Genomic DNA, 57,671 nt, shown 5'->3' on the forward strand with positions numbered 1-57,671 from the left:
GATTAGCTCAGCTGGGAGAGCATCTGCCTTACAAGCAGAGGGTCGGCGGTTCGATCCCGTCATCCTCCACCATAATTATAAGTGTTCTTTGGCGGTGTAGCTCAGCTGGCTAGAGCGTACGGTTCATACCCGTAAGGTCGGGGGTTCGATCCCCTCCGCCGCTACCAAATGATTAGTTGTTTGAAACTGGAGGAATACCCAAGTTTGGCTGAAGGGATCGGTCTTGAAAACCGACAGGCGGGTCATACCGCGCGGGGGTTCGAATCCCTCTTCCTCCTCCATTTATATTAATAATTTCTATTATCGCGGGGTGGAGCACGTTCGAATAATCTTCTTCGAATAAACTTCAGCGCAACGATTGAGCCGCTGCTTGAATAAGCTTTCTGAAATCGGGGCGGTCCTAAAATTAGGAGCATGTGAAAACTATATTTCTTTCTATTATCGCGGGGTGGAGCAGTCCGGTAGCTCGTCGGGCTCATAACCCGAAGGTCGCAGGTTCAAATCCTGTCCCCGCAATTTGGTCCGGTAGTTCAGTTGGTTAGAATGCCTGCCTGTCACGCAGGAGGTCGCGGGTTCGAGTCCCGTCCGGACCGCCATTTTTTTCTAGTAGGTTTCCTGCTATTGATATATAGGTTATTTTGGCGATTGTGGCGAAGTGGTTAACGCACCTGATTGTGGTTCAGGCATTCGTGGGTTCGATTCCCATCAGTCGCCCCATTATTATTTGATTACTGGGCTATAGCCAAGCGGTAAGGCATCGCACTTTGACTGCGACATGCGTTGGTTCAAATCCAGCTAGCCCAGCCATTTTTACTTATTTTTGATAATGCGGGTGTAGTTTAGTGGTAAAACCTCAGCCTTCCAAGCTGATGTTGTGAGTTCGATTCTCATCACCCGCTCCAATATGGGCCTATAGCTCAGCTGGTTAGAGCGCACGCCTGATAAGCGTGAGGTCGATGGTTCGAGTCCATTTAGGCCCATCATAAAAAACGACTTAGAAGTTTCTTACAACCTCTAAGTCGTTTTTTTTACATACACTATTTACAAAAAATATGTTTCCCAATTCTTTTGATTTGAGGCCGACTCCATATCCAGCCACTTGTCGCGGTATCAGGATTAAAATAATAAATGGCTCCGCCACTAGGATCCCAGCCATTGATCGCATCCATAACTGCTTTCTTCGCAGTCGCATTGGGTGTTAAATTAATCTGGCCATCTGCCACTGCAGTAAAGGCTCCTGGTTGATAGATGACACCTGCAACTGTATCTGGAAACGATGAGTGACTGACCCGATTCAAAATAACTGCTGCAACAGCAACCTGTCCAGTGTATTCCTCTCCACGTGATTCCCCGTAAACAGCGTTTGACATCAATTGAATATCATTTTGTGAAAAACCTCCTGTGACATTAGCAGAATTGTTTCCCGATGAATTAGTTTTTTCATATTTTGTTGCTTTCACAATAGCTGCCTTTGTTTTAGAGCCTACCACACCATCCACAGGAAGACCAAATTGATCTTGAAAATTCCGGACGGCCCAATAGGTATTCCAGCCAAATACACCATCTACATTACTTGTATAAAAGCCGTTATATTTGAGTCGTGACTGTAATTCAATAACGTCTTCTCCTGTTGAACCCCTTTGGAGAACCTGACTAGTAAACGCAAATACGTCATTACTTTGTTCACTAGTGGTAATGAATACAATAAAAAGCACAAGAAAAATCAGCCGTGTCTTTATGAAAGCTTTTTCTAGCAAAATATAGCCTCCTAAGAACAATAATAACGTTATTTTCTTCAAAATTTGCCCTTTTATGTAAGATGAATAAAAAAGAATACCGCCCGATTGCGGTATCCCTCCCATAACTATTATTTATTTGACTCTCTAATCACTTCCGTATAAAACTTTATCGCATTTAGGTAGTTTTCGACGCTGACATGTTCATTCGTTCCATGCATTCGATTGAGATCCTCTGAAGTAATCTGTACAGGTAGGAACCGATAAGTATTACTAGAAATCCGATCATATTGCCTTGCATCAGAGCCGGCAAACATTAAATACGGGGCAATGACTGCTTTCCCGTATACATTCCTCGCAGCTTGTTGAATCGACTTAAATGGCCATCCCGTAATCGAAGACACCTTGGAGGCTTCATTACCTGTTACCGTCACGTTAATATCATCATCATCGATGGTGTCCTCAATGAATGTCTTTACTTCACCTAAGGAATCACCAGGCATGAGTCGAAGGTTGATGAAAGCGGTGGCTTTTTCAGGTAAGGCATTATATTGCTCGCCAGCTTGAAAAATCGTTGGGGCAATCGTGGTACGAATTAATGCTGCAGAGGCTGGCTGTCCAAGTAATATTTTTTCAATCACCGGCTCAAAAATGACTTTGTTGGCAAACACATATTTCATCCCAAAACTCATTTCTGGTGCAACATATTCAAATAAATCTTCACCGGGACCTCTAAGGTCACCATGAAACTGAGTATCTTCAAGTTTCGCAATGGCACTTGATATCCGGCCAATATTGGTGTGATCCTTTGGCTGGGAGGAGTGACCGCCGCTGCCTTCAATTGTTAGTTCTGCTGTCGCTGATCCTTTCTCCGAAATACCAACCACACCAACAGGCTGATTCACACCAGGAACCATGTTTTCAACGATTGCTCCACCTTCATCCAAAACATAGTCAAAGGTTATCCCTCTGTCTTTTAAGGTATCAACAATCGTTCTAGCCCCTTCATCACCGCCGATCTCTTCATCAAATCCAAACATAAAATACAGATCGCGCTTCGGCTGGAATCCTTCCATTAACAAATAATCAACCGCTTGTAAAATTCCAATCACGCCGATTTTGTCATCTAATGTCCCTCGGCCCCATATCTTCTCATCCACAATGGCGCCACTGAAAGGTTTTTGCTCCCAATTGGCTTCCGTTCCAGATAAAACAGGAACCACATCATAATGACTTGTTAAACCGACGGGCCTTTTGCCTGCATCGCTGCCTTTCCATTTATATACAAGGGCATAATTATTTACTCTTTCAAATTCTAACTGTTCGTAAATACGTGGGAAACTTTCGTGTAAAAAGGCAATAAACTTTTCAAATTCCTTAAAATCAAATTTACTGCGGTCTTGATAGGATATGGTTTTGTAAGTTATTGCTTTGGATAAATTCTCAACTGCAACATCCTCGTTAATTACTATGTCTGTTGGGTGGGGAGCCGGTTGTTTTGATTTTGTTATTAGAGTATTGAAAACGGTTATAGTTAGGAAAACAAGAATGATACCGCCAAAAATTCGTAGTGCAAGCTTTCGCTTTTTCATAGAAAACATCCCCACTTTTCCTGTTAATACCTTAATTGTACAATATTATCAGAATAGTAGGAACTTTATGTGATTATAAAAAGAAAAGAACGATTATCATGGATAATCGCTCGAAATAAAGTACTTCCTTTATTTAAGTGCTTTGCTAACTTTAAGTTTCTTTCCTTTAATGGTGGCATTCTCCATCGCCTGTAAGACGAGCGCGCCCTTGCCATTCAAAATATCAACATAGGTCATCTGATCCTGAATGGTGATAATGCCAATATCCTCGGCCGTGACACCAGGGATTTTTGCGATCGTCCCAACAAAATCGACTGCGCGCATCTTCTTCTTTTTTCCACCACTGAAATGCAGCTTCATGATACCTTGGTTAATCCGTGCGGTTTTATTATTTCTTACGACACGGCGGCCACCGATTTTTTCTTCGAAAGCGTCTTTTCCTTTTGCAACTTCAGCAGGCTTTGGAGCCTCCATTTTAGGAATCTCAAAGCCAATATATCGCTCTATCGAACGAACAAATTTCCCTTCATATGGGGTGGCAAAAGTTATCGCTTTGCCTTCATTTCCGGCACGACCCGTTCTCCCGGTGCGATGGACATAGCTTTCCTTTTCCATCGGGACGTCATAATTGATGACGAGGGTGACATTATCAATATCAATTCCACGTGCAGCTACATCCGTGGCGATGAGGTAGCGGAAATTCCCCATTTTGAAGCCATCCATTACGGCAAACCGATCTTGTTGTTCTAATCCTCCATGAAGTCGTTCACAAGAATAATTGGATTCTTCCAATTCGGAATAAACAGTATCGACATGTTCCTTTGTCCGGCAAAAGATAAGACAGCTGTCTGGATTCTCGACCACTGTAACATCCTTGAGCAGGGATAGTTTGTCTTCCTCATTGACCTCGATTAACCTATGTTCAATCGTATCCGTCGTGACCCCGGTGGATGCAATTTCGATATTAACAGGATTTTTCATATACTTATGGCAGAGGTTCTCGACATCCTCCGGTAAGGTAGCCGAGAAGACCATGGTGACTCGGTTGGAAGGAAGTTCTTTTATGATCGCTTCAACTTCGTCGATAAACCCCATATTAAGCATTTCATCTGCTTCATCGATAATAAGATACTTTATTTCATCAAGAATGAGGGTCTCTCTGTCAATATGGTCCATGACACGTCCGGGTGTTCCTACGACGACATGCGTTTTCTGCTGCAGTTCTTCTTTTTGCTTCGAAAATGGTTCTTTCCCGTAAACAGCCATGGCCTTGATCCGTTTAAACCTGCCAATATTCGTCACATCCTCGCGCACTTGAACCGCAAGTTCTCTCGTTGGGGTAAGAATTAATGCTTGTGGCTTCCTTTCTTCCCAGTTAATCATGTTGCAAACAGGGATCGCGAAGGCGGCTGTCTTACCGCTGCCCGTTTGCGATTTTACAACCAGATCTTGATTCTTCAATGCCAGGGGAATGACCTTGGTTTGGACCTCGGTAGGAGTGTCATATTTTAAAATGGTCAGTGCTCTTGTGATTTCGTCACTTAAATGATAATCCGCAAAACTTACTTTACTCATGTATTTACCTCGTTTATTAGTATTATCCGGCTTACCTTTAGGATTTCTCGCAAAGAAATATCATATGCATAAACTGAATACGCTCCATTATACTGGATATACACCATTCACCCAAAATAATTTTTAAAATTATTTCAAAAAAAGTGCCTGACACCAGAAGTGTTGCTATATCTGGTGTCAGGCACTTTTTTGCTGAAAAATATTATTGTAATGTGACATTTGTCATATCCTGCACATGACACCTGCTACTAACAAGGACAAACTTCTTTCTTTATACTTTGATATAACGACACGAAGAAGGAAGGGAATTCAAAAAAATGACCTTACAAAATACGAAGACTCTAAAAAAACAAGTGGCTCCCTTTGAAAAATCAACGACAAAAGAAAGTGTATGGCAGATTATAAATACTGTCGTGCCATTTATTGCATTATGGTACTTAGCCTATTTAAGCCTATCCGTTTCCTATTGGTTAGCATTGGTTCCGATTGTAATTTCCGCAGGATTACTAACTAGGATTTTCATCATATTTCATGATTGTACCCATCATTCCTTTTTTAAAAGCCGCCGTGCCAACCGAATCGTTGGGACAGCGATGGGTGTATTAACCATCTTCCCCTTTGATCAATGGGGACATGAGCATTCTGTTCATCACGCAACAAGTGGAAACTTGGATAAACGAGGTACAGGAGATATTTGGACACTTACAGTAGATGAATATTTAGCTGCGCCACTTAGACTTCGTTTAGCTTATCGTTTTTATCGCAATCCATTGGTCATGCTTGGATTAGGCCCGATTTATGTTTTTCTTCTTAAAAATCGATTTAACCGTAAAGGCGCAAAACAGAAGGAACGTAACAACACGTATTTAACCAATGTTCTGATTGTTGCTCTGATTAGTATACTTTGTTGGGCAATCGGATGGCAGTCGTTTCTATTAGTACAGGGTTCGATTTTCATGATCTCAGGAGCTGCAGGTATTTGGTTGTTCTACGTACAGCATACTTTTGAAGATTCTTATTTTGAAGAAGATAAAGAATGGGAATATGTGAAAGCAGCAGTTGAAGGTAGTTCATTCTATAAACTTCCAAAAGTTTTGCAATGGTTGACTGGAAATATTGGCTTTCACCATGTGCACCATTTAAGCCCACGGGTTCCTAACTATAAATTGGAAGAGGCACACAAAAATACGCTTCCTTTACAAAAGGTTCCGACGATTACGCTTGCTACAAGCTTAAAGTCTCTTAAATTCCGTTTATGGGATGAGGAACGAAAGAACTTTGTAACCTTTAAGGAAGTTAAAGCTTTAGCGAAGAAAAGGTTCACTGTCCAACAAGTGAAACCGGAAATTTAACAACTAAAGATCCCATTATTACAGGCTTGCTCCCCTTCAATAAGGGGAGTTGTTATTTACATAACAGCTGCCAGATAAGGAGAGAACTTACATGATTCGAATAGTTATTGCAGAGGATCAGGAACTGCTGCTTGGTGCAATGGGTTCTCTCTTGAATTTGGAAGACGACATGGAAGTGGTCGGTCAAGCAAGCAATGGGGAAGAGGCACTTTCACTAGTGCATCAACTGCAGCCTGATGTTTGTATCATGGATATCGAGATGCCTGAAATGAGTGGGCTAGAGGCAGCAGAAGCCTTAAGTTCATTTGGCTGCAAGGTGATTATTCTAACTACCTTTGCGCGAAATGGATATTATCGGCGTGCTTTACAGGCGGGGGTAAGTGGGTTTTTATTGAAGGATAGCCCTAGTGAGGAACTAGCCAATTCCATTCGCAGCATTAATAACGGAGATAAAATTTATAACGCGGAACTAATCGATGAAGACCCCATTGACCAAAAACAAGATATAGAAAAAATACAACAAAAACAACGCCTCAAGGAACAAACAAAAATCAACACAGTCAGAAACTACCTTACCACCATACTAGATAAAATAAAATTACCAACAGGGTAGAAAATAGGTGTCAGGCACCATGTGAAATTTTCACATAGTGTCTGACACCCTTTTTTATATTTTTATATTTCAATAATGATAGGCAGGATCATCGGTTTTCTTTTTGTTTGGGCAAATACATATTGGCCGACGCTTTTTTTGATGTTTTGTTTCATGACATTCCATTGGCGGATATTTTCACTTTGGAGGTCATTAATGGTTTTCTTAGCAAGGCGGTTTATCTCTTTGAGGAGCTGATCCGAATCACGTGCATAGACGAAACCGCGCGTAATCGTATCAGGTCCAGAAATGATCTTTCGGTCTCCTTTACTAATGGTGATCACAATTACGAGCATTCCATCTTCAGAAAGTTGTTTCCGGTCCCTGAGGACAATGTCCCCAATGTCGCCAACGCCCATTCCGTCTACATATGTATCCCCAGCTGGAATGGAGCGGGTCTGACGAGCAACGGAATTTTCGATATCAACCACATCGCCATTTTTAATAATAAATGTATTCCCTTGCTCTACGCCCACTGACTCCGCTAATAACCGGTGATGATGCAGCATTCGATATTCACCATGAATCGGAATAAAATAGGTTGGTTTCATTAAAGTAAGCATGAGCTTTAAGTCTTCCTGATAACCGTGCCCAGAAACATGCATACCCGTTGAACTGCCTGAGCCATAGATCACTTTAGCACCTAGTTTGAATAAGTTGTCGATGATCCTTGACACATCTTTTTCATTGCCCGGTATTGGTGAGGCAGCTAAGATAACTGTATCTCCCGGATAAATGGAAACATCCCGATAGTTTCCGCTGGCTAAGCGAGCAAGAGCCGCCATGGGTTCCCCCTGACTTCCGGTGCATAGGATGACCACTTTTTCCGGAGTAAGTTGGTCAACATCCCGTGCTTCGATGAGCATTCCTTCGGGCATGGTTAAATATCCCCGCTCTATTGCAACAGAGACGACATTTACCATACTACGGCCAAGAAGCGCGATCTTTCGATTGGATTTTATGGCAGAGGCAACGACCTGCTGAACACGATTTACATTCGATGCAAAGGTAGATATGAAGATTTTCCCTTCCGCTTTCATGAAAGCTTCATCCATATTGTCCCCAATCATCTGCTCTGAAGGTGTTAGCCCTTTACGCTCCGCATTGGTACTTTCAGATATTAAAACTAAGACACCTTGCTCGCCGATATCAGCCATTTTATGAATATCCGAATGTTGATTATTCACCGGTGTTAAATCAAATTTGAAGTCTCCGGTATGAACGACATTCCCCTCTGGAGTATGAAAAACAATGCCGAGACAATCCGGGATACTGTGACTTACTCTAAAGAAGGAAACCGAAGTTTCCCCAAACTCAAGTTTGGAATTAGAATCAATTGTCACGAGCTTTGTGTTTCCATTCAATCGGTGCTCGTCAATTTTTAATTCAATGAGACCCAATGTAAAGCGGGTAGCATAAATAGGGACGTTCAATTTTCTTAAGATATACGGGATCCCGCCAATATGGTCCTCATGCCCATGGGTGACAATCAATGCGCGGATTTTCTCCTGATTTTCTTCTAAATAGGTAATATCGGGGATAATTAAATCAATTCCTAATAAACTCTCATCTGGAAACTTTCCACCGCAGTCAATGATAAAAATATCGTCTGCGTATTGAACCACATACATGTTTTTACCGATTTCATTGATGCCGCCTAAAGCGAAAATGGATAATTGCTGATCATTGGTTTGCAAGTGAATATCCTCCCTATACCAAGTAAATATCAATAGTATGCCCTTTTGGTTAGACTTTATTGGAATGGGAGATGGAAACTTTTTCTAGATAGTTACCATCAAAAAAAGGCTGCCAACAGCACTGAATTTCCTGTGTGTTGACAGCCTACAAGCAAATTAATTTAATGTTTGGACTAGATGTCCAGGCAAAACCTCTTGCAATACCCTTTCCTCCTCATGACTCAGAGGAAGCAATGGCAATCGAAGTCCACCAACCTGCACCCCGCTCATGTTCAGGGCTGCTTTTACTGGTGCCGGATTAGGAGCCGTAAATAATGCCTTCATAAGAGGCAGAAGTTGGCGATGAGAGTGAGCCGCTTCTTGGACGCGGCCATTTTTAAAGTGATTAATCATTTCTTGCATTTCATTGCCAATAATATGGGAAGCAACAGATACAACTCCAGCACCGCCAATTGCTAAAACCGGCAATGTTAAGCTGTCATCCCCACTATAAAGGGTAAAATCGCTAGGAGTTTGGCTAATAATAGCCGCCATGTCATCCAAGTTGCCGCTTGCTTCTTTTACAGCGACAATATTCTCGATTTGTGAAAGGCGAACAATGGTCTCTGGCGATATATTAACCACACTTCGGGCAGGGATATTATATAGCATTACCGGCAATGATGTAGATTCAGCAATTGCTTTGAAGTGTTGATACATACCTTCTTGGGAAGGTTTGTTATAGTATGGAGCAACAAGCATAATACCATCTACACCTGTTTCCTCAGCCTGCTTTGTTAAACTGATAGAAGCCCTCGTGTTATTTGAGCCAGTGCCAGCGATGACAGGAACTCTTCCTTTCGCTGCGACGACAACAGCTTTAAATAGAGCGATTTTTTCATCTGTCGTTAAGGTTGGAGATTCCCCTGTTGTACCAGCAACGACAAGACCGTCCGTCCCATTATCAATTAAATAATCTACTAATCTTCTTACTGCGTTAAAATCAACCTCGCCATTTTGATCAAATGGTGTAACCATCGCGGTTAAAACTTGGCCAAAATTCATCTTTTCTCACCCTTTTAATAAATTTTTATAAAATTTAGAGGTGGGCAAGGCCATTCAAAATTCAACGCAAAAAAGCAACAGTGAGGGTTCACTGTTGCATTAGAAACATAAATAACTAAGTTTCCGTGCGTAAGATAGCCCTCCATATAGTCTCCTATATGACAGTTCTGTATTTTTTCAATAGCAGAACCAGCTTCATGATAAATGAGAATCAATGAAACTTCGGCAAATTCCCCTTTCCACAACCATCGTTGGACCTCATTATCCTCCAGTTGCGTACTAATGTCTTTGCGCCTCTATCCTCACTTCAAACGTATTGAAGCAAGAAAAATATATAATTGATAATAATATATCAGAATATTCCTTTTGTTTCAAGGGAAAAAGGAACTAGATATGCCAAATCTATGCAGTCTCTAATCCCTGTTTTTCTTTTTCCACTTCTAATGCAGATACAATATAAGCAAATCCGTTCATCACAAAATAAATAACATCCGATTGGATCTGTTCCTTTTCTCCTAAATAAGTATTTATGATCATACTGATGGAAAAGAAAACTACAAAGGATAATGCAATTTTATTAAAAATCATCAAATTTACCGACCCCTTTATTAGGATTCTTATGTTAATCATATTTGCTTAAAACAGGTTTTATGTCTTCATCGGGAGGGTGGTGCTAGAAATCAATGAGTGCCAGGTGTTGGTTCCTTTACCATGGTCCTTCTTGGAAGTTCTTTCTTACCGTAGAGGAAGTAGTAAAAAACCATCGACGCAAGAACGACTGCACCTAGGATTACATACAAAGTACGATAGCCAGTTAGCGGAATAAAAAAACCAAGGATGTATGGACCAAACCCAAGACCGGCATCAAGAAAGATAAAGAAAGTGGAAGTTGCCAATCCCATCCGATGGGGAGGAGTTACTTTTACTGCTATGGCTTGGGTACTTGATTGCAAGTTACCAAAACCAAGTCCGATTAGTACGCCAGCTGCTAATAATATAATATTAACGCTTGCGGTGCTAAGAAGGAACAAACCTCCGGCAAAGGCAATAATACATGGATACATAATATAGTTTGCCCCTTTTAAATCCATTATACGACCGGTAAGGGGGCGAGATAACAATACGGCTATGGAATAAACTAAGAAAAAGAAACTTGCCGCACTTACTAGGTCAATTTCTATCGCATAGAAGTTAATAAACGAAAGAACACTGGAATAACAAAAAGCAACTATTAGTGTAATAACAGCAATTGGAAGTGCCTTGGGTTCTATATAATTGGAAAGCTTAAATCCTTTTGTTTCAGTTGGTTGGGGCGATCCTTCCAATTGTGGCACATTTACAAAGAAGGCTGTGATCAAACTAATAACCCCTAATACAAGAGAGAAAATAAAAATCATTTGAAAATCCGTATGCTGGGTCATGTATAGACCAATGAATGGGCCAATTGCGGTAGCCAATGTTGCACTCATGCTAAAATAGCCAATTCCTTCTGCTTTCCGTGAAGCAGGGATAATCTGGGCCACAATCGTTCCTGTTGCTGTACCGACCATTCCAGCAGCAATCCCATGAAGTAAGCGTGTTATAAGCAGGAAGGTAATCCCGAAATTCAGAAAATAGAGAAGAAGTGTCAAAATAAAAAAGACGGCACCAATGATTAACGTTCTCCTTCGGCCAATTGATTCAATAAATCTGCCAATCAATAGCCTGCCAATCAATGAACCGACAATAAAGATCCCTGTGACAAGACCTGCTTGACTTGTAGAAGCATGAAATTTGTCTACTGAATAAACACCAATGATGACAATTAATAAATAAAAGACTAAAGTGACGAAAAAATTGACCCCGGAAACAATCGTAAAATCCTTGGTCCAAAGTTTAGCTCTTGGTTGATTCACGTTAATTAACTCCTTACTTAATAATATGGTCTCGTATGATTCCCATAATTCGGATGGTCTCAAGCTGTTCCTGCTCTGAGATTCCTTTTAAGATGTCATTTTCAAATTGATCAATCGTGACACGAACATCCGTATATACTTTTTTTCCTAGTTCTGTCAGCTGTATCCGCTTTTCACGTTTATCGTTGCTAGGAACCTGTTCGACATATCCTAGTTCTTCTAAGCGATTAATAGTCCGAGTCACTGTGGGCTTTTCTACATATAAATAATGAGAAAGTTCCACAAGTGTAGCAGGTCCATTATTGGATAAGCAGTGAAAAATAGACCATTGTGCTCTGTGTAGTTGGTGTTCAGCCAAATGGAAATTCAATTTATTTTCAAACGGCCGGTACAGCATCAATAATTGGTGAAAGAATTTTTGTGAAGTTTTTATTTAAATCACCCCGAATAAATTAAATAGTTAGCTAGAGTAATAATTACCTTGGGTAACTATTATAGTGTACCAGATGCGGCTTTATTAGTCTAATCGATGTTACTAATCAAACGTTTGATTAAAACGTGTGGAAGCCTTGGGATATATGGATTTATGAGGGGATAGTGTAGTTTTGGAAAAACTAATCAAACGATTGATTAAATGGGGGAGAGACCTTGGTATTAAAGGCTTTTTCTGGTGTGCGAAATTTTTTTTGAGGAAAAACTAATCAAACGTTTGATTAAAAAAGGTCGGAAAATACCTCTGAAAAACTAATCAAACGTTTGATTAAATAGGGTTGAAGCCTTGGTAAATAAGGCTTTTAAGGTGCTATTTGTTATTCCTAAACAAATACAAACCGAATCCCAACGTATCCCTGCCCCAAGTCAAATAAGTCCGACGCCAAGTTCGGATCCGCTCTAGCATGGCATCACAATCGGGGTCTTCTGGAGTTTCAAGACAATAATTCTCAACGGACATCGAATAAAGCCATTCGTAATCATCCCATTCATCATCATTGGCTACATAAGACCAAAGCGGGATTAACCCTAATATTTCGCCAGCCTTTACAGTATCCGCATGGGTTTTACATTCCGACTCGTCAGCTCCTCCGAGCGCTTCTAAATACGCAGGGCTTGGAGTTTGTTTCCAATATCCCTCGCCAATCAGAATGTAACCATTTTTCTTAACTAGACGTTTTAATGTCTGTAGGGTGGGTTCAAGTCCACCTAATGCGTGGGTGGAACCAATACAAATGCCAAAATCATATCCTGCTTCTTTACATCTTTCGACTGCCGGGTTGGCATCTTCCACAATAAACTCAATGCTACCTTCAGGAATTCTGCCGTTTGCCTTCTGCTTTGCTTCCTCGATGGACCCTTCATACAATTCGATAGCTGTAGCGGCTACATGGTATTTTTCCACCAAGCGAATTAACAGTTCACACTTTCCTGCTCCAATATCAATCACTTTGTCAGAGGCTTTTGGAGAGACAATATCAAGCATTTTCATTATCTTTTTTTCGTTAATCGGATTACTAAAGGCATGGTCGCGGTGGGCAATTGCTGAAAATTTATTTCTATCCATATATTAATATCTCCTTGTCTAAGTGGTCTGTATGAAGCGTATCTTACTCAGCTTTATGAAGCAAGTTAATATGTAATGGATTGAATCGTATAATCGTATCTAAAGTAAAGCTGGGTAGGAGAGATAGTTCCTTCTTCATGAAGGCACCTCGCCAGTTAAGTAAGTTGCAATCTCTAGCCCAATTCTATTTAATAAAAACGTAGTGCAAAATTAGTTTAAATGAGGTTATCAATATGAGAGCATTAGTTTTTAATACGTTTGGCGGGCCAGAGGTACTGAAGTATTCAGAAATCAACGAACCTGTTATTGGTCCAGATGAAATACTCCTTAATATGAAAGTAATTGGCCTAAATTTTGCTGATATATATAGAAGAAAAGGTAACTACCATCTCGAGGGAGAGCCTCCCTTTATTTTAGGGTATGAAGGGGCAGGAATCGTTACAAAGGTCGGAGAAAATGTTCAAGGCATCCGCATTGGCGAGCCGATTGCCTTTGCCGATGTACCACATGCCAATGCAGAGTTCGTAGCTGTTCCAGTGGAAAAGGCGATCCCTCTGCCTGAAACGATCTCGTTTGAGGAAGCAGCTTCCGTGCTATTACAAGGATTAACGGCTCATTATTTAACAAGGGATAGTTATCCCGTGAAAAAGAAAGATATCGTACTAGTCCATGCAGCAGCAGGCGGGGTCGGGCAGCTCTTGGTTCAAATTGTCAAATTACTAGGCGGGACAGTTATAGGTTTAACTTCGTCCATCGAAAAAGCCACTGCAGCAAAAGAAGCAGGAGCGGATAAAGTGTTCTTGTACAAGGATGATTGGAAAAGGCAAATCCTCGAAGCGACAAATGGTAAAGGTGTCAATGTGGTCTATGAATCAGTAGGTTCAACGCTTCCAGACAGTTTTGATGTCACTCGCATCGGCGGGACGGTTGTATTTTACGGAATGGCAGGAGGGGACCCAGCTTTAGTGGATCCAAGAATGCTGATGGATACATCCAAAACCTTGACGGGTGGAGACCTTTGGAATGTCCTTACCTCCCGAGAAGAACGAATTGCTCGTTCAACTGAGCTGTTCCGGTGGATGACGGAAGGAAAGGTTAAAGTATCCGCTCCAACTACCTTCACACTAAGCGATGGTCAAGAAGCACACCGTTATTTAGAAAGCCGGAAGAGCACAGGGAAAATATTATTAATACCATAATATCCATATAAACTTACGAGCCTCCACAATTGTGGGGGTAGTTCTTTTGGAGTCATCTTTGGAGTCAGGCACCAAAATCATGATAAAGAAAAATATTTAATTTTTTATTGCAAAAGCGCTTTCAGTGGGTTTATAATATGAGTAAATCGATTTACTAAACCGATTTACTAAAACGTTTTATCGAAAGTACTTTTTAAAAAGGGGATTTTTGTTATGAATAATGTAATTGTCCCGATAAACGCATTTGATAGATTTGAAGTCTTGAAGAAAGGGCAAACTTCATTTATTAGGCTCATTGCAGATTCAGGTGCTTATGGAATTGAGATTCGACGTGAATTATTGTCGGATCAAGATCCACCACTACATCAAATTAAACAAAAAATTGAACAATATCAGTTGTTCACTGTATATTCGGCTCCGATTGAGTTATGGAAAGCCGATCACGAGTTAAACGAAACGGAATTAAACGAGATCTTTCAAGAAGGAAAAGAGCTAGGAGCTAAATGGATCAAGGTTTCTCTTGGGCATTTTCAAAAAGGCCAATCCAATTTTAACACACTAAATACCTTTTTGAATCAACATCAGGAAATTCAAATGTTTGTTGAAAATGATCAAACGCTTCATGGCGGGAATATCAATCATTTAACATCCTTTTTTGAAAGCGCCTCCGAGCAGGGCACACCAGTTAGGATGACATTTGATGCCGGAAACTGGTATTATTCTGGTCAGGATGTGGACGATGCCGTCAGCAAACTTGCACCATATGTCGAGTATCTTCATTTAAAGCAAGTAGAAGATGATATGGGTGAGTTCATCACGGTGCCATTACAAAAAGACGGAAGTCACAGTTGGGAGAAGGTTATGAATCGTTTTCCATCTGAAATGGTAAAAGCGCTTGAGTTTCCGATCGAACCGAAGGAGAGAACACCAGAGTTTATTCAGATGATAATGGAAGGTGAGGCTTTAACATGCAACAGTTAGATACAATTACTTTTGGAGAAGCCATGGCGATGTTTATGGCCAATCATCCTGGTTCCTTACACGAAGTCAGCCAATTTACCCGTGAACTTGCCGGGGCAGAAACGAATGTAGCCATCGGGCTTGCCAGGCTTGGCTTGCGCTCTGGATGGGCAAGTAAAGTCGGAAACGATGCGTTTGGAAAATTTGTCATCGAACGGATCAAAAATGAAAACGTTGACATCGAACATGTTTTGATCGACCCACATTATCCGACTGGATTTCAACTGAAATCGATGGTGTTAGAGGGCGACCCAGAGGTTCAATATTTTCGCAAAGGCTCGGCAGCAAGTCATTTAAACCATGATGATTTTAATGAAGAGTACTTTCAACGTGCAAAGCACATGCATATGACGGGGATTCCATTAGCCCTTTCGGAAAGTCCAAGAGCCTTTGCAAAACACGCTCTAACGTTTATGAAAAACAATGGTAAAAAGGTTTCCTTTGACCCGAATTTAAGACCCACTCTTTGGGCATCACAAGAAGAAATGGTAAAGGAAATCAACGAAGTGGCGTTCCAAGCAGATTATGTGTTACCGGGCATCGCTGAGGGTGAAATTTTAACAGGATTTAAGGAACCTCGTGATATCGCCTCCTTTTACTTAGACAAGGGAGTTGAGCTCGTTGTCATTAAGCTTGGGGCTGAGGGAGCTTTTTATAAAACAGCAACAGAAGAAGGTACCGTTCGCGGTTTTCGTGTGGAAAAAGTGGTTGATACCGTTGGTGCCGGTGATGGTTTTGCCGTTGGGGTGATCAGTGGATTACTCGAAGGTCTCAAAGTTCAGGATGCGGTTTTAAGAGGCAATGCGATTGGTGCGTTAGCGGTCCAATCACCTGGTGATAACGACGGCTATCCAACCAAAGCAGCGTTAGAAAAATATATAGAAAATCAATTAGAGGGAGTGAAATAACATGAAACAAACGATTGCGAAACAACGCTGGTTACGTCTTATTCCAATTGCTTTTATTACGTATAGTCTTGCTTACCTTGACCGTGCCAACTATGGATTTGGAGCTGCTTCAGGATTAGCTGAGGATCTTCACATTACTGCTGGTACTTCTTCCTTACTTGGTTCTCTATTCTTTTTAGGATATTTCTTTTTCCAAGTGCCAGGTGCTGCGTTTGCCGAGAAAAAGAGTGCGAAGGTACTCATTTTCTGGTCATTGATTGCATGGGGCTTATTAGCTTCATTTACAGGTATGATCTCGAATATTAAATTGTTATTTGTGATTCGCTTTTTACTTGGAGTTGTGGAAAGTGCAGTTATGCCGTCCATGCTTGTACTCTTAAGTAACTGGTTTACGAAAGCAGAACGATCTCGTGCGAATACGTTTTTGATTTTAGGAAACCCAGCAACCGTATTATGGATGTCAATTGTTTCTGGTTATTTAGTTAACTCTGTAGGCTGGAGATGGATGTTCATTGCTGAAGGGCTTCCGGCTGTTATTTGGGCATTCATTTGGTGGAAAGTTGTCAACGACAAACCAAGAGAAGCAAAATGGTTAACCGAACAAGAAAAGAATGATTTTGAACAACAATTAGCAAAAGAGCAAGAAGGAATTAAGCCGGTAAAAAATTATGGCGAAGCTTTTAAATCAAAACCAGTTATTTTGTTAAGCGCGCAATACTTCCTATGGAGCATTGGTGTTTATGGATTCGTCATGTGGCTTCCATCGATTATTAAAGCAGCGCCAAATATGGATATCGTAAAAACAGGCTGGTTATCTTCGGTTCCTTATATTTTAGCCATTATTCTAATGTTAGTTGCTTCTTATTTCTCTGATAAAACATTGAATCGAAACGCATTTGTTTGGCCGTTCTTATTGATTGGTGCAATCGCTTTCTATGCCTCTTATGCGATTGGAACAGAACATTTCTGGATTTCATTTGTCTTACTTGTGATTGCCGGCGGTGCCATGTATGCTCCCTATGGTCCATTCTTTGCCATCATTCCTGAAATCCTGCCGCGTAATGTAGCTGGTGGTGCGATGGCTCTTATTAACAGTATGGGTGCGTTAGGCTCATTTGTTGGTGCTTATATCGTAGGATATTTAAATGATGCTACAGGTGGATTCGGTACTTCTTATATCTTTATGGCAGGATCTCTATTCCTTTCCGCAATTTTAACCATCTTAGCGGTAAAATCAGCAAAAAAGGATAAAAGCAAGGCAGCAGATGTTAAAATAACTGCTTAAAAAAGTAGAAGCAGCTTTGGAATCTTTCCAAGGCTGTTTCTAATTTATAAAGGTTCTTACGGACAAACCCCATCAAGAAAGAGGTGGAACTGTCCGCAATAGAGGTTCTTACAGACAAAACCCACCAAGAAAGTGGGGGTACTGTCTACAACAAACACACTGAAACTTTTCATGTGTGATGAGGTTCTCTTCTCTAAGAACACTCCGTTTCGACTCCAACTGGAAAGTTAGTAGATTTCCGGCTAAAATGAAGTCAGTGATCAAGAGGAAAGAGGAAGATAGGCATGGAAAAAGTAACAATGGCCGACGTAGCAAAAGCAGCCGGTGTATCGAAAAGTACCGTTTCTCAATACTTAAATAAACGGTTTGAATATATGGGTGAGAAAACGAAACATAAGATTGAAGAAGCGATTGAAGAGCTTGGCTACCAGCCAAATTTTATCGCAAGAAGTTTGAAACAAAAGCGGACCTCGATGGTGGGAATCATTGTCGCCAATATTACGCATTATTTTTCAACGGAAATCAGTCGTGCAATAGAGGATTTTTGTCATAAACATGATTTGCACGCCATTGTCTGTAATGCCGATGATGATCCCGAAAAGGAAAAGAAATATATTGAAATGTTAAGAGCTAAGCAGGTCGATGGTTTGATCATTTTTCCGACAGGGCAAAATAATGATTTATACAAACGGATGGTCAAACAGGGCTATCCCGTTGTTTTTGTTGATAGAAAAGTAGAGAATCTTGATGTGTTTTCCATCATTACCGATAATACGGATTCTACTTATAAGGCTGTGCAGCATTTGATTGAGAAGGGCCATCAGAATATTGCATTTGTTGTGCAGCCGCTGACGGTTAGTACCCGTATCGATCGATTGACTGGGTATAAAAAGGCAATAACCGATGCCGATATAGAGGTAAATCCAGATTTCATTATTGAAGCAAGTATTCCTGAATTGAAAAGCAAAATAGAACAACTCTTTTCTTTAGATGTTAAGCCAACAGCCATCTTTGCAGCAAATGATCGTGTCTTATTAGCGGTTCTAGAATTTCTAAAGGAAAAAGGCATTAGGCTTGGAAAAGAACTTGAGTTGGTCGTATTTGATAATATTCCATTCGCTCATTTGCTAGAGGCGCCGATTTCCTTCATCGTTCAACCAGCAAAGGATATGGGAAAAAAGGCAGCCGAGCTATTATTTGAACAGATTAACAAAGAAAATATACAACCTGAAGTGTTTGTCTTTCCAAGCAGAATGATGTAAAAAGAATTGTTGGTGCCTGACACCATGATGAGTTCAGGCACATATTGAAGAACGCTTACAAATGAAGTATAATATTTTCATAAACCGATTTAGTAAACCGATTTATCAACAAACCCATATAAAGGAGTTTGATTATGAATATTCAACTGGCTTTGGATCGAATGAACATAGCTCAAGCAATCGATTTAACGAAAAAAGTGGAGGATTCGATCGATTGGATTGAGGTTGGGACTTCGCTAATTAAAGAATTTGGTACGGCGAGTATAAAAGAGATGAAACAGGCTTTCCCTCACAAAAAAATTGTTGCAGATATTAAAACAATAGATAATGCCCGCTATGAATTTGAACTATGTTTTGAAGCAGGAGCAGATGTTGCGACCGTTATGGGAGTTTCTCCTTTAGTAACCATTGATACTTGTATGGAAGTAGCCAATCGTTATCAAAAAAAGGTCATGATTGATCTGTTAAATACGTCCGATGAACAAAAACAAGCATTACGGAAATACAATGACGCAATTTTTTGCGAGCATGTGAGTAAGGACCAACAAGAGGAATTAGGCAGTCAAAATCAAGGAACAACGTCAACAATTGATTTCTCAGCGTTTCAGGTGGCAGCAGCAGGCGGGATTAAGCTAGATTCGATCGAGAATCTCATCGAGTCACTGAATCCTGCGGTTGTCATTATTGGTTCAGCGATTACGAAAGCGGAAAATCCATCAGAGGCGGCACACCAATTTAAACAAATTATTTTACAAACGGAGGAGAAAATGACATGTTAGTAATTCCTACTATTTTAAAAGAAGTAGAAACGGTCCTTAGCCAAGTGAAAGAGGCCCAGCTTCAAGAGTTAGCAGTTCAATTGCAAAAAGCAAAGCGGATTTTTGTTATCGGTGAAGGACGATCCGGATTAATGGCTAAATCATTTGCGATGCGTTTAATGCATTTAGGTGCAACTGTATATGTTGTAGGGGAAACGATCACACCATCTATTGAGGAAAGTGATCTATTAGTGGCGATTTCCGGTTCGGGAACAACGAAGAACGTGGCTTGGACTGCTGAAAAAACGAGGTCACTAGGCTGTTCAGTAATGGCTGTGACTACCAATCCTGAGTCGCCATTAGCAGCAGCGGCAACACAGATTCTTCATGTACCAGCCGCCACAAAATATCGCCGCGAGAATGAGTTGAAAACAATCCAGCCGCTTGGTTCATTATTCGACCAATGTGCACACATTCTATTTGATACCCTATGTTTGCTTTACAGCAAACTCAATGAAGTAGACCACACACTAGCATTCGGCCGACATAGCAATTTAGAATAGGAAAATGAATGGTGCCTGACACCAATTCGGTATTCACCGAATTGGTGTCAGGCACTCTTTTTTTGTAAGAGAGTAAAAACAAGGAATCGAGGAGGTTTTCAAGAATATATAAGTTGAAAATGGATTCTTAATCGGGGGTTGTGTCTAAATGAGGGTAGAGGTTCTGAAACCAGACAGGGTTAATGGCTTTATTGAGTATTGCAAGAAACATCGGGATGAGGTGGATGATTCTTTTTTGTATGAAGAGGATCTAAAGGAATTTACGCCCAATGCCGAAAATCCGACTTATATTGTGATGGATCAACAAGGTGATATCATCGGGACGGCTTCGCTGATTATTGATGAATACAATCGTCGTGGACAGCGGGCCCGCTTTCGAATTTTTCATTCCGAAGATGAGAAGCCCATCATTTATAAGAAGCTGCTTCAGGCATTGTTAAAGCATACAGAAGGACTAAGTCAGCTTTACATTTTTATTCCTTTGAATAATCAACCCTTGATGGGGGTAATGGAGCAGTTAGATTTCTCAGTGGAGAGATACGCCTTTTTGCTGGTTAGAGAAGACATCGATGTTCCTGACTTGAACATACCGGAGGATTATCGGATGAAATCATTTACACCAGGAAAAGATGAAGGGATTTGGAGTGAAGTACGCAATGCTGGGTTTGCGAACCTAAAGGGCAATGAAACACCTGTCACTCCAGAAATGGTGGCCAAAATGGCTGCAGGTAACGATTACTTAGAAGGCGGCATGAAAATTCTTTATCATTTCGAAAAACCTGTGGGAATCGTAAGGGGCGCCGACGATGAATATGAAAATGCCCCGATTATGAATATCGGTCCACTTGCAATCCTCCCAGAATTTCAGGGACGAGGGCTTGGCAGACTACTCCTAAGAGCTTCCCTTCAGTTTGCTAAGGAAAAAAAATACAAAAAAACCATCCTCTCGGTTAATGGAGAAAATGAACGGGCGCAGTCATTATATATTAAGGAAGGTTTTAAGCAAGTTGAGGGGGTAGCTTGCTACGAATATATTTTGCAGGGGTAAACGGATTATAGACTATAAGCCATTGCATGTATTAGAATAACAGGGATGAATGGAGGTATAGAACAGATGTCTAATTTACCGAACTGCCCAAAATGTAATTCAGAATACACGTACGAGGATGGAAGTCTATTTGTTTGCCCAGAATGTGCTCATGAATGGAACTTAGAATCAGAAGTGGAACAGGAAGAGCAAAAAGTTGTGAAAGATTCCAATGGAAATGTATTAACCGATGGAGACTCTATTACTGTCATCAAGGACTTAAAAGTAAAAGGGAGTTCTTCGGTTTTAAAAGCAGGTACAAAAGTTAAAAACATCCGCTTAGTGGATGGCGACCATAATATTGATTGTAAGATTGATGGTTTTGGAGCGATGAGTTTAAAATCTGAATTTGTTAAGAAGTTGTAGAGTCAAAGAGCTAGGTAGAATGCCTAGCTTTTTACATAGAAAAAAATTTCTATTTTGCAAGGGGGAAATTGTGATGGAAAAAGTACTTATTCTCGGTGCAAGCGGGCTTGTTGGGAGCGCTTTACTCAATGAATTTAAAGATGAATTTGATCTATACGGAACCTATTCCACTTCGTTAACTAGTCTTCCTGATGAGAAGCAGTTCCAACTGGGAGTTCATCAAATCGATAAGTTAAAGGAAATTATCCAATCCATTAAACCTGAAATCGTGATTTCTTGTCTAAGAGGAGATTTTGACCAACAGTTGATGTTTCATAAAGAATTGGCTCTAGAAATAAAACATACTAGAAGCCGTGTGTATTACTTTTCTACCACTAATGTATTTGATGGCGATTTATTAAAACCCCACACAGAATCGGATAAACCGATGGCCGAATCAGATTATGGGAATTTCAAAATTACATGTGAGAATATACTAAAAGAAATTTTGGATGAACGAGTAATGATAATCCGCATCCCAGCGATATGGGGGAAGAATTCCCCAAGGTTCAAATTGATTAAAGAAAGCATCAAAAATAATAAAGTAATCGATGTATATAACAATTTGGTATGTAACAATCTTTTAGATGTTCAGTTAGCAAAACAACTACGTTTCATAATTAAAAACCAACTAAAAGGGGTCATTCACTTAGGTACGAAAGATAGTATGACGCAGGGGCAATTTTTTAAACAGGTCATAAGTAAACTTGCGAGTGAAAAGAACATATTACGCTATCAATCTTATCAGGACAAAGATGTTACTTATTATTTTCAATTAACTTCAAATCGTGAGGATGTCCCAAGTTTTCTACAATGTACGAACGAGGAGATTATAGGCTACCTAATATAAAATATGTTGAAGAGCTTGGTTGCCCAAGCTCTAGTTGACGCTAACAATGTCCCATTTCTACATGATAATTTTTCTCAGTCAGAGCTTTATGCAATAGATCAATATGATCGTGGTTTTTAGTCTCAACCGAAATCTCAATCTGAGCATAACCAGGATAAATATCCTTGCCGATTCGATGAAGATTAACGGATTGAACATTGGCATCTAAATCAGTAATCGAGCCTAAGACCCGCTGCAGTTCACCAGGTTTGTCTTTTAAAGTAATTATAAAATTAGCGTATCTGCCAGACTCTACCAAGCCCCGTTCAATAATTCTTGAGATAAAATTCATATCGACGTTCCCACCGCTTAACACAGCCACCACTTTTTTCTCCCTTATATTTATTTTTTCATAAAGTAAGGAAGCAAGTGAGACGGCACCCGAACCCTCTACTAACAGCTTATTTCTTTCCAATAGCATTAGCATGGTCCTTGCAATTTCCATTTCGTCGACACAAAATACATCGTCCACATATTTTTGAACCACATCAAACGGTTTCAGTCCCGGTTTCTTTACAGCAATTCCATCTGCCATTGTCGGGGTTGAATCCACCATAACGGGTTTATGTTCAAACAGGGACTGTTTCATACTTGGGCAGGCAAGTGCTTGAATACCGTATACAGATATATTAGGATTTTTTTCCTTGATAGCCGTAGCGACACCAGCAATCAGTCCGCCGCCGCCAATAGGGCAAATTACAGCTTCTACTTCAGGGAGTTGATCAAGAATCTCTAATCCCACCGTTCCTTGCCCTGTCATAATCTCTTCATCATCAAAAGCATGAATAAAGGTTGCCCCCATTTGCTCTTTTAGTTCTAATGCATAGGCGAGAGCGTCATCGAATGTGGCACCCTCTAAAATTACTTCCGCACCATATTGTTTAGTAGCTAGGATTTTACTAAGTGGAGCTCCTTTAGGCATCACAATTTTGCATGGGACGCCAAGCATATGACTAGAATACGCTACTCCCTGAGCATGGTTGCCAGCAGATGCAGCGATTACTCCTTTTGAAAGTTCTTCCTGAGAGAGAGAATTTAGCTTATTAAAGGATCCCCTCACTTTAAAAGAACCTGTTTTTTGAAGATTTTCAAGCTTTAAATAAACTTCATTGTGAGCGAGCTGACTAAATGTTTTGGAGTAATCAAGGGGAGTGGTGTGAACAATTCCCTTCATTTTCTCGCGTGCTACGATAATATTATCGATGTTCAAGTTTTTTCCTCCTCCGAGCACAAGGTGTTTCTTTTTAGGATGTACTGGAGAAATTAAACTATGTCTAATTTTCGTTCAAATCCAACACTTCCTGCCTCTTGATGTTTAATACGATGTTGACTTTGGTTGTGTAATTAATTATTATATGTTTAAACATTTGAACATTTAAGCGTTTAAACACTTAAACGTACGTGAATTAAATAAACATTGGAGGATCATAAATGATGAAGAAGACGGCATTAATTACAGGGGCAACAAGCGGTTTAGGTTATGAGTTTGTTAAGCTGTTTGCCAATGATGGCTACAATCTCGTACTAGTTGCTAGAAACGAGAAAAGACTTAAGGAAATCCAGCAATCCTATAAAAATATAGAAGTGACCATCATCCCTAAGGATTTGAGTGTCCATGGTGCTGCTAAGGAAGTTTTTGAGGAAATGGAAAGTAGAGGAATAGACATAGATGTTCTGGTGAATAATGCCGGTTTCGGGTTAATGGGTAAGTTTGATGAACTGGATATCCAAAAAGAATTAAATATGATTCAATTAAACATATCCGCACTGACTGAATTAACTTATTACTGTTTACAAAAAATGAAACAAAGGAATAGCGGTAGAATTTTAAATGTTGCAAGTACTGCTGCATTCCAACCTGGTCCACTAATGGCTGTGTATTATGCAACGAAAGCTTTTGTTCTTTCGTTTTCAGAAGCACTTGTTGAGGAGATATCTGGCAGCTCCATTACTGTTACAACTCTTTGTCCAGGTGCAACGAAAACAAATTTCGGTTCTGTTGCAAGTGTTGAAGGCACGAAAATGTTCAGCCGTGCGATGGCTTCAGATCTAGTAGCACAAAGCGGTTATAAAGCATTAATGAGTGGGAAGCGCGTAATTATTACAGGAGGATTTAATAAGGCAGGTGCACTTGGAGCTAAATTTATGCCAAGAAGTATTGCCGCTAAAATTGCCAAGTATGTCGCAGGGGATAAGTAATTACTAGGTTTTGAAAAAGGAGAAAATCTTTTTATGGCACAGCAAGCTATTGATGTATTTAGAGCATGTATACCGTTATTTACCGCACTTAGTGATCCAGCAAGGCAGGATATTATCCTTTTGCTGGCAGAACATGAGCGGTTAAATGTTAATGAAATTGCCGAGCAGTCGAACCTATCACGCCCGGCAATTTCCCATCATTTAAAAATTATGCGCGACAATCACCTTGTGGAAATTGAACAAAAAGGTACACAGCGCTATTATTCACTTTCTTTAAATCAAGGTGTAAAACAATTGAAGCAGCTGATAAATATCGTTGAGAGTGAGTGTATTCTTTAGCTCATTCTTTTCTTTATTTTATCCTTGTTGGAGTCCTTACTAAAATTTTCTTTTTATGATAGGGTGAACCGTGCCATATGTAAATGAGGTTTTTGGGTTGAAATTTTTGGTGATTGCAATTAGAGAATTTGATTCCACACTCAGCGCATGTGCAGTTTCAAAGACCGGACTCCACGAGCGAAAATGATCATCTTAGAGTTGTGTATGTGCTCGTTTTACCGGAAACTTACAGATTTGCACTTTTCATCGAAGGCTCAGGATAACGGGTGCCAAGGCTGCGCCAATGGGAACTGCTTCGTCGATTCTTGACTATTCTTCCTTCGTCAACTACATGGACAATGCACCGATGTTTTCCGCTAGGTAAGATCTGCGTTTTGTTTTTGGAACCTGGTATTATGTCGTCTCCTTACCTTAGCAGCCAAGCGACGGTGCTGCTGTTAACGCTGCAAACAGGTTCTACCGTTGCGGTATTTGGTATCGGTGGGGTTGGTGTCAATGCGATTCAAGGGGCTCATATTGCAGGTGCTGCCAAAATTATTGCGAGTGATATGAAGCCGGCTAACCCTGAAATCGCGAAAAAGTTCGGGGCTACTCATACGGTTAATGTTGCAGAACAAAATGCAGAAGAAGCTTTAAAAGAGTGGACAGGCGGATTCGGTGTTCATTTCGCTATCGACTGCTCCGGCCATACAGGAGCGACAGAAAGTGCTTGGAAAGGAACAAGAAAAGGCGGTACCATTGTGGTAGTGGGAGCTTTCAACACAGCTATGGCACTCAATTTACCGGCAGGAGGCTTCCATCGCGTCGGTAAAATACTAAAGGGCAGCTTTTATGGAGATACACAGCCTTATCGCGACTTCCCTATCATTGCCCAGCTTTATCTTGATGGCAAATTTATGCTGGATGAACTCGTTCTTGATCGTATCCAGCTAAATGACATTAATAAAGCAATCGACAGCTTCCATGACTGCAATTGCATCAACGTTGGCAGAACAGTGGTTGAGTTTTCATCACAAGAACAAAAGGAACTAGCAGATACGTCTGACAGCCTATTAACTATATAAAATAAGAAAACAGACCGTCTCATGGCCAGACGGTCTGTTCTTTTATTCATCCTTTTTTTATGCATCTCGTTCTTCCATTAATTTTACAATAATTTCTTCTATAAAAATAAAGAATACAGTTCGAGTTTTTTCATAAGGTAACAATTTTCCATTTTGAACAGATTTGGTTAAATAAAATATATTATCTACTTGTAAAGTTTGAGAATTGTCATATTCCTCCAAAATCAACAATATTTCAGCCCCTTTAGACTTTGCTCCGTTGAAAAGGTTCTCAAAAGAGGCGAATTTGCCGGTTACGGAAAAAACAATTAAAAGCGTGTCCTCATCCACTAAATGCTTCGCATGATCTTCTCCCTGGCTCACTAAAATATGTTTTCCAGAAACAAGCGCAAGCTTATAAGCAAAGTATTCTACACAAATAAAGGATGGTCCCAATCCAAATAGCACAATTCTGTTGTACTTCTTATAAAGAGTTAAAAACTCATCCACTAATGTGGGGTCAAAATTATCTATAAAGTGTTTTAATCGTTCAAGCTCACTTGAAGTTTTTTTGTCTTCCTGAATGATTGGCTGACCGCCAAAAAATTGTTTATATTGTTTAAAACTTTCAAACCCAAGTTTTCTTACAAGTTTGGATACTTTTGAAGAAGACACATTACAATACTCAGCGGCCTCTACTATTTTTAAATGATCTTTTTCTTTAATAATTTCAGCAAGTTTATTATGAACCGAAAGCTCCAGCTCATTTAATTTATTTAAATTAATGTTTATGGTCTTTCCCTCTCTTCTCATTTTAGTGCTTAATGAAAGTATACCATAGTGGAAAATTTTCCGCAATATGAATTTTTTTTTAAAAAAATAGAAAATTTTCTTAAGAATCCGTTTACATTTGGAGGTATTTATAGTAAATTAACGTTGTAAATAATAAAAAACATTTAAGAGGAAGGTTAAACATGACTGCTCATAAAACTGATATAAAAGATTTCTCAATGAATTTTTTTAGCTTAAAAGGAAAAGTAGCCATTATCACTGGAGGAAATTCAGGATTGGGGCAAGGCTTTGCCTTAGCACTGGCAAAAGCAGGGGCAGACATTTTTGCAGTCAGTATCGCTGATGACAATGGTGAAACGAAAAACATGATTGAAGCAGAAGGCGTCCGGTACCATTTGATGATTGCAGACGTTACTCAAGAGGGTGCTTGTAAAAAAATTGCAGAAGAATGTATCAATACATTTGGAAAAATAGATATCCTCATGAACAATGCAGGCATTTGTATCAATGAACCAGATGTGACGAAGTTTACTCGACTTCAATGGGATAAAATGGTCTCAATCAATTTAACTGCAGCGTTTGAATTATCTCATGAAGTGGCGAAGTATATGATTCCACAAAAAAGCGGGAAAATCATTAATACTTGTTCTTTGTTTTCCTACCTTGGAGGCCAATGGTCACCTGCATATGCGGCAACGAAACACGGTTTAGCAGGCTTCACAAAAGCATATTGTGATGAATTAGCTCAATTCAATATTCAAGTAAACGGTATTGCACCTGGCTATTTTGCTACTGCCGTTACTGTAGAGACTAGAGCGAATCCTGCAGCCAATCAACGAATTTTAGATCATATTCCTGCCAATAGATGGGGAAATATCTCAGATTTAATGGGTACAGTTGTATATCTAGCTTCAAACGCTTCCAATTATGTAAATGGAACTCTCGTGAATGTTGATGGCGGATACTTAGTACGATAACGAAATATAGAAATCGATAAAAGGAGAAATGCTGCGATGGCGAATGAACAATTATTAAAAGAAGAAACTACGAAGATTAAAGAACAATTGTTAAAAGAATTAGAGGTAATTATTTCAATCGAACAAATAAATACCGATCATGAAGCATTATATGATGCATCTTCTGACCGATATCAAAAATATGCAAAAGCTAAAAAGGTCCTTGACGTCCCAATGCCAATGGCGATAGTATATCCACACTCTACAGAAGAAGTACAGGCACTTCTGCAGTTCTGTAATGAAAACAAGATCAATGTGATTCCTCGTAGTGGAAAAACAGCTACAGAAGGCGGTCTGGAAAACTGGAAAGAAATCGCTATGGTTATCGATGGGTCAAGAATGAATAATATCATTAAAATCGATCCATATAACATGCAAGCAACTGTCCAAGCAGGTGTAAAACTACAAACATTGGAAGATGAGCTGCGTAAAATTGGTTACACAACTGGTCACTCTCCACAGTCTAAACCAGTTGCACAATTTGGTGGATTATTGGCAACAAGAAGTATTGGACAATTCTCCACTTTATACGGTGCGATTGAAGATATGGTTGTTGGATTAGAATGTGTATTTCCAAACGGTCACATTTCTCGAATCAAAAATGTTCCAAGAAGAGCTGGAGGACCGGATATTCGACACATTGTCATCGGCAATGAAGGAACATTATGTTATATCACAGAAGTTACGGTGAAAATTTTTAAATACTATCCTAAAAACAATGTGTTCCATGGTTATTTATTAAAAGATGTTGATACGGGTATTAAAGTTTTAAGAGAAGTGATTACAAACGGCTTTAGACCATCTGTGGCACGTGTTTATTCTGAAGAGGATGCAAGACAACATTTCTCTCATTTCTATAAAGACAAATGTGTGTTGATTTTTATGACAGAAGGGCCAGCTGGTATTGTTAAGGCAACGAATGAAGCAATTGAAGAAGCGGTTGCTAAATTCCAAGATGGAATCGTTGAAAAAGTTGAAGACCAATTAATCGAAAATTGGTTTAATAACTTGAATTGGACGCAGGGACACATTGATCGTGAATTCCAAACAATGGTTGATCATCATAAGCATGATGGTTTTACAACGGAAGTATCAGCTGACTGGGAAAACATTACAAAGATTTATCACAATGTAATGAAAAGAGTAATGGAAGAGTTTGATAGAATTGAAGACATAACCATGCTTGGTGGACACTCATCCCATAGTTACCTAAATGGAACCAATATGTACTTTGTTTATAACTATAATATTAATTGTGCACCAGAGGATGAAATGAGAATTTATCATCATCCAATCCATTCCATTATTATTGAAGAAACATTGAAACTTGGCGGTTCCATGTGCCATCACCATGGCATTGGAAAATATCGTACCGAGTGGACAGAAGAAGAGCATGGATCTGCTTACTATATGTTAGAAAAATTAAAAGAAGCTTTTGACCCTAATGGCATCATGAATTTTGGTACAATCTTCCCTCAAGAAGAGGGCATAAAATATATAAAAGGTTAATAAAAGGTGATTATATGAGCGGGTATGTAATGGGGATTGATAATGGCTCGCAAAGTACAAAAGTAGCCATTTATGATGTTGAAGGTAATGAAGTTGCTTTCGGATCTTTTCAATTAAGAGAAACTCTATCACCTGAGCCAGGGGTTGTCATCCATCCCGATGATGATTTATGGGACAGTGTGTACGGAGCTATTAAAAATTGTCTAGCCCATTTTACTGGCAATCCTAAAGACATTGCTGGAATTGGACTTTGTACCATTAGATGTTGTCGTGTTTTATTAAAGGAAGAGGGCCATCTAGCTTATCCTGTGATAAGCTGGATGGATTCCAGACTTAACAAACCATATGTACATTCTGATGATCAAGTAAAGTATGTGACGACTACCTCTGGTTATCTAGGCTTTCGGTTGACAGGGGAATTTAAAGACACTGCTTCCAATTATGAAGTTCACTGGCCATTGGACCGCGAAACGTTGGATTGGTCGAAAGACGAGGAAGTATTTGAGGCAAATGGATTGCAAAGAGACATGGTATTTGATCTTGTAAAACCAGGCGAAAAGCTGGGAATGCTGAGACAAGAATTGGTCGAGGAGTTTGGTTTCCATCATGATATACCAGTAGTAGCGACAGCTAACGATAAAGCTGTAGAGGCGCTGGGTTCCGGAATTAAGGACGAAGGTACCATCATGATCTCGCTTGGAACATTCATTTCGTCCATGCTGTTACGAAATGAATTTAAGGAAAATGCCCTTAATTTCTTTCCAACGCTTGCATGTATTCCATTTAAATATGTTTATGAATCAAATGGAATAAGACGTGGTATGTGGACCGTGAGTTGGTTTAAAAAGCTGATTGGTGAAGAACTCATTACAGAAGCAAGAAAACTAGGTGTATTGGAAGAGGAATACTTGAATATGAAAGCACAAGATGTTCCAGTCGGCAGTGACGGTCTGATTACCATTTTAGACTGGTTATCGACACCATCTATACCATATCGAAAAGGTGTCATGATTGGTTTTGATCAGCGCCATACAAAATACCATATATACCGTTCAATTCTGGAAGCGATTGCTTTTAATATTAAAAACAATATTGATGATATGTTAGAGGAAATAGACGTACAGTTAAATGATTTAGTAGTAATAGGCGGGGGCTCCAAAAGTGATGTGATAATGCAAATTATTGCGGATCTTTTTGGATTGCCAGTTCACAGACGTGCAGGCAGCAGTAGTGCTTGTTTAGGAGCTGCTATATGTGTCTGCCAACATCTATCGATTTACAAAGATTTTTATGAGGCTGCAAGTAAAATGGTTAAAACTCAACAAACGTTTATACCGAACCAAAATAATCACGTACTCTACAATACCATTAACGATACTGTCGTTAAAAAGGTGAGAGTTCATACCGATGAAATTTTAAAACTATCTTATCCCATTTTTAGTTAAGAAAAGAGTGATTTTGTGGCAGAGAAAAATTATAAAAGGTATTTCCAATTTTTCCTCATTGTTTTAGCAGCAGGATCGATATTTCCACTTATCTATTTAAAAACAAATTATCAAGAAACGATTTTGGAAGTATACGGAATTACTCTTAAACAATTAAATGGCATTTTTTCCGTTTTAGGTGTGGCTTATCTTGTGGGATACTCTCCAAGTGGCTGGCTTGCTGATCGATTTTCCGCAAAAAAACTTTTATTCATTTCACTTTTGGTTTGTGGACTTACCGGACTATGGTTTGCTCAAGTTCCGAGCTATTCAATGGTTTTAGTGATATTTGGTATTTGGGGATTTTTTTCCGTATTCACCTTTTGGGCAGCTCATTTAAAACTTGTAAAGTTAATTTCTAAAAAGGAAGAAGAAGGAAGATTTTTTGGTGCTTTAGATGGTGGCCGTGGATTAGTAGAGGCCATATTGGCAAGTATAGCATTATTTATTTTTACAAACGTTTTGGGAGACAGTACAGCATTGGTTCATAAGAAAGAAGCGTTACAATTTGTGGTTTACATGTACTCTGCTGCGCTTATTTTGGTATCCGTACTCATTTTATTTTTTGTTAAAGAAGACAAATCTTCTATTAAAAAAGAATCTTCTTCTAAAGCGGCAGAAACCAGTAAAAAAATTAATGTGAACGATTTCAAACAACTATTCAGTAATAAGTTCATATGGCTGCTAGGCGGCATCATATTTATGTCTTATATTGTGACCTGGGCCGTATATTATCAGGGTGGATTTTTACAAACGAACATCAAAATTGATGCCGCAACTGTAGGTGAAGTGACTGTATTAATGCTTTGGATGCGGCCGATTGGCGGGTTGTTAGGCGGATTTTTAGGTGATAAATTTGGGAAAAGCAGTATCCTCATGATCGCCTTAGGGTTAGCTGCCACTTTTTTAATTGCTATATCAATCTTACCAATTACGATGCCTCTCATTTACTTTAAAATCCAAGTCGTCATGATAGGTTTAATGATTTATACCATTAGAGGTCTTTACTGGTCGTTACTTGGAGATTGTAAGGTAGATGAAAAGATACTCGGTCTGGCGATTGGAGTTGTATCCTTTATAGGCTATACACCTGATATTTTAATGCCTATCGTCAATATTGTATTGTTTAAAACATACGGACCTAACGGTGGATATAATGGATACTTCATCTTCTGTGCCTGCGCGGCTATCCTCGCTATCTTCATGACGTTAATCTTTAGAATGTCAGTAAAGAAGGAAGCTAGAAAATCAATTATATCAGATGAACTCATTGCAAAAAATGCCTGAAATCGGCGAACCTTTATCCATTCAACACGTAGAACTTAGTGAGCCAAAAGCGAATGAAGTTCTAGTGAAAATTAAAGCAACAGGTGTGAGCCACAGTGATTTAAACTCTTTAAATGACTTGAATACGCCGACACCAACAATTCTTGGACATGAGGGAGCAGGAATTGTTGAATCGGTTGGGGCAAATGTCACCAACGTGAAAGTAGCTTTAACCTGGGTTCCAAATTGCGGAACATGTGAATTTTGCGTGACTAGGGAAGTTCACTTATGCGAATCTGCATTTGGGCCAATGTTTGAAGGAACGCTGTTAGATGGAATGTGAAGCCATTCCGTGATTTCCCCATCATTGCAGAAATGTATTTAGATGGGAAATTCAAACTGGTAAGCTCGTGTTTAATCGGATTGGCTTCGAAGACAAATTACCCTTTATAGAGGAAAACATATCTCTATGCTGACAAGGTGATCGTGGTAACCAATTAGGAAGGGATGTTGGAGATTATTATACCGGATTAGGTGGATAAATTTTTGTTTTCCAAGGAAAGAGGCGGCAGTGAAATGCTTCCTGCCGCCTTATCAAATTTACCATTAATGGGAATGCAAACTGCTTTCTTCCATCCAATAGGCTTCCCGAATATTGATCTGCTTGCGAATTTTCCGGATGATATCGGCGGTGATTTCACCTTCTTCGTACAAATTCTGAATTTCATCTCTTTCAGCCTGGAAAGCCTTTACACGCAATTCCCTTTGTAAATCTCTGTAATGAGCAGAGTCGGCACCCTTTTTTGCTAATTTAAATTTCGTGAGCATTTCGCTATATTCTCCGATAATCACTAAATACACATGCTCATTTTCAGGTGTCATCTGGTTATTTAAAGACTTAATGGCGGCTTTAGCCATATTCATTTTTAACTGAATCATTTTCTTTAATTGTGCCTGGCGGGTTTCAAGTTGTTGCTGGCTTTTCGGCATGATTAATTGAATTAGTTTTAATACACCTCTTTTAGCCAATGTCCCAATAAATAATCTTCTAAAGCGCATCCGATTGGTCACAGCAAGCCTCATCCTCTGAATATGTTCATTAGACAAATAATAAGTTTCTCGGTCTATTTTCCCCTCTACTTTTAATGTTTCAATGTAGAGGGCTTCAGCGTCCAAAGCATTCATCCGAATTTCAGTTTCGAGTATTTTTAAGTGCTCGGAGTTTTTATTATTTTCAGTGTTCAGTCGATTTCGGATTTGATTGTATGAGGCAATAACCGAGACCGCTGCTCCACGATTCTCATCATTCATCAATTCACAAATCGAACGAATGGCTGAATCAATCGTCCGCAGCTTCGCCTCTCGCAGCATTTCTTTCCGTTGTTCATTAGCGTTCACTTTTTCCGTTCTAGCAAGTATGGGCAAGAAGATACTGGCTGTTATGAGCGTCACTAGGATAACTCCAGCAGCTATAAAAATAATTAAAGAACGCTGAGGAAAGGGAGATCCGTCGGCTAGGACATATGGAATGGTAAATGCTCCAGCTAGGGTGACCGCCCCTCTAACTCCGGAGATAGTGATAATCCCAATAGCTCTCATCGAGGGCATTTCGATTTCCTTTTTGAGCCACTCCCATTTCCAGGCCGCGCCAATCCATAAAAAGCGCAAGAAGAGAAGTGCAACTGATACGATGAAAATATACTTACTCACTTCCCAATTATTAAACAGCGGGTCCTTGAAAATTTCACTGATAACACTTGGGATCTGCAGACCTAATAGGACGAACACCAATCCGTTCAAAATATAGATAAGTACCGTCCACGTGTTTTGTGAAACCAATTGCAATTTCATCGCAGGGGATTGGTCGCGCTCCCGGTAGATGGTATGTACAATACCTGCCGCAACGACAGATAAAATACCCGAGAGATGAACATGCTCCACAAGATAAAAAATCACGAATGGAGTGAGAAGTTGGATCAACATGTGGATGGTCACATCCTCCATCCCCAGCCGGCGAATAAAGATTTTCAGTTGAATGATTAGTATCGAAAGAAGTGCACCGCCAGCTAGACCGCCAATAGCAATGATTATAAAACTTCCGCTTGCCTGAGCTAATGAAAAAACACCTGTTACCGTTGCGGCAACCGCAAATTTAAATGCAACCAATCCAGAGGCATCATTCATTAGTCCCTCTCCTTCAAGGATATGCATAATCGTTTTCGGTATCTTCACCCGGCTCGAAATGGCACTCACAGCAACGACATCTGTCGGAGAAAGAATCGCAGCCAAAGCAAAAGCGGCCGGCAATGGAATCGACGGAATCAGCCAATAAATTAAATATCCAATCGTAAATACGGTAACAAATACTAGACCGAGGGCAAGTAAGAGAATTGGTTTTCGTAATTTCCATAATGCGTGCCGTGATACATTTTTTCCATCATGAAAAAGCAGGGGGGCGATAAACAACACAAAAAACAATTCTGGCTCCATCGGGATATGAATGCCTAACGGCAGCGAAGCAAGTAACACCCCGAGTGCAATTTGAACCAGCGGTACTGGGACGTATGGCAAAAAGTGATGGATGAAACTAGATAATCCAATGACAGCAAGCAATAAAAGTATAAGTAGAAAAAATTCCATTGCAGGTCTCCTCTCTTAAATATTTTGTGTAACAAAGATACTTTTCAACACATTAGAGAGGGGATTTCTTATTCAAAAAAATAAGCGAACAGTGAAGGCACTGTTCGCCACAAAACAAAGAACCGGGCGATTGCCCGGCCCACTATTCTTTTTAAACTTCTACCTGTTCAATCTTAACTGTCCAGTTAAACGGATCTTCTTTTTTCCCAAGTTGGATACCGGTCACTTCATCATAAATACGCTGAGAGAGTTCACCGATTTGGCGGTCATTTATTGTGATCGCTTGGTCATTCCAAGTTAATTCGCCAACAGGGGAAATAACAGCAGCTGTTCCTGCACCAAACACTTCTTCAAGCTCGCCGCGTGCATGTGCTGCAAATACCTCTTCAATTGAAATTTTCTCTTCTCGTACAGGGATATTCCAATATTTTAGTAATTCAATCACGGAATCGCGGGTAACCCCTGGTAAAATACTTCCGTTTAAACGCGGTGTGACCACTTCGCCATTAATTTTGAAGAAGATATTCATACTGCCAACTTCTTCTACATACTTATTCTCTTTAGCATCAAGCCAGAGAATTTGGGCAAATCCATTTTCATCTGCTTTTTCCTGTGCTTTCAGACTGGCTGCATAATTTCCAGCAGTCTTTACATGACCTACTCCGCCAATAACAGCACGAACATAATGTTCTTCTACATAAATTCTAACAGGGCTTAATTGGTCTCCATAATAAGCTCCAGATGGAGAGAGAATCACAAGCAATTTATATTGTTTCGCAGGGCGGACGCCAAGATACGGTTCCGTTGAGAATATAAACGGACGAATGTAGAGAGAAGTCCCTTCACCTTCAGGAACCCAATCTTTTTCAGTCAAAATTAATCGTTTAATGGCATTTAATAGAAATTCCTCATCAATCTGTGGAATGCATAGTCTTTCGCATGATTCATTCAAACGTCTCATGTTTTTTTCTGGACGGAAAAGCTGGATTGCGCCATCAGCCGTCTTATAGGCTTTCATTCCCTCAAAGATTGCTTGTCCATAGTGAAAAACCATCGCGGACGGTTCAAGCGTTAAGGGCTCATAAGGAGTAATTCTTGGATCATACCAGCCGACTTCATGTTGATAATCCATAACAAACATATAATCACTAAAATATTTTCCAAAACCAAGTGATGCAAAATCAGGCTTTTCCTTTAACACTTCTCTTTGAATAAATGCAATATCTTGTTTCATGGTTAACACCTCTTGTCGATTCTCTACTTTATCTTGTTGATTAGTAGGCTTTTGTATTATAGAAATTTTAAATTGAAAGTAACTTTATTATCTAACTATACCACTTAAGCAGCACCTACTGCCATTCTCTAGAATAAAAAAATCAAATAATTCTAAAAATAAGGAACCAATGTCTTTATGTTTTTAGGATATTAACATAATTAACTAGAAAGATGAAGAAACTAGAAATTAATACCTAGACAGGACAAAAGGATAAAGGAAGATACACAGATGTCATTGGTGATTTTTTCAACAATATGTTCACTTGTGATCATATATTTTGCGGTCATGCCTAAAAATTTGAACACACTCGAATTAGCTTTGATTATGATCCTTGTCATATATCTTGATAGCAATGTGATGGATATTGTTATGTTAAACCTTAAAAGTATTAAATTATCAGATAAGCTTGCAGGAATTGTAACATTTTATCTGACTTTTCTTGTATTATATCCTCTTGTGTTAGCATGGAATATCGACCGCCTATATTCCACGCATCATAAGTCAGTGAAAATTGGACTTTCGCTTTTTACAATCTTGTTGATTGCGGGGCTGGAAAGTTTAACGAAAATAGTAAATGCCGTAAACTATGTGAACTGGAATTGGCAGAAGGATATTGTACAATGGGTCATCATTTGGCTAATTAGTTTTGGAAGTCACCTTTTGTTTCGAAAATTAGTATTGAAAGAGTTGAAACAATAATGTTAGTATTACCAGAAGATTTCGATACCAACGAATGGTTTATAACGATTTCCATAGCAGTTACTTATACATTTATGCTAAGTCTTCCAAAGCGATTTCCGCTTTCTATTACCCTTCTTATGCTTCTTTTTAGCATGACATATGCTCAAGTCATTGATCATATATTAGCTGAAACCAAATTTGATCTATATGATATAAATGGATGTAGAAAAATATGAATGGTTCGATTTTATTACTTGGTTTCTTTACCCGCCCTTCGGATATACCTTTGTTTATTTTTATGATAAATGGAGGGTAAAAGGGTTCGGGGTATTTTGGTACATAGTAGCATGGGCATTCATTTCATTAGTAGTTGAGGTCCTTAGCTTTAAGTTACATGTATTCACGTACAAGGGCTGGAAGTTTTCGTATTCTTTTCCGATTTATCTCGTGACTCTATGTATTTATTTGCTTGTCTTTCTTTATTTAAAAGGCACTTTTGAAAAATTAAAGCGTACGCCAATCAATTCAGATAGTGGAGGGTAATAATGGTAGATGTTTTTACAGAAATAATAATCGAGCGACCGGTGGGAGAAGTATCAAACTATGCAGCTAATCCTGACAACGCCCCGGAATGGTATGTAAATATTCAATCCGCCGAATGGCAAACGGAAAAACCATTGAAGTTGGGTACAAGAGTGGCTTTTAAAGCCCATTTTCTTGGAAGGGAACTTGCCTATATCTATGAGATAACTGAATTTATATCAGAAAAAAAGCTAGTTATGAAAACAGCTCAGGGCCCGTTTCCTATGGAGACCATCTATACTTGGGAATCTATCGAGGGAAATCGTACAAGGATGACGTTAAGGAATAAAGGGAATCCAACCGGTTTTTCAAAAGTATTTGCACCATTTATGGCTCCGATGATGAAACGAGCAAACATGAAAGATTTAAAAAATATTAAACAAATTCTTGAGTCCTAATAGTATGCCGAAAAAAAAACGCCACAAATGGGCGTCTAAGCAGAAATCATGACTGTTCATTGTTTTCAACTGCATTAGTAAAAGCATTGGGGTCAACCGTGTTTGCACCATAGTCTGGAACATTACTCGCATGCTCTTGGTGATACTGAGACCCCGACCCTTGTTGATTTGGATTGGTTTTCCCTTTTTGTTGGTTGTTTTGTTGATTTGGCATATTCTCACCCCCTAAACCTACAGTGTAGTATGCGTAGTATGGGGGGAATTATTCACAAATCAGCGATGCATGGACCACATTCCAATATCCTTAAATCCAAGCCGTTTGTAAATTCGGCCGGCCTCAGGGTTATCATAAAAAAGGCAAAGTGTTTTGCCCTCATTTAGGACATCCTGAACCACCTTTTTCATAATAGAAGTGGCGAGCCCTTTTCGGCGATATTCTTTTCTGGTGCACACTCCGACAATCATTGCTGACATTGAGTTTTCAGCTGCAGTTGATACACACGCAGTCATGATACCATTATCTTCTGTAAAATAGGTTCTAGATGTATTCGCCTCAATGGATTGTATCAATACGTCCCGGGCATCATCTCTGACATAAAATTCTTCAATAGATTTGCGGAGTTCTAAAATTTGATCTACATCCTCGATGCTAGCCTTTTTATATACGACATTATCAGGAGACAGGCATTCATCCGTACGGCATTCAGCAAAATAAGTCACTTGCTTTTTACCAAGCTGGAGCTCATCATATGGCTCAAATTTCGCTACGATTTCTGATTTTCCGGATAAGAGGATAGGCTGGCTATAGTTCTTCATAATCGATACAAAACCGCTCGTATCGAAATCTTCTTTTGCATAAGGTATAAAAGATTGATGGAACCTAAGAAGTACAGCAATAATCATGTTCTGTTCATCAAACTCAGCCCAGAGTTCTTGAGACTCCGAAGAATAACCGAATGCCTCAATATCCCCGATAATAAATAGATTCATAGATGGTTCATCACTTAAAAAAGCAAGAACCCGTTGATGGTCTTGGTCCGTAAGTTTTCTAATCACGGCAATTCCCCCTTATTTTCAAAAGGTAACTAAATAATTGGAAAATTTCAAGTGTTTTATAAAGTATCCTTAAGTTTTAATACCTGAATAACTGAATGTTGTCCAAATAAGTCATATCCCGTATTTTGTAAGCGTATAAATTATTGTTGAAGTTTCTAAAATAAGATTACTAGTAAAGGGGAATATCGATGAAAAATAGAATTGATCCTGAATTGAGAGAGACGCTCGAATTATTTCCACCGCTTGATTTGGACAACCTGAAGGAATTTAGACAGTTTATGGCGGAGGCAGCACATTCTCTCGAAATACCAATAGATGAGCATGTTGCTATTTATGACCGGATGATTCCAGGTCCAGAGGCTAACCTTGAAGTTAGGGTACGAATTTATGAACCAAAGGAAAAAGATGAGAGGTTACCAGGTCTCTTGTGGATTCACGGTGGAGGATATGTCCTCGGAACGCCAGAGGATAATGATGTCTTGTGTCAGCAATTTGTCATTGATGCGAATTGTGTGGTGGTTTCGGTTGATTATCGTTTAGCTCCAGAGGATCCATATCCAGCAGGCTTGGAAGATTGCTATGCAGCCCTACAATGGATGTCTGAAAATGCGAATGAATTAGGCATTGATTCGTCCCGGATTGGGGCAGCAGGGGCTAGTGCAGGCGGAGGGTTAACTGCAGCCCTAGCGTTATTGGCTCGCGATCGAAATGGCCCTAAATTATGTTTCCAAATGCCGTTGTATCCGATGATTGATGATCAAAATAATACACCATCAAGTTTAGAAATAACCGGAAATATGATTTGGAACCATGACCTCAATGAAAAAGGCTGGTCCATGTACCTCAATGGGGAAAATCGCACAGAAAATGTTTCAGAGTATGCAGCCCCGGCTCGAGCAACCGATCTGACGGGACTTCCGTATACCTATACTTGTGTAGGGCAATTAGATCCATTCCGTGATGAGACACTTACCTATGTTACAAAGCTTAGCCAGGCTGGTGTTGATGTGGAATTCCACCTTTATCCTGGATGTTACCATGGATTTGAAGGACTTACTCCTAACGCGGCTATCAGTCAACGGGCCGTTGCCGAATATGTTAGTGCAGTAAAGCATGTATTGCACCGAAAGATTACTGTGAAAAATGGGTAAAACTTAGTTTCACTAAAAGTAAACAAAAAAGGCGGACAGTACCACTGTCTGCCTTTTTTGTTCCATTTTCTTACTTTAGGAAACTCTAATAACCTTATTGTTTACCCAGACCAAAAATATAGGGTGTTTATTAGGCATGTTGTACAATTTATAAAACGTAAAATTTGTCGTAAATTTAGAGTAGGGATTATTCCAATTTAAGATAATGGCTTACCGTTTGGATTTTATTAGACTAGAAAAAAATCTACAATTTAGCAATTCGATTTTACTTACAAGAAGGACGTGTAGTGTTGAAATGAAGAAAACAGTTATATATAAGAGTAATGAATGTTTTTCGATAAAGGCTGATTTTTATGGAAATAGCAATGATCATGCACCGGTTATAGTTTATATTCATGGTGGTGGGCTTGTTTGGGGGACAAGAGAAGAAATAAGTGATGAGATGATAAAATTCTATAATGATAATGGATTTGCTTTGTTTTCTATCGACTATAGGCTAGCTCCTGAGACAAAATTGCCGGACATTCTGGATGATGTTCAAGATGCATTACAGTGGCTAATATCAGAAGGACCGAATGAATTTTCCATTGATCCGAAAAGAATTGCTGTTGTTGGTAGCTCTGCAGGTGGTTTTTTGGCGCTTTGTACGGGTTCATTTACACACAAACCACGTGCAATTGTCTCTTTTTATGGCTATGGAGATATCATTGGGAATTGGGCAACAAATCCCAGCAGTTTTTATTTACAAAAGGACCATGTCACTAAAAATATTGCTAGAAGGCTTATCTCCGACCAAGTGATTACAGAGGCATCGATTGAACAGAGGTTTCTCTATTATGTGTATGCTCGACAACAAGGGATATGGATCCAAGAGATTACGGGGATAAATCCAAAATTACATAAGGATGCACTCTTAAAGTTTTGTCCAAAGCAAAATATTACTAGGGATTATCCACCAACCTTACTGTTACACGGGACAAAGGATGAGGATGTTCCATATGAACAATCGGTATTTATGAGAGGATCACTAATAAAAGAAAAGGTTGAAACCAGGTTAATCACAATTCCAAATGGAGAGCATGTATTTGATAAGGATTTTGATAATCCGGTTGTCCAAGGTGCATTTAAACAAGTGATTGAATTCCTTCAATACCATTTATCGGAATAAGGTCTTATCGACTTCTTGTCCCACGAAAAATAGATGGGTCCCATGGTTCATAGAGAACGGGACCCATCTATTTTAAGAATTGATAGGAAGTTTTTTATTTAAGAGTCTAAATATTTTTAAAGCTAATTGTATTTGCAGTAATTCCTCTGAGTTTTTTAAATCAGTATTTAAGATTTCCTTAATTTTCTCGATTCTGTAAATAAGCGTATTTCGGTGTAAAAACATCGCCTTTGCTGTTTCACTAATATTAAGGTTATTAATAAAATAGTTCTCTAGCGTAATGATATAACTTGTCCCATGTAAATGATCATGCTCATAGATTTTCCCAAGGCTTTTCTTGAAAAACTCTTCTAATTCTGAATCTTTGATATTACTGTCCAAAAAGTGATAGATGGAATGATCCTCATAATGAGATACTCCCCCTCGTATATTAAATTTCTCCATAAGCCGAATAGATTCATTGGCTTCAGAAAAGCTCTTATGAAGGGAATGAATGGTTTCGTACTGACGGCCAATTCCAACTAAGAAAGTTGTATTATTTATTTCCGTTTCAAGTACATTATAAATTTTAATCCCGTATTGTTTTATCTCATTTACCGAAAGAGAAGGTTTATTGTCATTTTTTCCAATCATTATAATGATACGATTGTTTCTATGGAAGCATGTGACCTCAGCGTTTGAATAGTTCGAAAGATTATAGACTATGTCCACGCATTTTCTGGATTTGTTCTCCAACCGAACCCTCCTTGCAACCATATCATCATAACTGTCATCTTCCTTTGATTCTAAATTAATGACTATACAGTAGTAACTATAACTCGGATTTAATCCATGCATTTCACTAAAGGTGTGAATAGTTTCGACGGATGTTATTTTTCCAGTCAGCAAATCATCAAAGAAATCCTGTTTGATTTTTAACTTTACCTCTTCGATCTCCTTTGCTTTTATACGTTCCAGTGCCATTATAGTTGAAGCCTGCTCTAAAATAATAAAGTCAAACTCCGTTAAATCTTGAACAGTCTGCCATACAACAATATATCCATAAATATTATTTGAAACTGCGATAGGAAGGATGCGGCATTTTATTTCCATTTTTTCTAAGTAATAAGTGCGTTGAATACTTTTTTTCATTTCACTTATCTCTTTAGGAACAGACTGAATAAACTCTTTATTGAAAATAGGTCGATTTTTAACAAGATTGAAGCAGTATGAAAGAGGTACCTTATTATTTAGATGTTCTGTGTAGTGAAGCAACTTCCAATCCGGGTCAACGAAAATAATTGGATTATTAATAGAGCCCGATAACATGGAAGAAATCCTTTCAATCCCTCCGCCCTCCAGTGTAATTCGAAAAAATAAGTTATGCATGTCTAGGGTTTTTCTATTTAATAAATCATAACGTCCAGATGCTTTCTCATTAATAATAGAAATAACCTTTGATAAGGTATATTCAAAAGGCAACTCAATCAGTGGAAAACCCAATTCGTTTGCATAATCGATCATTTTCTGTGGGAGCTTTTCGAAGTATCGTTTCATTTTAACAACGAGACCAGCGCAATTAATAGCTGAAAGCTCGTTAAGTATTCTAATTTGTAAATCCTCATTATCTTTAAAAATATAACCCGTTGATAAAAGGAGTTCATTAGGTGAAAGCCAGTCAAATGCCTCGGGATTTTCAATGATATTTACAATTGAAATTTCATTATCAATTCCTTTTTCCCCAGCAACTATCTTTAAGCCATCAATCGCTTGTATTTCAAATAAATCCTTAACGGTCAGCAAGGTTATCACTCCTTTGTCGAAAAATCGACATATTTAATTGTGTAACATGCACAAACGATTTCTACTTTTTTTGGTTTGCTTAAACGATGATGTTTTTATGCATTCTATCTAAAATAATCATGTAAGGTCATAACCTGTCAAACTAAAATAGCAGTTAAACAAATTTTCCCTTTTAGGGAAATGGAAAGTTGAGACTTATTTTTATACTGTACCTTACAAATATATCCTTTGAAAGGGGCTGCATGTACAGACGTTCCAGATCAATGTTGTGCCACAATCGAGGAATGCGAAATCTGGTGAACTTGGGTTTATCGAAAGAATTAATAATTCGGGTTTAACTGGGTTTGTTCATAGCACATTTAAAAGGACTATTAATATCCATTGTCATGAAAATGAAGAATTATTTACGATTGCCAGCGCCCAAATTGATAATGGACCTAATACGCTTGTGATTCATTCTCCCAGCCTGGAAGAATTCAATATCGATGTCAATGCTGCAGTGTATGTAAAAAATAATGTATTGCACATTTCAAATAAGCTTGCCATATCTACGAATCATGCTGATAAATGGTTTAGTATTTTACCAGAGTACCCTGCGAACACTGAAAACATCAATCGAAATTTAAAAAGAATGATGGAATACATCGATATCCATGGGAAAGCTGGAGGAATGAAAGGGAAAGTAGTTGGCCAAAGTCCTTTTGAGGCTGAAATGTCTAAATTGCTCGAAGAACGAACCAAGTTATTATTAGAGGGATTATTAAATAACCGGATGACCAGTGCCTTGCATCATGCTGTTTCGTTAATAGGTCTTGGTCCAGGATTAACTCCCTCAGGCGATGACTACCTAGTTGGATTATTTACGATCATTAATTTGAGGAATAGCCCTTTCTATCTACATCAATCATTTTGTGAAGAAGTGTTGCAGAATGCAAAAAACTTAACAAATGAAATAAGCTATATGGCATTAAAAAAGGCATCAATTGGTCAAGTGAGAGAGTCTGTTATTCACTTAATCCATTCCATACTTTATGGAGAAGAAGAAGACTTATTTCTCACTTTAAATAAAGTACTAAATATCGGCTCTTCATCAGGAACAGATTTAGCCTTAGGGCTTGTCTGTGGGTTGAAAGCCAATCTTAAAGCAGGAGGTCAATCATGACAGTAAAAGCAATTGTAAAAGCAAACACCTATTTTGATTCTGTATCTTTGATGTCACTGTCAACAAAAGCGAACCAAATAGAAGGCGTTGAACAGGCTATTATCGCAATGGGTACAGAAATGAATAAAGAAGTAATGAAAAATGTGGGATTAATGACATCAGAAGTGGAAGAGGCAAAATCAAGTGATTTAATCATTGTGGTTAATGCTGCAAATGATGAAATATGTGAAAGCGCATTCATTGGTATTGAAGAATTAATGACAAAAAAGGAAACCTCCACTGAGAAAAGTGAAGTCAAATATTCAACGATCACATCAGCATCTCAAGGTATTCCTGAAGCTAATCTAGCAGTAATTGCTGTAAATGGAGCATATGCCACGAGAGAAGCTAGAAAAGCTCTTGAAAACAATCTCCATGTCATGCTATTTAGCGACAATGTAAGCATAGAAGATGAAATTGAGTTAAAGAAGTTGGCCCATGAAAAAGGTTTATTAATGATGGGACCAGATTGCGGAACAGCAATAATTGGCAATGTTGCCCTGTGCTTTGCCAATGCTGTAAGAAAAGGGAACATTGGTATCGTTGGGGCATCAGGAACAGGAAGCCAAGAAGTAAGTGTACGTATTCATGAATTCGGCGGTGGAATCACACAGATGATTGGAACTGGCGGCAGAGATTTAAAAGAGGAAATTGGCGGAATCATGATGCTTGATGGTATCAAAGCACTTGAGAAGGATGAGGCCACGAAAGTCATTGTTCTTGTATCAAAGCCGCCTGCACCAAGTGTTGAAGAGAAAGTATTAGCGCAAATAAAACAATGCAAGAAACCAGTTGTTGTTTGGTTTGTTGGTGGAGATGAAGAGAAGGTCAAACAAGCTGGCGGACATTTTGCGAAAATGTCTAAAGAGGCTGCGCTTAAAGCGGTATTATTGGCTGGTGCTGATGAAAGCGAAATTAATAAACGGGCACTAAACATACCACTTATTGAAGAGGTTCGCACCAAATTAACACCAGAACAAAAATATATCCGCGGGCTATTCAGCGGCGGTACCCTTTGCGATGAGGCCATGCATGCTGCAATGGAGAAGTTCGATAATGTCTACAGTAATATCCAAAGAGATCCGAACTATCGCTTGCAAGATAAAAATATTAGTCAAGAACATACATTTATTGATTTTGGTGATGATGAGTTCACACAAGGTAAGCCACATCCAATGATTGATCCGTCTACAAGAATTTCGAGATTTATCCAAGAGGCGAAAGATCCATCCGTTGGTGTCATCGTCATGGACTTTGTTTTAGGATATGGGGCACACGAAGACCCAGTTGGAGCAATGCTTCCTGCAATCATTGAAGCAAAGCAAAATGCAGAACAAGAGGGAAGGCATCTTGAAATTATCGGATACGTTCTTGGAACAGAATTGGATCCTCAAAACATTGAAGAACAGGTAGAAAAGCTGTTAGCTGCAGGTGTAACACATGCCAGCAGCAGCCAGAATGCAGGCCTTTTGGCAAGAGAATTTGTTTTGAAGGGAGAATAAGCCATGAGTAAAATAAATGAGCTTTTTAATCAAAAACTTAATGTTATTAACGTGGGAATCGAGTCATTTAAGGATGATTTAGTAAAACAAAATACAGAAGTAACTCATCTAGAGTGGACCCCGCCAGGCAGAGGCAACCCTGAACTTATTGCAGCCCTTGATATGCTTGAGGATCCATCTATTCTTGAAAAAATTGAAGCAGCAAATAGGGTAGCTGTTGAAAGAATTATTAACTCACAGCCAGTATTAGTTGGTTTTGAAAAAGCAATTGATTGTGTGCCAGGTATGACAAAATCAACGATTCTTCACGCAGGACCTCCAATAACTTGGGATAAAATGAATGGTCCGATGAGGGGGGCTGTGACTGGGGCAATTGTATTTGAAGGACTTGCAAAGGATTTAGAAGAAGCGGCAGAACTGGCTGCATCTGGTGAAATTACCTTCTCTCCATGTCATGAGCACAACTGTGTGGGCTCAATGGCTGGTGTAACATCTGCATCGATGTATATGCACATTGTAGAGAATAAAACCTATGGAAATATTGCTTACACAAACTTGAGTGAGCAGCTATCAAAAATCCTTCGAATGGGTGCTAATGATCAAAGTGTTATTGACCGTTTAGTTTGGATGCGCGATGTTTTCGGTCCAATCCTAAGTGCAGCGATGAAGTTAAATTCGAATGGAATTGATTTGCGTTTAATGCTTGCTCAAGCCCTTCATATGGGTGACGAGTGTCATAACCGCAACGTTGCCGGAACAACGCTTTTAATCCAGGCGTTAACACCTTATATTATTCAAACAGATTTTACACTTGAACAAAAACGAGAAGTTTTTGAGTTTGTTGCAAGCAGTGATTATTTCTCTGGTCCAACTTGGATGGCTCTTGCGAAATGTGCTCTTGACGCAGCACATGGCATTGAAAATAGTACGATTGTAACAACAATGGCGCGTAATGGTACTGAATTCGGTATCCGTGTAAGTGGAATTCCGGGAAAAACATGGTTTACAGGTCCGGCGCAAAAAGTAATTGGTCCAATGTTTGCTGGGTACAAGCCTGAAGATTCTGGATTGGATATTGGGGATAGCGCAATCACCGAAACTTATGGAATCGGTGGATTTGCGATGGCTACAGCCCCTGCTATTGTTGCTCTTGTAGGCGGAACAATCGAAGACGCAATTGGCTACTCTAAAAAAATGAAAGAAATTACAACAACAGAAAATCCAAACGTAACGATTCCATTGTTGAATTTCATGGGTATTCCGACTGGAATCGATGTTCGAAAGGTCGTTCAGACGGGAATCATGCCAATCATTAATACGGCAATAGCCCATAAGGAAGCGGGAATTGGAATGATTGGAGCAGGAATCACTAATCCACCAGTTGAAGCATTTGAAAAGGCATTACTTGCTCTAAGCAAGAACATTAAGTAATAGATTCTGGTCCTAATCCTTTTAGGACCAGAACCGATTTAATCTTATTTAGATTGATAGATTTCATGATGGGAACACAACAAAAGGAGAGAATGTCTTTGGAAAATCATTCCCTACACAGCAAACTGATTGAAGCAAGTGAGCAGGGTAATCTAACAACTGCAAAACAGCTTTTAGATGAGGGTGCAGACGTATACTATAAAGATGCTGCAGGTCGAACAGCGTTAATGGCAGCAACACAAAAAAATCAAATTGATGTAGTTAAATTATTACTTGAGGCCGGCAGTGACGTAAATACACGAGATATAACACAGCTAACTCCATTTATTTGTTCCGGTGCAAACGGATTTCATGAAATTTTAAGCTTAATGCTCCAGTATGGTGCGGATTTAAATAGTGTGAACCGTTTTGGAGGCACTGCATTGCTTCCATCTAGTGAGAAAGGCTATTTGAAGACCGTTCAAGTTTGCTTGGATGCTGGGGTTCCAGTGAATCATGTGAACAATTTAGGCTGGTCCGCTCTGCTTGAGTCCGTAATTCTGGGTAATGGCGGTCGGTTATATTCCGATATCATTCAAGAACTAGTAAACGCCGGTGCAGATGTGTTTCTCCCTGATAGAGACGGGAAATCAGCATTAAAGCATGCGAAAGAAATGGGCCACGATAAGATTTCAGCCATCTTGAACAAGGAATTTGAAGAAAATAATGAATCTATTAAAAAGGCTAAACAACTTGCTAGAAGCGGTCATTTTGAGGAAGCTATCTTGGAAATTGAAAAGGACCTTGAACATGATGGTCAAAACCTTGATTTGATTTACTACAAAGGCTATTTCTTACAAGAATTAAAGAGATATGAGGAAGCACTTGAGGAATACAACAAAGCATTAGCCCTTGACCCAATGGATTTAGACTTCTATTTCTATACGGCCAATTGTTTAAGAGCAATGAGGAAAACGAAGGAAGCGCTTTCAGAGTATGATAAAGCTTGTGCATTAAACACTACAGAAACTTTTTATCGTTATCATAAATCCAATTACCTAAGAGAACTAGGCAGGCATGAGGATGCTGTTGTTGAAATGGACAAATTACTTGCACTAATGCCAAACCGCTATGATTTTTCTTTCCATAAGGCGAACAGCCTTAGGACTCTAGGTAAACATCAGGAAGCAATTGAAGCAATTGAGAATGCGATTGCAAATGATCCGACTAACCCGTTATATCATTTGCATAAGGAACAATCTCTTGAATTGCTAGTGAAAAAAGCAAATGAAAGTAAGGGGAAAATTTGATGGGAAAATTAGTAATAGTTGCAATTGGAGGAAACTCATTAGTCCGCGATAATGGCCGTGATACGGTTCAGGACCAATACGAAGCGGTGTGCGAAACAGCAGTAAATATTGCCGATATGGTTGCAGAAGGTTTCAATGTAGTAGTCACCCACGGTAATGGTCCACAAGTAGGTTTTGGACTTAGACGGTCGGAAATTGCGAATGAAGTCACTGGTATGCCGGCAGTTCCACTAGTCAATTGTGGTGCAGATACGCAAGGCGGTATTGGCTATCAAATTCAACAGGCCTTAATCAATGAATTTGCCAAGAGGAGTATTAACAAAAAGGTCGCTACGGTTATTACACAGGTAGAAGTGAGTATTGATGACCCCAATTTTAAAAATCCGACAAAACCTGTAGGGGCATTTTTTACACTAGAGCAGGCTGAAGAAATGAAAAAAGAACATCCAGACTGGAGTTTCATAGAAGATTCAGGCCGCGGCTATCGAAGAGTGGTCCCTTCACCAAAACCAATTAACATTGTTGAAAAAGATGCGATTAAAACATTAATCGATGCTGGATTTGTGGTTATCGCTGTTGGAGGGGGCGGGATTCCTGTAGTAAGGAACAATAACAATGCGTTTGAGGGAATCGACGCAGTCATTGATAAGGATTTTGCAACGAGTCTACTCGCAGAACAGGTTCAAGCGGAAACATTGATCATTACCACGGGTGTTTCGAGAGTTTGTATTAACTTTGGCAAGCCAAATCAAAAGGCACTTGAAAAGATTACGGTTGAAGAAACCAAACAATATGTACTTGAAAACCACTTTCCTCCAGGAAGCATGCTTCCTAAAATTGAGGCTAGCTTAAGTTTTTTGAAAAAAAATGGTTCGAGGGTCATTATCACAAACCCAGAAAGCTTAAAAGAAGCAATCAATGAAGGCGCAGGAACTCATATTGTAAGGTAATGGACAAATTTTATAGCTAAGCAAGGAGATGTAAATATGGAAGAAGCTAAAATTGAAAAAGCCTATGATAAATATAAATCATATGGTTATTCAGATGATTTACTTCCAAAGAAGCCTAGCCAAAGAGATTGGGGCATATCAAACTATACGACACTATGGATGGGCGCCGTCCATAATATCATGTCTTATATGACAGTAGCAGGATTCTTTATTCTAGGATTAAATACAAAGCAAGTACTATTAGCCGTCATGCTTTCAGCAGTTATTGTATCAACATTTTATGTTTTAAACGGTTATTCAGCATCAAAGTATGGCCTCCCATTTGCTATGCTGCTTCGAGATACCTTCGGAGTAAAAGGAGCCATCATCCCTGCGTTATGTCGTGGTCTAATAGCCGGTTTGGTATTCTTTGGTACTACCACTGTCGTTGGGGCGGAATCTTTGAATGTTATTTTTACGAGATTCATTCCGAATTATATGACCTTAGGTGGAGATTTTAATATTTTTGGCTTAACTGTTCCTACGATGATTTCCTATGCCATTCTTTGGACGATTACCGTTCTATTGTTCTTAGGTGGAATGAACGTTTTAGGTAAATTTGGAAATTGGTCTTCACCTGTTGTTTACGTATTTATCATTGGTGCAGCAGTTTGGGCAATCAACATGGCGGGTGGTTTTGGACCAATTTTATCGTATGTACCGAAAGATCCGTCCTCTAGCCCACTTGTTTTTATAGCCTGCGTAAGTGCGTTAGTATCTAACTGGGCCGGTCCAGTGGTTAACATGGCTGATTTTACTCATCGAGCTAAATCGCCAAGAGACGTTATTATTGGGTTACCACTAGGATTTATTTTTTCGTATATTCTCTTTGCCATCACTTGTGTTGCCTTAATTGCTGGTACTGAAATTGCATTTGGTGAGCCTATTTTCAATATCGTTCATGCGCTTGATAAAATTGAAAATACATTTTCTGTAGTAGTATTAATATTAGCCCTAAACGTTGGTGCTACGGCGTTTGTTGTGTTTGCAAACCTATTGCCTTCAGGATTACAAATGACATCTCTATTTCCAAAAAGATTTACTGTAAAGTCAGCAGGTATCTTGACAGCGATTGTTGGAACCTTAATTTTACCATGGAAGCTTGTATCTAGCACAACAACATTGTTCTTCTTCTATAGCTTTATTGGATCCATCTTTGGACCAATCGCAGGGATTATGCTTTCCAGCTTCTATATTCATCGTAAGAGAAAGCTAAACCTAGATAATATTTATGTACCACAAAGCAGTAATGGGGAGTATAAGAAGGGCTATAATCCAATTGCAATGGGTGTTTTAGCAGTGAGCTTCATTCTTCCAATGTCAGGTGCATTTCTTAAGAATGTACCACTTTTAGCTAAAATGAATGATTTTGCATTCTTTAGTGGTTTTGATTGTTTCGTTTATTCTATACACTATTTTTGGAAAGTATAGTAAACCGAATAACCAATAGTTTTTTTGTAGAAGCATAGTCAAAGTTTTTAAGGATATTTATTAAAATTTATGTTCAATAAATAATAGGAGGAATTTGATTATGGATTATATGAAAATGGCTGCAGAGGCAACAATTAAAGGAATGAACAATAAAGTTGGAGGTCCATTTGGCGCAACAATTGTCCGTGGTGATGAAGTGATTGCTGCAGTAAGTAACACGATGATGAGAGATACAGATCCATCTGCACATGCAGAAATGGTTGCTATTCGAGAAGCTTGTAAGAAACTTGGAACCATGGATTTATCTGATTGTGTAATATACGCAACTTGTGAACCATGTCCAATGTGTGTCTCAGCCATCATTTGGACAGGCGTTAAAGAAGTTCATTATTGTAACACAAGAGATGATGCTCATGATTATGGTTTTTCTGATATGCACCTACGCAAATATTTAACAGGAGAAGATACAAGTGTGCTTAACATGATCAAAGTAGAAAAAAGAGAAGATTGTGATCATCTATTTGAGCATTTTCACAAACAAAATGAGAAGTAGGATTTCTGTCCTACACGTGAACACAAGAAAAGCAGTCAACCCTCTTTATAATTGACTGCTTTTTCTTATTTAGATAAGTGAATGTGCAGAAATTCAATTAACTGTTTAAGTGCGTCCATTTGCTCTATTTCACGTCCTTCATGAAGGTAAATGAAAATAAATTAAAATGGAGATTGCAAGACGAAGTTTATAAAAAAAGTTGTAGATTACTATCTTTATTTAAACACTAAGAAGTAGAAATATTATAAAAAAGGGTAATGATTTTGAATATATAAAATAATTACTTTTTTTATAATGATACTTATGGGAGTTAAATAGGCTTACTTCTGAATAATGAAAGGAGTTAATTGAATTGAAAACCAAATTAAAGGGAAGATACGTAATTGGTTACGATGGAGAAGACCACGTCTTAATTGAAAACGCGGAAGTTGTTTTCGAAAATGATAAGATCATCTTTGTCGGCAAAAATTACCTTGGCACAGTGAATAAGGTAATCGATATGGGGAACTCCGTCATTAGTCCGGGGTTTATCGATTTAAATGCATTAGGTGATATTGATCACGATATTTTACATTTAGAGGCAAGGACAAACAGACAGAATAACCTGCTTTGGTCTGAACAATATATAAAAAACGGACACCATGAAGTCATGACAGCTAAAGAAGAAAATTTTAAATCTCTTTATGCCTACTCACAACTGATTCTCCATGGGGTTACTACTGCGATGCCAATTACCTCGGTACTTTATAAAGAATGGGCAGAAACGTATGAAGAGCTTACTGCTGCAGCAAACCATGCTGGAAGTTTGGGATTAAGAATCTATCTTGGGCCAAGCTACCAATCTGGAATCAGGGTGGTAAAACCTGATGGTACGATCCATCTGTACTGGGATGAAGAAGCAGGAAAAGCTGGATTAAATGATGCTGTAAGGTTTGTAGAAGAATTTGACGGAGCTTATGATGGATTAGTTAGGGGGATGCTGGCACCCGAACGAATTGAATGTCAAACGTCAGAAAGTTTGACACAAACAAAATACTATAGTGATAAATTGGGAGTGCCAATTAAACTTCATGCAGCACAAGGAACCTATGAATATCATTCCATTGTTGAAAAGCACGGTGTAACTCCTATTCGCTATTTATATGACCTTGGTTTTTTAGGGTCAAAAACAGGAATTCCGCATGCTCACTTTATTGCTGGATATAGTGAAGCACATTCAGGTAAAGGTGATGATATAGCACTTCTGAAAGAAACGAATACAACGGTTATTCATTGTCCCTTAATCATTGGCAGGCATGCTTCGGCATTAGAATCATTTGCTAAATATAGACGGGCAGGTATCAATTTAGCACTTGGAACAGATACATTTCCGCCAGATATGTTTCAAAACATTCGAACAGGCAGCATGTTTTCTCGATTCATAGAAAAGGAAGTCGAGGATTCCACGTACGCCGATTTTTTTCGGGCGGCCACACTTGGGGCAGCTGCGTTCCTTGGAAGAAATGACCTCGGCCGTTTAGCTGTTGGGGCGAAAGCGGATATTATTGCAATTGACTTAAATGGATATCATTTAGGCGTTCTCGATGATCCAATCCGAACGATGATTATGAGCGGAACAGGAAGAGACGTGAAACTATCCATAATAAACGGAAGGATTGTAATGAAGGACCAAAAAATACCTCATTTTGATTTAGAAGAATTGCAAACCAAGGGACAACAATATTTTAACAAAATGAGAAAAGGATATTTCGAAAGAGATTATCAGCAATTGACTGAAAGAGAATTATTTACTCCATCATTTAAAATAGTAGATTCTATCTAAAATGAACAAAAGTAGTAAAGATAATGAAAAATAAAGTAAATATTTTCGAAATTAAATTATCTGAATATTTTTTATAATTAGATAAACGGTTTTAAAGATGTTAAAAATATTCAGGAGGTATATTCCATGGTGAAAAAATGGGGGTTAGGTAGATTTGTTCTGATTATGTTTATGGTGTTTGTCATTACCGGCTGTTCGACAAGTAAGGATGTCAGCACAAAAGGCAATGGCAAAAAAACAGGATCTAAGGACGGTGGTACATTAGTGATTGCCCGATTGTCAGATGCAGAAAACTTAGATCATCAGTTTATGTCAACAATCAATGCTGCAAGTGTTACCCATCGCAAAATCTATGAGGGTTTAGTTGGTCGGGATCATAATGCTGAAATCCAGCCCTTGCTGGCGGAAAAATGGGAGCAACTAGATGATACGACATGGGAGTTTAAATTACGAGAAGATGTTAAATTTCATGATGGGTCAGCTTTTAATGCTAATGCTGTAAAAGCTACATTTGATCGACTATTAGACCCGAAAGTGGCATCTCCTAGAGCTATTGTCCTTAAAATGGTAAAAGAAGTAAGGATAATTGATGACTACACCGTTCAATTTATTTTATCAGAGCCATTTGCCCCATTACTCTCTATTTTGGCTAGTCATGAAGGTGGGATTATAAGTCCAAAAACTATCGAGAAATACGGGAAAAGCATTATTAAAGAACCAAATGGGACAGGTCCATTTGTTTTCAAATCATGGACACCTGGACAAGAAATTGTATTAACAAAAAACAATAGTTATTGGGGAGATAAGGCGAAGGTCGATAAAGTCGTATTTAAGGTTGTGCCAGAGGAAACTACTAGAATCTCTATGCTAGAAACAGGTGAAGCCCAAATAGCTGAACCCCTGTCTGTACCAATGATGGATACTGTAAAGGCTTCACAAGCAATCGATGTTTACCGTAGTGAAGGATATGGAACAGAGTATATCGGCTTTAATGTTCAAAAGAAGCCATTTAATGATGAAAAGGTTCGAAAGGCCATCGCCCATGCTGTTGAAATAGATTCCATTATTAAAGGTGTCTACAATAATGTGGGGAAAAGGGCTAATTCCCTATTAGGCTCAAAGGTTTTCGGTTACCATCCAGATATGAAATCGTATAAATATAACTTAAATGAAGCAAAGAGATTACTTGCTGAAGCGGGTTACCCTAATGGTTTTGAAGTTACACTTAAAACGATGGACAGCAAAGAAAGAGTGAATATGGCAGAAGTACTACAATCACAGTTAAAAGGTATTGGTGTCAAATTAAAAATACAGGTGTTGGAGTATGGTACCTTTGTTGACCAAGTAAATAAGGGTGACTCTGAGATGTTCATCCTTAGCTGGAGAAATGCTACTGGTGATGCTGATTATAATCAATATAACCTTTTCCATACAAGCTCGCAGGGGGGAGCGGGAAATACCTTCTTTTACAGTAATAATGAGGTTGACCAGATAATAGAAGCTGCACGCCGTGAAAAAGACCAAGAAAAACGAAAAGCATTATATGCACAGTCACAAGAAATAGAAATGAAAGAGGCAGTTTACATTCCTACTCGAGTGATTGAGAATTTAGCTGCGGTAGGAAAAAATGTAAAAGGTTTTTCTATTAGTCCATCAGGCTATTTAGAAATAAATGATGTGTCAATTCAATAAGCTACGGTATAAAAGAGGGATACCTATTTTTGGGTAACCTCTTTTACCATGGTGGTTAATAAGGAAAGGATGAATAGAAATGAATAGCAAGTATTGGTTAAAGAATGCACGTATGGAAACAGGGTACAATGAAGAAAATGGAAGAGTTGTAGGAACGATGACTGAGGTATGTCATTTATTAATAGAGGATGGAAAAATTTCAAAAATAATTACTCCTTCTGAGCCCTTTGAATTTTTGTTACCTGTAATAGATGCAAAAGGAATGCTTTTGCTTCCTTCTTTCATCGAAAAGCATGTTCACCTTGATAAAACCTATATGGGTGATCAATGGCGGGCTAGTATCCCTGCTTCAGGTGTAATTGAACGATGTGAGATTGAAAAGAATATCCTGGCTTCTATCTCATCTAGCACACAAAAACGTGCGGAAGCCTTGCTTGAAGTATTACTATCATACGGATCCACCCATGTTAGAACGCATGTTGATATATATCCTGAGGTGAAATTGAAAAATTTAGAGGGAGTTCAGCACGCACTAGAATCTTATTCCAATAAAATGAGCGCTGAAATTGTTGCATTTGCCCAGCATGGCTTACTCCGTCCAGGGACAGTAGGGCTGATTAGGGAGGCTTTGAGAAATGGGGCAGGGATTGTCGGCGCTGTCGATCCAGCAACGGTCGACAATAATATTGAAGCATCTTTGGTACAATTAATGGATTTAGCAGTAGAAGGTAATGCCGATATCGATTTGCATTTACATGATCCTGGTCACTTAGGTACTTTCACAATGAAACGTCTTGCCTATTTAACAAAGCAAGCTGGCTGGGAAGGAAGAGTAGCAATCAGTCATGCTTTTGGACTTGGAGATGTATCAAGAGAAGAAGCCGTTGATATGGCAAATTTATTAAGGGATGCAGGGATTTCAATTGTGACGAGCCTCCCAATTGGCAGAAACATTCCTCCTGTTAGCCTGCTATCACAATATGGGGTTAATGTGGCCATTGGAAATGATAATATTTTTGATTCGTGGTGGCCGACTGGAAATGGAGATGTTCTTGAAAGGGTTGGCCGATTAATTGAACGGTGTCGTTGGACAGATGAAGTTTCACTCTCGCAAGCATTAAAGTATATTACTAACGGGTTGACGCCTTTAGACAAAGAAGGCAGAAAGCAATGGCCTAAAGAAGGGGATGCAGCCAATATGATTTTAGTAGAAGCAAGTTGTTCGGCTGAAGTCGTTGCTAGACGTTCAAACCGGAAGGCCGTCTTTTATCAAGGTAACTTGGTTTCAGGTTCCATTTGCTAGATATTAATTTAATTTACCAGAGTAATCGTAGAATCATTATCAACTGCTACAATTCCTTCATGAACAGACTGAAGCATGGTGCTGCGTTCCTCGAGGATTTTTGTAATGGCAATGGGGCTCAAGCCCAAGCTTTTTAATATGTCTTGCAAGTAAAACGGCACCACTAATTCCGACAATTAAACCAAAAATCGTTACAGTCAGAATACTGCGATGGCTTCGGCCAAGCGCTTCTTTTATGTTAACTATATAATATAAAAAAAGGATACGAATAGGCAGTTCCGTCCAGCCCATTCGTATCCTTTTTAACAAATTGGAAGAGTCACTTTTCTAAGTATTTTTTTCTCTTCTATTTGAAACACTTAGTAAATTATTACCTTTCCAATAAGCCGCAACCGAAGCAGCCAACAATGCTTACTTCTAGTAGATTATTGCTTGTCACAAATGTTGGCGGGATTTCTCCTCTATCTCTCGCTTAGCCCTCATAAAGGCAACAAATTGTTGTACTTCTTCTTCAGAAAGCGGGGTTCCATCGACCGCTAATTTAAATGTAGATAATTCAGTTAATTCAAGTTGTTCAACTGACCCTTTTTTATCTTCTTCGGATGGGAAGGTTGGATGGTCGACTCTGCCGAGTAAGTAATCAATGGATGTTCCAAACAAATCAGCCATTAATTTAATTGCTTCTAATGAGGGCCGGCGATAACCTGATTCATATCCTGCATAGGTGCTTTTGGCAATTCCAAGCTGATCAGCAGTCTCTTGCAGGGACCAGTTTTTACTTTTTCTTAATGTAGTTAATCTACCTAAAATCATCTTCCTACGCTCCTTTATCTGAATTTATTATAACATCTTAATCAAATAAAATGTACGCGTATTGAATAATAATTTACTTGATTTTTTGAAATTTCCTTACTATAATTACCTTTGATGTACGCGTAAAGCGTATAAAGCGATTAATTCTTCTTAATTTTTAGCTGTGTTAATTTAATGATACTTATTGCCACTTCCAGGTTGAGGCAAGCGATTTTTTAAAGGAGGAGATATAGGTGAAAAAGTTACTATTGTTAACCACTGGCGGAACGATTGTTTCAGTTCAAGGGGAAAACGGACTGGTTCCGGCAGCCAAAGCGGATGAACTCTTAAGCCATTTATCAGGATTAAATCAAAGCTACAAGATTGATGATATTGCTTTGATGAACATCGATAGCACAAATATGCAGCCGGAATACTGGGTGAACATGGCAGAAACTATCTTTGAAAATTACAATGACTATGATGGATTCGTTATCACTCATGGAACAGACACTATGGCTTACACTTCAGCAGCACTCTCTTATATGCTGCAAGATGTGGATAAACCTATTATCATTACAGGCTCTCAAATTCCTATTTCGTATAAGAAAACAGATGCAAGGAAAAATGTGTCCGATGCCATTCGATTTGCTTGCGAAGGCGTAGGAGGAGTATATGTTGTGTTTGATGGCAGAGTCATTCAAGGGACAAGGGCCATTAAACTGAGAACAAAAAGCTACGATGCATTTGAAAGTATTAACTACCCTTATATTGCATTTATCACCGAAAATACGATTGAGTATCATA

The 57,671-nt window shown here is 39.0% G+C and carries 53 protein-coding genes, 8 tRNA genes, 1 pseudogene and 1 riboswitch (1 of these 63 running past the window's edge); of the genes and pseudogenes, 44 read left to right on the forward strand and 18 right to left on the reverse strand.

Translation table 11 applies throughout. The annotated features are described in order from the left end of the window. Positions 1-90: 90 nt before the first annotated feature. The 8 genes from FS608_RS23205 (at position 91) to FS608_RS23240 (ending at position 980) form a co-directional block, all read left to right on the forward strand. A tRNA-Met gene (locus FS608_RS23205) sits at positions 91-167 on the forward strand. A 21-nt stretch (positions 168-188) separates the two neighbouring features. Beyond that, positions 189-281, forward strand: a tRNA-Ser gene (locus tag FS608_RS23210). A gap of 161 nt (positions 282-442) precedes the next feature. Beyond that, positions 443-516, forward strand: a tRNA-Met gene (locus FS608_RS23215). A gap of 3 nt (positions 517-519) precedes the next feature. After that, a tRNA-Asp gene (locus FS608_RS23220) sits at positions 520-596 on the forward strand. A gap of 45 nt (positions 597-641) precedes the next feature. Next, positions 642-717, forward strand: a tRNA-His gene (locus tag FS608_RS23225). A 15-nt stretch (positions 718-732) separates the two neighbouring features. Beyond that, positions 733-807 (forward strand) — tRNA-Gln (locus tag FS608_RS23230). Positions 808-828: 21 nt separating this feature from the next. Beyond that, positions 829-902, forward strand: a tRNA-Gly gene (locus FS608_RS23235). 4 nt (positions 903-906) lie between these two features. Beyond that, a tRNA-Ile gene (locus FS608_RS23240) sits at positions 907-980 on the forward strand. Positions 981-1,037: 57 nt separating this feature from the next. Here the strand turns inward: FS608_RS23240 and sleB are convergent. The 3 genes from sleB to FS608_RS23255 form a co-directional block, all read right to left on the reverse strand. Continuing rightward, positions 1,038-1,757 (reverse strand): spore cortex-lytic enzyme, encoded by a 720-nt coding sequence (gene sleB / locus FS608_RS23245; protein WP_144554940.1) that lies wholly within the window; start codon positions 1,755-1,757, stop codon positions 1,038-1,040. 110 nt (positions 1,758-1,867) lie between these two features. Next, positions 1,868-3,328 carry a M20 family peptidase gene (locus FS608_RS23250; protein WP_186328871.1) on the reverse strand — a complete coding sequence of 487 codons (1,461 nt, stop codon included), beginning with the start codon at positions 3,326-3,328 and terminating at the stop codon, positions 1,868-1,870. Positions 3,329-3,457: 129 nt separating this feature from the next. Beyond that, positions 3,458-4,903: a DEAD/DEAH box helicase gene (locus tag FS608_RS23255; RefSeq protein WP_144554942.1), complete on the reverse strand. Its 1,446-nt coding sequence runs from the start codon at positions 4,901-4,903 to the stop codon at positions 3,458-3,460. Positions 4,904-5,220: 317 nt separating this feature from the next. Between FS608_RS23255 and desA the strand changes: the two genes are divergently transcribed. Both desA and FS608_RS23265 read left to right on the forward strand, forming a co-directional pair. Continuing rightward, complete coding sequence (gene desA, locus FS608_RS23260; RefSeq protein WP_144554943.1) at positions 5,221-6,255, forward strand: Delta(5) desaturase DesA; 1,035 nt, start codon at positions 5,221-5,223, stop codon at positions 6,253-6,255. A gap of 91 nt (positions 6,256-6,346) precedes the next feature. After that, positions 6,347-6,868: a response regulator gene (locus FS608_RS23265; protein ID WP_144554944.1), complete on the forward strand. Its 522-nt coding sequence runs from the start codon at positions 6,347-6,349 to the stop codon at positions 6,866-6,868. A 62-nt stretch (positions 6,869-6,930) separates the two neighbouring features. Here FS608_RS23265 and FS608_RS23270 read toward each other — a convergent pair whose 3' ends face one another. The 6 genes from FS608_RS23270 to FS608_RS23295 all read right to left on the reverse strand — a co-directional run bounded on the left by FS608_RS23270 (position 6,931) and on the right by FS608_RS23295 (position 13,101). Further along, on the reverse strand, positions 6,931-8,604 hold the full coding sequence (locus FS608_RS23270) for a ribonuclease J (RefSeq protein WP_144554945.1): 1,674 nt from the start codon (positions 8,602-8,604) through the stop codon (positions 6,931-6,933). A gap of 156 nt (positions 8,605-8,760) precedes the next feature. Continuing rightward, positions 8,761-9,648 (reverse strand): 4-hydroxy-tetrahydrodipicolinate synthase, encoded by an 888-nt coding sequence (gene dapA / locus FS608_RS23275; RefSeq protein ID WP_144554946.1) that lies wholly within the window; start codon positions 9,646-9,648, stop codon positions 8,761-8,763. A 127-nt stretch (positions 9,649-9,775) separates the two neighbouring features. After that, positions 9,776-9,955: riboswitch (Lysine riboswitch) on the reverse strand. Between the two features lie 95 nt (positions 9,956-10,050). Then, positions 10,051-10,236, reverse strand: coding sequence for a hypothetical protein (locus FS608_RS23280; RefSeq protein ID WP_260871787.1), 186 nt, complete (start codon positions 10,234-10,236; stop codon positions 10,051-10,053). 92 nt (positions 10,237-10,328) lie between these two features. Beyond that, entirely contained in the window at positions 10,329-11,543 is a 1,215-nt protein-coding gene (locus FS608_RS23285; protein ID WP_144554948.1) for an MFS transporter, read from the reverse strand. Between the two features lie 13 nt (positions 11,544-11,556). Further along, complete coding sequence (locus FS608_RS23290; protein ID WP_144554949.1) at positions 11,557-11,976, reverse strand: MarR family winged helix-turn-helix transcriptional regulator; 420 nt, start codon at positions 11,974-11,976, stop codon at positions 11,557-11,559. 369 nt (positions 11,977-12,345) lie between these two features. Beyond that, positions 12,346-13,101 (reverse strand): SAM-dependent methyltransferase, encoded by a 756-nt coding sequence (locus FS608_RS23295; protein WP_144554950.1) that lies wholly within the window; start codon positions 13,099-13,101, stop codon positions 12,346-12,348. 233 nt (positions 13,102-13,334) lie between these two features. On the opposite strand from FS608_RS23295, the gene FS608_RS23300 reads away from it, so the two are divergent. The 10 genes from FS608_RS23300 (at position 13,335) to FS608_RS23345 (ending at position 22,438) form a co-directional block, all read left to right on the forward strand. Beyond that, positions 13,335-14,300: a quinone oxidoreductase family protein gene (locus FS608_RS23300; protein WP_144554951.1), complete on the forward strand. Its 966-nt coding sequence runs from the start codon at positions 13,335-13,337 to the stop codon at positions 14,298-14,300. 213 nt (positions 14,301-14,513) lie between these two features. Continuing rightward, positions 14,514-15,281 (forward strand): sugar phosphate isomerase/epimerase family protein, encoded by a 768-nt coding sequence (locus FS608_RS23305; RefSeq protein WP_144554952.1) that lies wholly within the window; start codon positions 14,514-14,516, stop codon positions 15,279-15,281. Then, positions 15,269-16,228: a sugar kinase gene (locus tag FS608_RS23310; RefSeq protein WP_144554953.1), complete on the forward strand. Its 960-nt coding sequence runs from the start codon at positions 15,269-15,271 to the stop codon at positions 16,226-16,228. Before FS608_RS23305 ends, FS608_RS23310 begins: the two co-directional genes overlap by 13 nt. Before the next feature lies 1 nt (position 16,229). Then, positions 16,230-17,513, forward strand: coding sequence for an MFS transporter (locus FS608_RS23315; RefSeq protein WP_144554954.1), 1,284 nt, complete (start codon positions 16,230-16,232; stop codon positions 17,511-17,513). 284 nt (positions 17,514-17,797) lie between these two features. Further along, positions 17,798-18,775, forward strand: a complete 978-nt coding sequence (locus FS608_RS23320) for a LacI family DNA-binding transcriptional regulator (RefSeq protein WP_144554955.1) — start codon at positions 17,798-17,800, stop codon at positions 18,773-18,775. Between the two features lie 134 nt (positions 18,776-18,909). Further along, positions 18,910-19,554 carry a 3-hexulose-6-phosphate synthase gene (gene hxlA / locus FS608_RS23325; protein ID WP_144554956.1) on the forward strand — a complete coding sequence of 215 codons (645 nt, stop codon included), beginning with the start codon at positions 18,910-18,912 and terminating at the stop codon, positions 19,552-19,554. Beyond that, a complete protein-coding gene (gene hxlB / locus FS608_RS23330; protein ID WP_144554957.1) occupies positions 19,548-20,096 on the forward strand; it encodes a 6-phospho-3-hexuloisomerase in 549 nt (182 codons plus the stop codon). The genes hxlA and hxlB overlap by 7 nt, the downstream gene beginning before the upstream one ends. Positions 20,097-20,244: 148 nt before the next feature. Next, a complete protein-coding gene (locus FS608_RS23335) occupies positions 20,245-21,144 on the forward strand; it encodes a GNAT family N-acetyltransferase (protein WP_144554958.1) in 900 nt (299 codons plus the stop codon). A gap of 66 nt (positions 21,145-21,210) precedes the next feature. Beyond that, positions 21,211-21,549 carry a zinc ribbon domain-containing protein YjdM gene (locus FS608_RS23340; RefSeq protein WP_144554959.1) on the forward strand — a complete coding sequence of 113 codons (339 nt, stop codon included), beginning with the start codon at positions 21,211-21,213 and terminating at the stop codon, positions 21,547-21,549. 73 nt (positions 21,550-21,622) lie between these two features. Then, complete coding sequence (locus FS608_RS23345) at positions 21,623-22,438, forward strand: sugar nucleotide-binding protein (RefSeq protein WP_144554960.1); 816 nt, start codon at positions 21,623-21,625, stop codon at positions 22,436-22,438. 40 nt (positions 22,439-22,478) lie between these two features. Here FS608_RS23345 and ilvA read toward each other — a convergent pair whose 3' ends face one another. Beyond that, entirely contained in the window at positions 22,479-23,651 is a 1,173-nt protein-coding gene (gene ilvA, locus FS608_RS23350) for a threonine ammonia-lyase (RefSeq protein WP_144555029.1), read from the reverse strand. Positions 23,652-23,908: 257 nt separating this feature from the next. Between ilvA and FS608_RS23355 the strand changes: the two genes are divergently transcribed. From FS608_RS23355 to FS608_RS23365, 3 genes are all read left to right on the forward strand, one after another. Next, entirely contained in the window at positions 23,909-24,676 is a 768-nt protein-coding gene (locus tag FS608_RS23355) for an SDR family NAD(P)-dependent oxidoreductase (RefSeq protein ID WP_313958732.1), read from the forward strand. A 33-nt stretch (positions 24,677-24,709) separates the two neighbouring features. Continuing rightward, entirely contained in the window at positions 24,710-25,015 is a 306-nt protein-coding gene (locus FS608_RS23360; protein WP_144554961.1) for an ArsR/SmtB family transcription factor, read from the forward strand. 380 nt (positions 25,016-25,395) lie between these two features. After that, a complete protein-coding gene (locus tag FS608_RS23365) occupies positions 25,396-26,079 on the forward strand; it encodes a zinc-binding dehydrogenase (protein WP_260871788.1) in 684 nt (227 codons plus the stop codon). A 57-nt stretch (positions 26,080-26,136) separates the two neighbouring features. Here FS608_RS23365 and FS608_RS23370 read toward each other — a convergent pair whose 3' ends face one another. Further along, positions 26,137-26,916, reverse strand: a complete 780-nt coding sequence (locus FS608_RS23370) for a MurR/RpiR family transcriptional regulator (protein WP_144554962.1) — start codon at positions 26,914-26,916, stop codon at positions 26,137-26,139. Positions 26,917-27,032: 116 nt separating this feature from the next. Between FS608_RS23370 and FS608_RS23375 the strand changes: the two genes are divergently transcribed. From FS608_RS23375 to FS608_RS23395, 5 genes are read left to right on the forward strand one after another with little or no spacing between them, the layout of a single operon-like run. Continuing rightward, entirely contained in the window at positions 27,033-27,827 is a 795-nt protein-coding gene (locus FS608_RS23375; protein ID WP_197032301.1) for an SDR family oxidoreductase, read from the forward strand. Between the two features lie 36 nt (positions 27,828-27,863). After that, the gene (locus tag FS608_RS23380) at positions 27,864-29,375 is read left to right on the forward strand and encodes an FAD-binding oxidoreductase (protein ID WP_144554963.1); all 1,512 of its coding nucleotides are present in this window, start codon (positions 27,864-27,866) and stop codon (positions 29,373-29,375) included. A 14-nt stretch (positions 29,376-29,389) separates the two neighbouring features. Next, positions 29,390-30,820 carry an FGGY-family carbohydrate kinase gene (locus FS608_RS23385; RefSeq protein WP_144554964.1) on the forward strand — a complete coding sequence of 477 codons (1,431 nt, stop codon included), beginning with the start codon at positions 29,390-29,392 and terminating at the stop codon, positions 30,818-30,820. A gap of 15 nt (positions 30,821-30,835) precedes the next feature. Further along, the gene (locus FS608_RS23390) at positions 30,836-32,146 is read left to right on the forward strand and encodes an MFS transporter (RefSeq protein WP_144554965.1); all 1,311 of its coding nucleotides are present in this window, start codon (positions 30,836-30,838) and stop codon (positions 32,144-32,146) included. Then, entirely contained in the window at positions 32,121-32,468 is a 348-nt protein-coding gene (locus FS608_RS23395; RefSeq protein WP_260871789.1) for an alcohol dehydrogenase catalytic domain-containing protein, read from the forward strand. The genes FS608_RS23390 and FS608_RS23395 overlap by 26 nt, the downstream gene beginning before the upstream one ends. 263 nt (positions 32,469-32,731) lie before the next feature. On the opposite strand, the gene FS608_RS23400 is transcribed toward FS608_RS23395, so the two are convergent. Beyond that, positions 32,732-34,765: a Na+/H+ antiporter gene (locus tag FS608_RS23400; RefSeq protein ID WP_144554966.1), complete on the reverse strand. Its 2,034-nt coding sequence runs from the start codon at positions 34,763-34,765 to the stop codon at positions 32,732-32,734. Positions 34,766-34,916: 151 nt separating this feature from the next. Then, positions 34,917-35,999 (reverse strand): branched-chain amino acid aminotransferase, encoded by a 1,083-nt coding sequence (locus tag FS608_RS23405; protein ID WP_144554967.1) that lies wholly within the window; start codon positions 35,997-35,999, stop codon positions 34,917-34,919. Positions 36,000-36,269: 270 nt separating this feature from the next. Here FS608_RS23405 and FS608_RS23410 point away from each other — a divergent pair, with 270 nt between their 5' ends. The 3 genes from FS608_RS23410 (at position 36,270) to FS608_RS23420 (ending at position 37,702) form a co-directional block, all read left to right on the forward strand. Then, on the forward strand, positions 36,270-36,740 hold the full coding sequence (locus FS608_RS23410; protein WP_144554968.1) for a hypothetical protein: 471 nt from the start codon (positions 36,270-36,272) through the stop codon (positions 36,738-36,740). 198 nt (positions 36,741-36,938) lie between these two features. Then, complete coding sequence (locus FS608_RS30915; RefSeq protein ID WP_144554969.1) at positions 36,939-37,265, forward strand: hypothetical protein; 327 nt, start codon at positions 36,939-36,941, stop codon at positions 37,263-37,265. Between the two features lie 2 nt (positions 37,266-37,267). After that, complete coding sequence (locus tag FS608_RS23420; protein WP_144554970.1) at positions 37,268-37,702, forward strand: SRPBCC family protein; 435 nt, start codon at positions 37,268-37,270, stop codon at positions 37,700-37,702. A 46-nt stretch (positions 37,703-37,748) separates the two neighbouring features. Here FS608_RS23420 and FS608_RS30525 read toward each other — a convergent pair whose 3' ends face one another. Together FS608_RS30525 and FS608_RS23425 are read right to left on the reverse strand one after the other, a co-directional pair. Next, positions 37,749-37,916, reverse strand: coding sequence for a hypothetical protein (locus FS608_RS30525; RefSeq protein WP_186328874.1), 168 nt, complete (start codon positions 37,914-37,916; stop codon positions 37,749-37,751). A 59-nt stretch (positions 37,917-37,975) separates the two neighbouring features. Further along, complete coding sequence (locus FS608_RS23425) at positions 37,976-38,758, reverse strand: GNAT family N-acetyltransferase (RefSeq protein WP_144554971.1); 783 nt, start codon at positions 38,756-38,758, stop codon at positions 37,976-37,978. Between the two features lie 188 nt (positions 38,759-38,946). Between FS608_RS23425 and FS608_RS23430 the strand changes: the two genes are divergently transcribed. Both FS608_RS23430 and FS608_RS23435 read left to right on the forward strand, forming a co-directional pair. Further along, positions 38,947-39,909: an alpha/beta hydrolase gene (locus tag FS608_RS23430; protein WP_144554972.1), complete on the forward strand. Its 963-nt coding sequence runs from the start codon at positions 38,947-38,949 to the stop codon at positions 39,907-39,909. A 295-nt stretch (positions 39,910-40,204) separates the two neighbouring features. After that, positions 40,205-41,077, forward strand: a complete 873-nt coding sequence (locus tag FS608_RS23435; protein ID WP_144554973.1) for an alpha/beta hydrolase — start codon at positions 40,205-40,207, stop codon at positions 41,075-41,077. Between the two features lie 72 nt (positions 41,078-41,149). On the opposite strand, the gene FS608_RS23440 is transcribed toward FS608_RS23435, so the two are convergent. After that, positions 41,150-42,859 carry a PucR family transcriptional regulator gene (locus tag FS608_RS23440; RefSeq protein WP_144554974.1) on the reverse strand — a complete coding sequence of 570 codons (1,710 nt, stop codon included), beginning with the start codon at positions 42,857-42,859 and terminating at the stop codon, positions 41,150-41,152. Positions 42,860-43,127: 268 nt separating this feature from the next. On the opposite strand from FS608_RS23440, the gene FS608_RS23445 reads away from it, so the two are divergent. The 10 genes from FS608_RS23445 (at position 43,128) to FS608_RS23490 (ending at position 56,072) form a co-directional block, all read left to right on the forward strand. Beyond that, entirely contained in the window at positions 43,128-44,021 is an 894-nt protein-coding gene (locus tag FS608_RS23445) for an oxamate carbamoyltransferase subunit AllH family protein (RefSeq protein WP_144554975.1), read from the forward strand. Then, complete coding sequence (gene fdrA, locus FS608_RS23450) at positions 44,018-45,562, forward strand: acyl-CoA synthetase FdrA (RefSeq protein ID WP_144554976.1); 1,545 nt, start codon at positions 44,018-44,020, stop codon at positions 45,560-45,562. The genes FS608_RS23445 and fdrA overlap by 4 nt, the downstream gene beginning before the upstream one ends. Before the next feature lie 3 nt (positions 45,563-45,565). Beyond that, positions 45,566-46,993 (forward strand): YlbE family protein, encoded by a 1,428-nt coding sequence (locus tag FS608_RS23455; protein ID WP_144554977.1) that lies wholly within the window; start codon positions 45,566-45,568, stop codon positions 46,991-46,993. 98 nt (positions 46,994-47,091) lie between these two features. Next, complete coding sequence (locus FS608_RS23460) at positions 47,092-48,282, forward strand: ankyrin repeat domain-containing protein (protein WP_260871790.1); 1,191 nt, start codon at positions 47,092-47,094, stop codon at positions 48,280-48,282. Continuing rightward, positions 48,282-49,232: a carbamate kinase gene (gene arcC / locus FS608_RS23465; protein ID WP_144554979.1), complete on the forward strand. Its 951-nt coding sequence runs from the start codon at positions 48,282-48,284 to the stop codon at positions 49,230-49,232. Before FS608_RS23460 ends, arcC begins: the two co-directional genes overlap by 1 nt. A 36-nt stretch (positions 49,233-49,268) precedes the next feature. Beyond that, complete coding sequence (locus FS608_RS23470; RefSeq protein ID WP_260871791.1) at positions 49,269-50,702, forward strand: cytosine permease; 1,434 nt, start codon at positions 49,269-49,271, stop codon at positions 50,700-50,702. Positions 50,703-50,802: 100 nt separating this feature from the next. After that, positions 50,803-51,255, forward strand: a complete 453-nt coding sequence (locus tag FS608_RS23475) for a nucleoside deaminase (protein ID WP_098933470.1) — start codon at positions 50,803-50,805, stop codon at positions 51,253-51,255. A gap of 352 nt (positions 51,256-51,607) precedes the next feature. Continuing rightward, on the forward strand, positions 51,608-53,077 hold the full coding sequence (locus FS608_RS23480; protein ID WP_144554980.1) for an amidohydrolase family protein: 1,470 nt from the start codon (positions 51,608-51,610) through the stop codon (positions 53,075-53,077). Positions 53,078-53,203: 126 nt separating this feature from the next. Next, positions 53,204-54,769 (forward strand): glutathione ABC transporter substrate-binding protein, encoded by a 1,566-nt coding sequence (locus FS608_RS23485; protein WP_144554981.1) that lies wholly within the window; start codon positions 53,204-53,206, stop codon positions 54,767-54,769. A 79-nt stretch (positions 54,770-54,848) separates the two neighbouring features. Continuing rightward, a complete protein-coding gene (locus tag FS608_RS23490; protein WP_144554982.1) occupies positions 54,849-56,072 on the forward strand; it encodes an amidohydrolase in 1,224 nt (407 codons plus the stop codon). An 11-nt stretch (positions 56,073-56,083) separates the two neighbouring features. Here FS608_RS23490 and FS608_RS23495 read toward each other — a convergent pair. After that, a pseudogene (locus FS608_RS23495) lies at positions 56,084-56,312 on the reverse strand (two-component system sensor histidine kinase DcuS); the annotation flags it as partial. Between the two features lie 195 nt (positions 56,313-56,507). Further along, a complete protein-coding gene (locus FS608_RS23500) occupies positions 56,508-56,885 on the reverse strand; it encodes a helix-turn-helix domain-containing protein (protein ID WP_144554983.1) in 378 nt (125 codons plus the stop codon). A 233-nt stretch (positions 56,886-57,118) separates the two neighbouring features. On the opposite strand from FS608_RS23500, the gene FS608_RS23505 reads away from it, so the two are divergent. After that, positions 57,119-57,671, forward strand: the 5' portion of a protein-coding gene (locus FS608_RS23505; RefSeq protein WP_144554984.1) for an asparaginase. It continues 467 nt past the right edge of the window; 553 of the gene's 1,020 nt are visible here — the first part of the coding sequence; it begins with the start codon at positions 57,119-57,121; its stop codon lies off the right edge, out of view.

The organism is Bacillus sp. X1(2014) (assembly GCF_007678255.1).

Bases quoted from the DNA above. Each gene is read 5' to 3' on its own strand.
- FS608_RS23250 (WP_186328871.1), bottom strand. From the start codon at position 3,328: ATGAAAAAGCGAAAGCTTGCACTACGAATTTTTGGCGGTATCATTCTT.
- FS608_RS23255 (WP_144554942.1), bottom strand. From the start codon at position 4,903: ATGAGTAAAGTAAGTTTTGCGGATTATCATTTAAGTGACGAAATCACA.
- desA (WP_144554943.1), top strand. From the start codon at position 5,221: ATGACCTTACAAAATACGAAGACTCTAAAAAAACAAGTGGCTCCCTTT.
- FS608_RS23265 (WP_144554944.1), top strand. From the start codon at position 6,347: ATGATTCGAATAGTTATTGCAGAGGATCAGGAACTGCTGCTTGGTGCA.
- dapA (WP_144554946.1), bottom strand. From the start codon at position 9,648: ATGAATTTTGGCCAAGTTTTAACCGCGATGGTTACACCATTTGATCAA.
- FS608_RS23280 (WP_260871787.1), bottom strand. From the start codon at position 10,236: ATGATTTTTAATAAAATTGCATTATCCTTTGTAGTTTTCTTTTCCATC.
- FS608_RS23295 (WP_144554950.1), bottom strand. From the start codon at position 13,101: ATGGATAGAAATAAATTTTCAGCAATTGCCCACCGCGACCATGCCTTT.
- FS608_RS23300 (WP_144554951.1), top strand. From the start codon at position 13,335: ATGAGAGCATTAGTTTTTAATACGTTTGGCGGGCCAGAGGTACTGAAG.
- FS608_RS23305 (WP_144554952.1), top strand. From the start codon at position 14,514: ATGAATAATGTAATTGTCCCGATAAACGCATTTGATAGATTTGAAGTC.
- FS608_RS23310 (WP_144554953.1), top strand. From the start codon at position 15,269: ATGCAACAGTTAGATACAATTACTTTTGGAGAAGCCATGGCGATGTTT.
- FS608_RS23315 (WP_144554954.1), top strand. From the start codon at position 16,230: ATGAAACAAACGATTGCGAAACAACGCTGGTTACGTCTTATTCCAATT.
- FS608_RS23320 (WP_144554955.1), top strand. From the start codon at position 17,798: ATGGAAAAAGTAACAATGGCCGACGTAGCAAAAGCAGCCGGTGTATCG.
- hxlA (WP_144554956.1), top strand. From the start codon at position 18,910: ATGAATATTCAACTGGCTTTGGATCGAATGAACATAGCTCAAGCAATC.
- hxlB (WP_144554957.1), top strand. From the start codon at position 19,548: ATGTTAGTAATTCCTACTATTTTAAAAGAAGTAGAAACGGTCCTTAGC.
- FS608_RS23335 (WP_144554958.1), top strand. From the start codon at position 20,245: ATGAGGGTAGAGGTTCTGAAACCAGACAGGGTTAATGGCTTTATTGAG.
- FS608_RS23340 (WP_144554959.1), top strand. From the start codon at position 21,211: ATGTCTAATTTACCGAACTGCCCAAAATGTAATTCAGAATACACGTAC.
- FS608_RS23345 (WP_144554960.1), top strand. From the start codon at position 21,623: ATGGAAAAAGTACTTATTCTCGGTGCAAGCGGGCTTGTTGGGAGCGCT.
- ilvA (WP_144555029.1), bottom strand. From the start codon at position 23,651: ATGAAGGGAATTGTTCACACCACTCCCCTTGATTACTCCAAAACATTT.
- FS608_RS23355 (WP_313958732.1), top strand. From the start codon at position 23,909: ATGATGAAGAAGACGGCATTAATTACAGGGGCAACAAGCGGTTTAGGT.
- FS608_RS23360 (WP_144554961.1), top strand. From the start codon at position 24,710: ATGGCACAGCAAGCTATTGATGTATTTAGAGCATGTATACCGTTATTT.
- FS608_RS23375 (WP_197032301.1), top strand. From the start codon at position 27,033: ATGACTGCTCATAAAACTGATATAAAAGATTTCTCAATGAATTTTTTT.
- FS608_RS23380 (WP_144554963.1), top strand. From the start codon at position 27,864: ATGGCGAATGAACAATTATTAAAAGAAGAAACTACGAAGATTAAAGAA.
- FS608_RS23385 (WP_144554964.1), top strand. From the start codon at position 29,390: ATGAGCGGGTATGTAATGGGGATTGATAATGGCTCGCAAAGTACAAAA.
- FS608_RS23395 (WP_260871789.1), top strand. From the start codon at position 32,121: ATGAACTCATTGCAAAAAATGCCTGAAATCGGCGAACCTTTATCCATT.
- FS608_RS23400 (WP_144554966.1), bottom strand. From the start codon at position 34,765: ATGGAATTTTTTCTACTTATACTTTTATTGCTTGCTGTCATTGGATTA.
- FS608_RS23405 (WP_144554967.1), bottom strand. From the start codon at position 35,999: ATGAAACAAGATATTGCATTTATTCAAAGAGAAGTGTTAAAGGAAAAG.
- FS608_RS23410 (WP_144554968.1), top strand. From the start codon at position 36,270: ATGTCATTGGTGATTTTTTCAACAATATGTTCACTTGTGATCATATAT.
- FS608_RS30915 (WP_144554969.1), top strand. From the start codon at position 36,939: ATGGATGTAGAAAAATATGAATGGTTCGATTTTATTACTTGGTTTCTT.
- FS608_RS23420 (WP_144554970.1), top strand. From the start codon at position 37,268: ATGGTAGATGTTTTTACAGAAATAATAATCGAGCGACCGGTGGGAGAA.
- FS608_RS30525 (WP_186328874.1), bottom strand. From the start codon at position 37,916: ATGCCAAATCAACAAAACAACCAACAAAAAGGGAAAACCAATCCAAAT.
- FS608_RS23430 (WP_144554972.1), top strand. From the start codon at position 38,947: ATGAAAAATAGAATTGATCCTGAATTGAGAGAGACGCTCGAATTATTT.
- FS608_RS23435 (WP_144554973.1), top strand. From the start codon at position 40,205: ATGAAGAAAACAGTTATATATAAGAGTAATGAATGTTTTTCGATAAAG.
- fdrA (WP_144554976.1), top strand. From the start codon at position 44,018: ATGACAGTAAAAGCAATTGTAAAAGCAAACACCTATTTTGATTCTGTA.
- FS608_RS23455 (WP_144554977.1), top strand. From the start codon at position 45,566: ATGAGTAAAATAAATGAGCTTTTTAATCAAAAACTTAATGTTATTAAC.
- arcC (WP_144554979.1), top strand. From the start codon at position 48,282: ATGGGAAAATTAGTAATAGTTGCAATTGGAGGAAACTCATTAGTCCGC.
- FS608_RS23470 (WP_260871791.1), top strand. From the start codon at position 49,269: ATGGAAGAAGCTAAAATTGAAAAAGCCTATGATAAATATAAATCATAT.
- FS608_RS23475 (WP_098933470.1), top strand. From the start codon at position 50,803: ATGGATTATATGAAAATGGCTGCAGAGGCAACAATTAAAGGAATGAAC.
- FS608_RS23485 (WP_144554981.1), top strand. From the start codon at position 53,204: ATGGTGAAAAAATGGGGGTTAGGTAGATTTGTTCTGATTATGTTTATG.
- FS608_RS23490 (WP_144554982.1), top strand. From the start codon at position 54,849: ATGAATAGCAAGTATTGGTTAAAGAATGCACGTATGGAAACAGGGTAC.
- FS608_RS23500 (WP_144554983.1), bottom strand. From the start codon at position 56,885: ATGATTTTAGGTAGATTAACTACATTAAGAAAAAGTAAAAACTGGTCC.